57 protein-coding genes, 2 pseudogenes and 1 riboswitch (1 of these 60 only partly in view) are annotated in these 54126 nt (G+C 64.9%); of the genes and pseudogenes, 32 read left to right on the top strand and 27 right to left on the bottom strand.

Annotation, left to right across the window (positions count from 1 at the left end):
* Both EAV90_RS28900 and EAV90_RS28895 read left to right on the top strand, forming a co-directional pair.
* Positions 1 to 3319: the 3' portion of a tetratricopeptide repeat protein gene (locus EAV90_RS28900; RefSeq protein WP_162500574.1), read on the top strand. Its footprint begins 422 nt before the window's first position; 3319 of the gene's 3741 nt are visible here — the last part of the coding sequence; its start codon lies off the left edge, out of view; the stop codon is at positions 3317 to 3319.
* Positions 3320 to 3400: 81 nt separating this feature from the next.
* A complete protein-coding gene (locus EAV90_RS28895; RefSeq protein ID WP_129145425.1) occupies positions 3401 to 3682 on the top strand; it encodes a hypothetical protein in 282 nt (93 codons plus the stop codon).
* On the opposite strand, the gene EAV90_RS28890 is transcribed toward EAV90_RS28895, so the two are convergent.
* The 3 genes from EAV90_RS28890 to EAV90_RS28880 form a co-directional block, all read right to left on the bottom strand.
* Positions 3669 to 4304 (bottom strand): hypothetical protein, encoded by a 636-nt coding sequence (locus EAV90_RS28890; RefSeq protein WP_129145424.1) that lies wholly within the window; start codon positions 4302 to 4304, stop codon positions 3669 to 3671. The two genes, EAV90_RS28895 and EAV90_RS28890, sit on opposite strands and share 14 nt — an antisense overlap.
* A 170-nt stretch (positions 4305 to 4474) precedes the next feature.
* Complete coding sequence (gene fliP / locus EAV90_RS28885) at positions 4475 to 5230, bottom strand: flagellar type III secretion system pore protein FliP (RefSeq protein ID WP_122402434.1); 756 nt, start codon at positions 5228 to 5230, stop codon at positions 4475 to 4477.
* Positions 5227 to 6201 carry a flagellar biosynthetic protein FliO gene (locus tag EAV90_RS28880; RefSeq protein ID WP_129145423.1) on the bottom strand — a complete coding sequence of 325 codons (975 nt, stop codon included), beginning with the start codon at positions 6199 to 6201 and terminating at the stop codon, positions 5227 to 5229. The genes fliP and EAV90_RS28880 overlap by 4 nt, the downstream gene beginning before the upstream one ends.
* A gap of 351 nt (positions 6202 to 6552) precedes the next feature.
* Here EAV90_RS28880 and flgB point away from each other — a divergent pair, with 351 nt between their 5' ends.
* From flgB to EAV90_RS28835, 9 genes are all read left to right on the top strand, one after another.
* On the top strand, positions 6553 to 6957 hold the full coding sequence (flgB, locus tag EAV90_RS28875; protein ID WP_122402436.1) for a flagellar basal body rod protein FlgB: 405 nt from the start codon (positions 6553 to 6555) through the stop codon (positions 6955 to 6957).
* A gap of 39 nt (positions 6958 to 6996) precedes the next feature.
* Entirely contained in the window at positions 6997 to 7422 is a 426-nt protein-coding gene (flgC, locus tag EAV90_RS28870) for a flagellar basal body rod protein FlgC (RefSeq protein ID WP_122402437.1), read from the top strand.
* A gap of 17 nt (positions 7423 to 7439) precedes the next feature.
* Positions 7440 to 7748, top strand: a complete 309-nt coding sequence (gene fliE, locus EAV90_RS28865) for a flagellar hook-basal body complex protein FliE (protein WP_122402438.1) — start codon at positions 7440 to 7442, stop codon at positions 7746 to 7748.
* Between the two features lie 168 nt (positions 7749 to 7916).
* Positions 7917 to 8180: a flagellar biosynthesis protein FliQ gene (fliQ, locus tag EAV90_RS28860; protein ID WP_060736542.1), complete on the top strand. Its 264-nt coding sequence runs from the start codon at positions 7917 to 7919 to the stop codon at positions 8178 to 8180.
* A gap of 17 nt (positions 8181 to 8197) precedes the next feature.
* Complete coding sequence (fliR, locus tag EAV90_RS28855; RefSeq protein ID WP_122402439.1) at positions 8198 to 8968, top strand: flagellar biosynthetic protein FliR; 771 nt, start codon at positions 8198 to 8200, stop codon at positions 8966 to 8968.
* A 13-nt stretch (positions 8969 to 8981) separates the two neighbouring features.
* Positions 8982 to 10061, top strand: coding sequence for a flagellar biosynthesis protein FlhB (flhB, locus tag EAV90_RS28850; RefSeq protein WP_122402440.1), 1080 nt, complete (start codon positions 8982 to 8984; stop codon positions 10059 to 10061).
* Positions 10062 to 10215: 154 nt separating this feature from the next.
* On the top strand, positions 10216 to 12801 hold the full coding sequence (gene cckA, locus EAV90_RS28845) for a cell cycle histidine kinase CckA (protein ID WP_129145422.1): 2586 nt from the start codon (positions 10216 to 10218) through the stop codon (positions 12799 to 12801).
* A 333-nt stretch (positions 12802 to 13134) separates the two neighbouring features.
* Positions 13135 to 14136, top strand: a complete 1002-nt coding sequence (locus tag EAV90_RS28840) for a Tim44 domain-containing protein (RefSeq protein ID WP_129145421.1) — start codon at positions 13135 to 13137, stop codon at positions 14134 to 14136.
* A gap of 130 nt (positions 14137 to 14266) precedes the next feature.
* Positions 14267 to 14974, top strand: a complete 708-nt coding sequence (locus tag EAV90_RS28835; RefSeq protein ID WP_122402443.1) for a glutathione S-transferase — start codon at positions 14267 to 14269, stop codon at positions 14972 to 14974.
* Between the two features lie 28 nt (positions 14975 to 15002).
* Here the strand turns inward: EAV90_RS28835 and EAV90_RS28830 are convergent, their stop codons facing one another.
* The 3 genes from EAV90_RS28830 to EAV90_RS28820 form a co-directional block, all read right to left on the bottom strand.
* Positions 15003 to 15677, bottom strand: coding sequence for a methyltransferase family protein (locus EAV90_RS28830; protein WP_129145420.1), 675 nt, complete (start codon positions 15675 to 15677; stop codon positions 15003 to 15005).
* A 119-nt stretch (positions 15678 to 15796) separates the two neighbouring features.
* Positions 15797 to 15970 (bottom strand): hypothetical protein, encoded by a 174-nt coding sequence (locus tag EAV90_RS39735; protein ID WP_164937146.1) that lies wholly within the window; start codon positions 15968 to 15970, stop codon positions 15797 to 15799.
* A 296-nt stretch (positions 15971 to 16266) separates the two neighbouring features.
* On the bottom strand, positions 16267 to 16740 hold the full coding sequence (locus EAV90_RS28820; protein ID WP_129145418.1) for a hypothetical protein: 474 nt from the start codon (positions 16738 to 16740) through the stop codon (positions 16267 to 16269).
* 97 nt (positions 16741 to 16837) lie between these two features.
* Here EAV90_RS28820 and EAV90_RS40865 point away from each other — a divergent pair, with 97 nt between their 5' ends.
* Together EAV90_RS40865 and EAV90_RS28810 are read left to right on the top strand one after the other, a co-directional pair.
* Positions 16838 to 17221, top strand: coding sequence for a hypothetical protein (locus EAV90_RS40865; protein WP_245163300.1), 384 nt, complete (start codon positions 16838 to 16840; stop codon positions 17219 to 17221).
* A 208-nt stretch (positions 17222 to 17429) separates the two neighbouring features.
* On the top strand, positions 17430 to 19085 hold the full coding sequence (locus tag EAV90_RS28810; protein ID WP_122402447.1) for a fumarate hydratase: 1656 nt from the start codon (positions 17430 to 17432) through the stop codon (positions 19083 to 19085).
* Positions 19086 to 19339: 254 nt separating this feature from the next.
* Here EAV90_RS28810 and EAV90_RS28805 read toward each other — a convergent pair whose 3' ends face one another.
* The 6 genes from EAV90_RS28805 to EAV90_RS28780 all read right to left on the bottom strand — a co-directional run bounded on the left by EAV90_RS28805 (position 19340) and on the right by EAV90_RS28780 (position 23773).
* Positions 19340 to 20254: an SH3 domain-containing protein gene (locus EAV90_RS28805; protein ID WP_129145428.1), complete on the bottom strand. Its 915-nt coding sequence runs from the start codon at positions 20252 to 20254 to the stop codon at positions 19340 to 19342.
* Positions 20255 to 20371: 117 nt separating this feature from the next.
* Entirely contained in the window at positions 20372 to 20668 is a 297-nt protein-coding gene (locus tag EAV90_RS28800; protein ID WP_122402448.1) for a hypothetical protein, read from the bottom strand.
* Positions 20669 to 20772: 104 nt separating this feature from the next.
* Entirely contained in the window at positions 20773 to 21327 is a 555-nt protein-coding gene (locus tag EAV90_RS28795) for an inner membrane-spanning protein YciB (protein WP_129145417.1), read from the bottom strand.
* A gap of 12 nt (positions 21328 to 21339) precedes the next feature.
* A complete protein-coding gene (locus EAV90_RS28790) occupies positions 21340 to 21915 on the bottom strand; it encodes a hypothetical protein (protein WP_129145416.1) in 576 nt (191 codons plus the stop codon).
* A gap of 75 nt (positions 21916 to 21990) precedes the next feature.
* Positions 21991 to 22254, bottom strand: a complete 264-nt coding sequence (locus EAV90_RS28785; RefSeq protein WP_122406572.1) for a hypothetical protein — start codon at positions 22252 to 22254, stop codon at positions 21991 to 21993.
* Positions 22255 to 22375: 121 nt separating this feature from the next.
* The gene (locus EAV90_RS28780) at positions 22376 to 23773 is read right to left on the bottom strand and encodes a carotenoid oxygenase family protein (protein WP_129145415.1); all 1398 of its coding nucleotides are present in this window, start codon (positions 23771 to 23773) and stop codon (positions 22376 to 22378) included.
* A gap of 104 nt (positions 23774 to 23877) precedes the next feature.
* Between EAV90_RS28780 and EAV90_RS28775 the strand changes: the two genes are divergently transcribed.
* A complete protein-coding gene (locus tag EAV90_RS28775) occupies positions 23878 to 24606 on the top strand; it encodes a TetR/AcrR family transcriptional regulator (protein WP_129145414.1) in 729 nt (242 codons plus the stop codon).
* A 13-nt stretch (positions 24607 to 24619) separates the two neighbouring features.
* Here the strand turns inward: EAV90_RS28775 and EAV90_RS28770 are convergent, their stop codons facing one another.
* Positions 24620 to 25225: a hypothetical protein gene (locus EAV90_RS28770; RefSeq protein ID WP_164937145.1), complete on the bottom strand. Its 606-nt coding sequence runs from the start codon at positions 25223 to 25225 to the stop codon at positions 24620 to 24622.
* A 164-nt stretch (positions 25226 to 25389) separates the two neighbouring features.
* Between EAV90_RS28770 and EAV90_RS28765 the strand changes: the two genes are divergently transcribed.
* Positions 25390 to 25950, top strand: a complete 561-nt coding sequence (locus tag EAV90_RS28765) for an SET domain-containing protein (RefSeq protein WP_129145413.1) — start codon at positions 25390 to 25392, stop codon at positions 25948 to 25950.
* A gap of 220 nt (positions 25951 to 26170) precedes the next feature.
* On the opposite strand, the gene EAV90_RS28760 is transcribed toward EAV90_RS28765, so the two are convergent.
* Together EAV90_RS28760 and EAV90_RS28755 are read right to left on the bottom strand one after the other, a co-directional pair.
* Positions 26171 to 26569 (bottom strand): hypothetical protein, encoded by a 399-nt coding sequence (locus EAV90_RS28760; protein WP_129145412.1) that lies wholly within the window; start codon positions 26567 to 26569, stop codon positions 26171 to 26173.
* A gap of 29 nt (positions 26570 to 26598) precedes the next feature.
* Entirely contained in the window at positions 26599 to 26829 is a 231-nt protein-coding gene (locus tag EAV90_RS28755; RefSeq protein ID WP_174221571.1) for a hypothetical protein, read from the bottom strand.
* Positions 26830 to 26930: 101 nt separating this feature from the next.
* On the opposite strand from EAV90_RS28755, the gene EAV90_RS28750 reads away from it, so the two are divergent.
* Together EAV90_RS28750 and EAV90_RS28745 are read left to right on the top strand one after the other, a co-directional pair.
* Positions 26931 to 27752: a helix-turn-helix domain-containing protein gene (locus EAV90_RS28750; protein ID WP_122402453.1), complete on the top strand. Its 822-nt coding sequence runs from the start codon at positions 26931 to 26933 to the stop codon at positions 27750 to 27752.
* An 80-nt stretch (positions 27753 to 27832) separates the two neighbouring features.
* Complete coding sequence (locus EAV90_RS28745; RefSeq protein ID WP_122406575.1) at positions 27833 to 28498, top strand: DsbA family oxidoreductase; 666 nt, start codon at positions 27833 to 27835, stop codon at positions 28496 to 28498.
* 6 nt (positions 28499 to 28504) lie between these two features.
* On the opposite strand, the gene EAV90_RS28740 is transcribed toward EAV90_RS28745, so the two are convergent.
* Positions 28505 to 29674 carry a GNAT family N-acetyltransferase gene (locus tag EAV90_RS28740; protein WP_129145410.1) on the bottom strand — a complete coding sequence of 390 codons (1170 nt, stop codon included), beginning with the start codon at positions 29672 to 29674 and terminating at the stop codon, positions 28505 to 28507.
* Positions 29675 to 29864: 190 nt separating this feature from the next.
* Here EAV90_RS28740 and EAV90_RS28735 point away from each other — a divergent pair, with 190 nt between their 5' ends.
* The 3 genes and pseudogenes from EAV90_RS28735 to EAV90_RS40860 all read left to right on the top strand — a co-directional run.
* Positions 29865 to 30293 carry a YeeE/YedE family protein gene (locus EAV90_RS28735; RefSeq protein ID WP_129145409.1) on the top strand — a complete coding sequence of 143 codons (429 nt, stop codon included), beginning with the start codon at positions 29865 to 29867 and terminating at the stop codon, positions 30291 to 30293.
* Positions 30294 to 30298: 5 nt separating this feature from the next.
* The gene (locus EAV90_RS28730) at positions 30299 to 30766 is read left to right on the top strand and encodes a DUF6691 family protein (protein WP_122402456.1); all 468 of its coding nucleotides are present in this window, start codon (positions 30299 to 30301) and stop codon (positions 30764 to 30766) included.
* A gap of 14 nt (positions 30767 to 30780) precedes the next feature.
* Positions 30781 to 30919, top strand: a pseudogene (locus EAV90_RS40860) (carboxymuconolactone decarboxylase family protein); the annotation flags it as partial.
* A gap of 74 nt (positions 30920 to 30993) precedes the next feature.
* On the opposite strand, the gene EAV90_RS28720 reads toward EAV90_RS40860, so the two are convergent.
* Together EAV90_RS28720 and EAV90_RS28715 are read right to left on the bottom strand one after the other, a co-directional pair.
* The gene (locus EAV90_RS28720; RefSeq protein ID WP_122402457.1) at positions 30994 to 31326 is read right to left on the bottom strand and encodes a hypothetical protein; all 333 of its coding nucleotides are present in this window, start codon (positions 31324 to 31326) and stop codon (positions 30994 to 30996) included.
* Positions 31327 to 31430: 104 nt separating this feature from the next.
* Positions 31431 to 31835, bottom strand: a complete 405-nt coding sequence (locus tag EAV90_RS28715; RefSeq protein WP_129145408.1) for a hypothetical protein — start codon at positions 31833 to 31835, stop codon at positions 31431 to 31433.
* Positions 31836 to 31986: 151 nt separating this feature from the next.
* Here EAV90_RS28715 and EAV90_RS28710 point away from each other — a divergent pair, with 151 nt between their 5' ends.
* A complete protein-coding gene (locus EAV90_RS28710) occupies positions 31987 to 32211 on the top strand; it encodes a hypothetical protein (RefSeq protein WP_129145407.1) in 225 nt (74 codons plus the stop codon).
* Positions 32212 to 32221: 10 nt separating this feature from the next.
* Positions 32222 to 34258 carry a pyrroloquinoline quinone-dependent dehydrogenase gene (locus EAV90_RS28705; RefSeq protein ID WP_129145406.1) on the top strand — a complete coding sequence of 679 codons (2037 nt, stop codon included), beginning with the start codon at positions 32222 to 32224 and terminating at the stop codon, positions 34256 to 34258.
* A 123-nt stretch (positions 34259 to 34381) separates the two neighbouring features.
* On the opposite strand, the gene EAV90_RS28700 is transcribed toward EAV90_RS28705, so the two are convergent.
* Positions 34382 to 34846, bottom strand: a complete 465-nt coding sequence (locus EAV90_RS28700; protein WP_129145405.1) for a PaaI family thioesterase — start codon at positions 34844 to 34846, stop codon at positions 34382 to 34384.
* Between the two features lie 383 nt (positions 34847 to 35229).
* Between EAV90_RS28700 and EAV90_RS28690 the strand changes: the two genes are divergently transcribed.
* A complete protein-coding gene (locus EAV90_RS28690) occupies positions 35230 to 35526 on the top strand; it encodes a hypothetical protein (RefSeq protein WP_129145404.1) in 297 nt (98 codons plus the stop codon).
* A gap of 107 nt (positions 35527 to 35633) precedes the next feature.
* Positions 35634 to 35888, top strand: coding sequence for a hypothetical protein (locus EAV90_RS28685; RefSeq protein WP_122402461.1), 255 nt, complete (start codon positions 35634 to 35636; stop codon positions 35886 to 35888).
* 25 nt (positions 35889 to 35913) lie between these two features.
* On the opposite strand, the gene EAV90_RS28680 is transcribed toward EAV90_RS28685, so the two are convergent.
* Together EAV90_RS28680 and EAV90_RS40855 are read right to left on the bottom strand one after the other, a co-directional pair.
* Complete coding sequence (locus EAV90_RS28680) at positions 35914 to 36147, bottom strand: DUF6894 family protein (protein ID WP_122402462.1); 234 nt, start codon at positions 36145 to 36147, stop codon at positions 35914 to 35916.
* A 107-nt stretch (positions 36148 to 36254) separates the two neighbouring features.
* Positions 36255 to 36492 (bottom strand): annotated as a pseudogene (locus EAV90_RS40855) (hypothetical protein).
* A gap of 279 nt (positions 36493 to 36771) precedes the next feature.
* On the opposite strand from EAV90_RS40855, the gene EAV90_RS28670 reads away from it, so the two are divergent.
* Positions 36772 to 37080, top strand: a complete 309-nt coding sequence (locus EAV90_RS28670) for a DUF2798 domain-containing protein (RefSeq protein ID WP_245509644.1) — start codon at positions 36772 to 36774, stop codon at positions 37078 to 37080.
* A gap of 47 nt (positions 37081 to 37127) precedes the next feature.
* Here EAV90_RS28670 and EAV90_RS39730 read toward each other — a convergent pair whose 3' ends face one another.
* The gene (locus tag EAV90_RS39730) at positions 37128 to 37280 is read right to left on the bottom strand and encodes a hypothetical protein (RefSeq protein ID WP_164937144.1); all 153 of its coding nucleotides are present in this window, start codon (positions 37278 to 37280) and stop codon (positions 37128 to 37130) included.
* A 453-nt stretch (positions 37281 to 37733) separates the two neighbouring features.
* Positions 37734 to 37904, bottom strand: coding sequence for a hypothetical protein (locus EAV90_RS28665; RefSeq protein ID WP_164937143.1), 171 nt, complete (start codon positions 37902 to 37904; stop codon positions 37734 to 37736).
* 592 nt (positions 37905 to 38496) lie between these two features.
* On the opposite strand from EAV90_RS28665, the gene recA reads away from it, so the two are divergent.
* The 4 genes from recA to EAV90_RS28650 all read left to right on the top strand — a co-directional run bounded on the left by recA (position 38497) and on the right by EAV90_RS28650 (position 41964).
* Entirely contained in the window at positions 38497 to 39585 is a 1089-nt protein-coding gene (recA, locus tag EAV90_RS28660) for a recombinase RecA (protein WP_129145402.1), read from the top strand.
* 175 nt (positions 39586 to 39760) lie between these two features.
* Positions 39761 to 39916, top strand: coding sequence for a hypothetical protein (locus EAV90_RS39725; RefSeq protein WP_160118816.1), 156 nt, complete (start codon positions 39761 to 39763; stop codon positions 39914 to 39916).
* Positions 39917 to 40649: 733 nt separating this feature from the next.
* The gene (locus EAV90_RS40850) at positions 40650 to 40931 is read left to right on the top strand and encodes a hypothetical protein (protein WP_245509643.1); all 282 of its coding nucleotides are present in this window, start codon (positions 40650 to 40652) and stop codon (positions 40929 to 40931) included.
* A gap of 58 nt (positions 40932 to 40989) precedes the next feature.
* Positions 40990 to 41964, top strand: coding sequence for a hypothetical protein (locus EAV90_RS28650; protein WP_244607957.1), 975 nt, complete (start codon positions 40990 to 40992; stop codon positions 41962 to 41964).
* A gap of 123 nt (positions 41965 to 42087) precedes the next feature.
* Here the strand turns inward: EAV90_RS28650 and gcvP are convergent, their stop codons facing one another.
* The 3 genes from gcvP to gcvT all read right to left on the bottom strand — a co-directional run bounded on the left by gcvP (position 42088) and on the right by gcvT (position 46634).
* Positions 42088 to 44955: an aminomethyl-transferring glycine dehydrogenase gene (gcvP, locus tag EAV90_RS28645; RefSeq protein WP_164937147.1), complete on the bottom strand. Its 2868-nt coding sequence runs from the start codon at positions 44953 to 44955 to the stop codon at positions 42088 to 42090.
* Between the two features lie 154 nt (positions 44956 to 45109).
* A complete protein-coding gene (gcvH, locus tag EAV90_RS28640) occupies positions 45110 to 45478 on the bottom strand; it encodes a glycine cleavage system protein GcvH (RefSeq protein WP_129145400.1) in 369 nt (122 codons plus the stop codon).
* Positions 45479 to 45488: 10 nt separating this feature from the next.
* The gene (gene gcvT / locus EAV90_RS28635) at positions 45489 to 46634 is read right to left on the bottom strand and encodes a glycine cleavage system aminomethyltransferase GcvT (protein WP_129145399.1); all 1146 of its coding nucleotides are present in this window, start codon (positions 46632 to 46634) and stop codon (positions 45489 to 45491) included.
* 145 nt (positions 46635 to 46779) lie between these two features.
* Positions 46780 to 46868: riboswitch (glycine riboswitch) on the bottom strand.
* Positions 46869 to 47088: 220 nt separating this feature from the next.
* Here gcvT and alaS point away from each other — a divergent pair.
* Together alaS and EAV90_RS28625 are read left to right on the top strand one after the other, a co-directional pair.
* Positions 47089 to 49770, top strand: a complete 2682-nt coding sequence (gene alaS, locus EAV90_RS28630) for an alanine--tRNA ligase (RefSeq protein WP_162500209.1) — start codon at positions 47089 to 47091, stop codon at positions 49768 to 49770.
* Between the two features lie 6 nt (positions 49771 to 49776).
* Positions 49777 to 51009 carry a cyclic nucleotide-gated ion channel gene (locus EAV90_RS28625; protein ID WP_129145398.1) on the top strand — a complete coding sequence of 411 codons (1233 nt, stop codon included), beginning with the start codon at positions 49777 to 49779 and terminating at the stop codon, positions 51007 to 51009.
* A 179-nt stretch (positions 51010 to 51188) separates the two neighbouring features.
* Here the strand turns inward: EAV90_RS28625 and EAV90_RS28620 are convergent, their stop codons facing one another.
* Positions 51189 to 52403 carry an NADP-dependent isocitrate dehydrogenase gene (locus tag EAV90_RS28620; protein ID WP_122402470.1) on the bottom strand — a complete coding sequence of 405 codons (1215 nt, stop codon included), beginning with the start codon at positions 52401 to 52403 and terminating at the stop codon, positions 51189 to 51191.
* A 327-nt stretch (positions 52404 to 52730) separates the two neighbouring features.
* Here EAV90_RS28620 and EAV90_RS28615 point away from each other — a divergent pair, with 327 nt between their 5' ends.
* The gene (locus EAV90_RS28615; RefSeq protein ID WP_129145397.1) at positions 52731 to 53930 is read left to right on the top strand and encodes a TrmJ/YjtD family RNA methyltransferase; all 1200 of its coding nucleotides are present in this window, start codon (positions 52731 to 52733) and stop codon (positions 53928 to 53930) included.
* Positions 53931 to 54126: the final 196 nt, after the last annotated feature.

The following is a 54126-nucleotide window of genomic DNA, read 5'->3' as shown; positions in this document are numbered from 1 at the left end:
GCCCGAGGGCTGGAAGGGCCCGCCGCCGAGCCTGCCCATGGACGTGGTCAAGGAACTCGCCGAGCGCGCACGCGTGGCCGAGCGCGCGCTACGCGCCCAGCGCGCCGCCGCCGAGGCCAAGAAACGTCCGCAGATCCGTGTGCGTGCCTCGGTGCAGCCGACCTTCGTGCGCTTCGCGTTCGAGATGCCCGATGGCGTCGGCGTCTCCTCCGTGCTCAACGAGCAGAAGCTCACGCTCGTCTTCAACGCCAACCTCAATTTCGACCTGGCGGACGCGGTGGTCGCGGCGCCGCCGAACGTCGCCTCGATCAAGCAGAAGGCCGACATCGACCAGACCAATGTCGAGATCGCGCTGATCGGCGATTCCGACGTGCATTCGTTCCGCGACGAGAAGAACTATGTCGTCGACGTCTCCTTCCAACCCGAGAAGGGCAAGTCGGCCGCGACGCCCGAGGCGGCGATCGCGCAGATGAAGCCTGCCGGTCAGGGACCCGCGCCTGTGCCGGAAAACCCGGCGGCCGAGAAGCCGAAGGATGTCCATCGCGAGATCGCGCCGCCCACATCGGACACGATCGCACGCGAAGCCAAGATTGACGTGAAGCCCGAGGCGAAGCCGGACGCGCCCGCCGCAATGCCGGTCGCCGAAGCGCCGAGGCCGGCGCCCGCGACTGAGGCTGCGCACGCTGCGGAAGTGCCCAAGGAGACACCCAAGGAAGTCCCAACGCCCGCGGCGGCGGCTGCCGCAGCCCCGGCCGCGCCTGCCAAGCCTGTGGTTGCCGAAGCGCCCAAGCAGGCCGTGAACGAAGCGGCGAAGGAGCCGGTCAAGGAATCCCCGAAGGCACCCCCCAGCGAGACGCCCGCCGCTGCGCAGCAGGTCGTCGCCAGCGTCGATGCGCGCCGCGAGAGCGACGGCTTGCGCGTGACGTTCCCGCTTCAGGTGGCAACGCCGGCGGCGGCGTTCCGCCGCGGCGATACTGTCTGGTTGGTGTTCGACACGCCGAAGCCCATCGATGTCGAGGCGATCCGCAGCAAGGGCGGCGCCATGATCGGCGAGGTCGGCCGTATCCCGCTCGACAAGGGGCAAGCGGTGCGCATCCGCCTCACGCGGCCGCTGGTCTACTCGCTGACGAGCGAGGAGGTCGGCAAGGAGACCAATTGGATGTTGACGCTCGCCGACAAGATCCAGGCGACGCCGCTGCCGTTGATGATGTCGCGCAACATCACCGATCCGGCGCTCGCCAATATCGCGATCCCCTTCGCCAATCCGGGCCTCCTGCACAAGCTCACCGATCCCGATGCCGGCGATACGCTCTATGTCGTCACTGCGCAGCGGCCGGTACGCGGCTTCATCAAGCGGCAGGACCTCGTCGATCTCTCGCTGCTGGAATCCGCGCACGGCATCGCGATCCGGCCGAACTCCGATGAGGTCGGCGTCGAGGTCGGCTCCGACAAGGTGATCCTCGGCAAGAAGGGCGGGCTGACGCTGTCGCCGGTCGACATCTCGGCCGAGCGGGCGCCGACCGCGGTGCGCCCGGTGTTCAGCCCCGAAGGCTGGCGCAAGGGCCAGTCGGAAAACTTCATGGCGCGCCAGAGCGAGCTGATGACGGCGATCGCAGCGGTCGAGCCCGCGCTGCGCTCGCTGCCGCGGCTCGACCTCGCGCAGTTCTACATGTCGCGTGCCATGTATCACGAAGCGAAGGCCGTGACCGACGTGATGCTGACCGATCCCCTGAACAAGGAGGAGAGCGGTGCGCTGATCATGCATGCGATCGCGAGCATCCTGATCGGCCGCCCGGCGCAGGGCTTGAAGGACCTCGCCAATCCCGTGATCGGCAACAGCCACGATTCCCAGCTCTGGAAGGCGCTCGCCTATGCGCGGCAGGGCAAGTGGGCGGACGCGCGCGAGAAGTTCAAGAACGTCGAATTCGCCATCGCCTCCCTGCCGCTCGACATCCAGCGCATCGTGACGATGGACGCGATGCGTGCATCGCTCGAGGTGAAGGACTATGCCGGCGCCTCCAAGCGCCGCAGCGAGCTCGAGGTTGTCGGCATCCCGCCTGAGGCTGCTCCGGCCTTCGCCGTACTGCGCGGCCGGCTCGCCGAGGCGCTTGGCCACGACAAGGACGCGCTCGACGACTACAAGTTCGCGGTCGCCTCGAACGACCGTCCGGCTGCGGCCGAGGCCAAGCAGCTCGAGGTCGCGCTGCGCCAGAAGCGCGACGAGATCGGCAAGGAAGAGGCGCTGCGCGAGCTCGAGACGCTGTCAATGACCTGGCGCGGCGACGCGATCGAGGTCAAGACGCTGCAGATGCTGTCGCAGTTGTATGCCGAGAACGGGCGTTACCGGGATGCGCTCATGGCGGCGCGCACTGCGACCAGGCTCCAGCCGAACGCCGAAGCCTCGCGCCTGGCGCAGGATCTCGCGTCCGACCTGTTCACGCAGATATTCCTGGGGCCGAAGGGGGACGAGCTGCCGCCGGTCGAGGCGCTCGGGATGTTCTACGAGTTCCGCGAATTGACGCCGATCGGCCGTCGCGGCGACGAGCTGATCCGCCGGCTCGCCGACCGCCTCGCCTCGATCGATCTGCTCGACCAGGCCGCAGAGCTGCTGCAGTACCAGGTCGATCATCGCCTTGAAGGCGCGGCGCGCGCGCAGGTCGCCGCGCGCCTTGCCATGGTCTATCTCGCCAATCGCAAGCCTGACATGGCGATCACCGCGCTGCGCGCGAGCCGCATCAGCGATCTCTCCGGCGAGCTCCGGCAGCAGCGCCTGCTGCTCGAGGCGCGTGCGCAGAGCGACGTCGGCCGTCACGATCTCGCGCTCGACATCGTCTCCAACGTCTCCGGGCGCGAAGTGCTGCGCCTCCGCTCCGACATCTTCTGGGCCGCGCGGCGCTGGCGCGAGTCCGCCGAGCAGATCGAGCTCTATTACGGCGAGCGTTTCCGCGATTTCAAGCCGCTCAATGCGGTCGAGAAGAGCGATATCATTCGCGCGGCCGTCGGCTACGCGCTCGCCGACGACTCGATCGGCCTGTCGCGCTTCCGCGAGAAATACGCGCCGCTGATGAGCGAGAGCGCCGACCGTCTCGCCTTCGATATCGCCAGCAAGCCGGCCGCTGCCTCCAGCGCCGAATTCGCCGAGATCGCCAAGCTCGCCGCCAGCGTCGACACGCTCGACGGCTTCCTGCGCGAGATGAAGCAGCGCTTCCCCGACGCCACGGCGCGCGGACCCGGCACGCCGCAGGCCAAGGACGAGTCCGACCACACCGGCTCGCTGCCCACGATCCCCGTCGTGCGGCAGATCAAGACGACGCGGTAGGAACCCTGCTACCTCTGGATCTCTCGACAGGTGCCCGTCAGGCGGCAACCCAAAGCATCTTCATGCCGCGAGAGGGACGATATGAGCAAGCCTGCCAAGACCGAAGCCGAACTCATCGCCATGGCACGGGCCGAATTGAAGGCCCATGTCGATGGCCCGGACAGCTTCGCCATCTTGATCGTCCGTCACGGCGACAGCTGGAAGTTCCGCGCCGCCGCCGATCAGGCGACATGGGACAAGCCGGGCTTCCCCGAAAGCGTCGCCATGCTGGTCCAGATCGGCGACCACCTCAGCGAGCAGTATGACTTGAAGGGGCAGGGGCGGGTCCTAAGGCCATCAATTGCTGTGCTCAGGCGTGCCTAGCGGAAAGCTGTCTCAGAATGCCGATGAGCCTTTCCAGATCTTCAGCGCCAATATCGGTACCGAGATCGCCATGTATGAGCCGATTGCGCTTTTCTGAGAGCAGCCTCATTTGGTCGGCGTCGGTAGGGGTCAATAGCCCCTCTTGACCTAGAACTTCGACGAGGCGGCTAGGCGTCTGCGGACGGTCGAAGCGACCTTCGACCGACGCCCTGCCTTCGGCCTCGAACGTTGCCCATGCAAGCAAGAAGGCGGCACGCAAGGCGTCTATGTCGCGCAGCCTTTCGATCTCACTCAGAGCACCTTCGATTGCCTGACGCGACTGCACCGGAAGCGTTGTACCCAAAGATGTGGGGGCAACAAACAGCACCTTCAACTCCCACTCTCGCTGTTGAGCGAAGCGAGCGGCAACGTCTTTCAGACGTTCGCTCTGTCGCGTCGATGGTCTAGCGACCTCAAGAACGATTTTCTTTCCGTTTCCAGTTGCGACAGCATCGGGAACGAAGTCTCCGAGAAAGTCAGGAACCAGTGGAGCGCGGGGATGCACGAATACGTCGTATCCCTCCGACTCTAAGCGTGCGATCTCCCTCTGTAAAACCTGCTCCTCACTCCCAGATTCGGTCATCGCAGTTCCTCGAAGGGATCGTTGGATACCCTTACATATAGTAAAAACTCTAAGGGAAACTCGATTTCCATCCAGCGAACCCGCGCCCACGCCACGATGTTACCGAGGCGTGCGCCGGTGTCAATTTCACTTAGGGGTAGAAGGAGCCGCGGCCTATCTGGGTTTGCGCCTCACCCCCCGTAGCTCTGCACCAGACTTCCCGCCACCAGCGACCAGCCGTCGACCAGCACGAAGAAGATCAGCTTGAAAGGCAGCGAGATCGTCGCCGGCGGCAGCATCATCATGCCCATCGACATCAGTACCGAGGCGACGACGAGATCGATGATCAGGAAGGGCAGGAACAAGAGGAAGCCGATCTCGAAGGCGCGCTTCAGCTCGGAGATCATGAAGGCGGGGACGAGAATGCGTAAGGCGAGATCGTCGGGCGTGGCTGGCGGTGCCTCGCCGGAGAGATCCAGAAACAGCTTGAGGTCCTTCTCGCGCACGTTCTTCTGCATGAAGCCGCGCAAGGGGACGGAGGCGCGCTGGAGCGCATCCTCGACGCCGATCTGGCTGGCGACGAGCGGACGGATGCCCTCGTCGTAGGACTTTTGCAGCACCGGTCCCATCACGAAGAAGGTGAGGAACATCGCCAGCGCAATGATCACCGAGTTCGGCGGCGCAGTCGCGGTGCCCATCGCGGTGCGCAACAGTGACAGCACCACCACGATGCGCGTGAACGACGTCATCATGATCAGGATCGACGGCGCGATCGACAGCACCGTGAGCAGCGCGATCAGCTGGATCGCGCGTTCGGTGACGCCGCCGCCAGCGCCGCCGCCAAGATTGATGCTGATGTCCTGGGCATGCGCCGGCATCGCGAGCGAGGCCGCGCTGAACAGGACAGAAAGGAAAAGAACTCTACGCGGGAGGGCCGGCAATTTCACGAAGACGGCTTCGGACGGCCGAGCAGGGAGGCCATCTCGTCTTCGAGATTTTCAAAGCTGGTCTTTTCCGCGGCCGGCTTTGCAGGCGGGGCCGGCGGCGCCGGCGGCTCGTTGCGTGCGGCGCGCGGGGGAGCGGGCGGCGGTTCCGGTGCAACCGGAGGCGCGACCGTTTCGCCGGCCGGGCGGCGCAGCGCAGCCTCCAACCGCTGCGCCATCTCGGCGAGGTTCTGCTCGGCGCTCGAGGGCGTAGCGGCAGGTGCCGTCGGCGGAACGGCCGGAGCCTGCGGCACGGGCGGAGGAGGCGGTGGTGCAGCGGCGCGCTCGGCGCGCACGGGCGGCATCTTCGTCGGCTCGTTCCCGCGCGGCGGGCGCGGCATCAGCGGCGGCTCGCCGCGGGGGATGCGCGGCGGCAGCGGCTCGGGCCGTGGTTCGCGATCCGGACGTGGCGCGACCGGCTCGGGCGTAAAGCCCCCCAGGGGCGGCTCGCTGCGGCGCTCGGCCAGTGCAGGAGCAGGCCGGCGCACCTCGTCGGCGAAGGATGGGCGCGCGGGCCGCGGCGGCGGCTCGGGCATTTGCGGCTCGGGATGATCGAGCAGTTCGGGGCGCGGTGCTTCATCCGCCCAGCCGCCGGCATCGGGCATGGGGGCGAGGCGCGGCGGTTCGGCGGCGCTCGGACGTTGCGGGAGCTGGTCGCGGCTGGGCGCGGCGCGAACGATATTGGGCTCGACCACGATGTCCGTGGGGCCGCCGATCATCAGCAGGTGCTCGACATTGTCACGCCGGACCAGCACCAGACGGCGGCGGCCATCGACCGCGGCTGCGTCGATCACGGCGAGGCGGGGCATCCGGCCGCGCTGTGTGTTGGCGCCCAGCCGGCTGCTGCCGAATCGACGAACCAGCCATGCAGCGACGCCGATCAACGCCAGAACGACGATGAACGCGACGATGAAGGTGATAGGGCTGCCTTGCATACTTGTCCCCGACAAATGGCGCTTTTCTCGTGCCGATGGTCAGATTCGCCAACCACGGCGGACGATGCCCCAAACTGCGATTAGTTAACGTTCCACGGCAAGTTTTGCCGTCCCCAACTCTTAATAACCCATGAATCGCCCGATCCAAAACGACTTCTTGCCCAGTCCATGCGCCGCCAAACGGTTGGGTTAATGCCACTTTTCGGGGCGTAGAATCACGGGTCCGCAAGATCGTGCCTCGCTTGGGGACATGCGTCACGAGCGTCCTTAACCAGCTGTTAACCATACAGGCGGCAAATTCTGCCTAGCTTCGGACCTCAAGGTCCGCAAGGGGCGGAAGGAGCCGCGACGATGTCCATCAACGACCTCCCGGTGCTGTCGGCGCTTCGTACCAAGATGCAGTGGCACCAGGAGCGCCAGCGCGTCCTGGCCGAGAACGTCTCCAACTCCGATACGCCCAAGTTCCGGCCGCGCGACCTGGTCGAGCCGAAGCTCGACAAGACCGGCGCCGTAACGGGCTCGATGGGCCCCCTGGCGCTGACCGTCACCAGCGCCTCGCACATGAAACCATCAGGCGCGGCCTCGGGCTTCGACCAGAACAAGAATGCCGGCTTCGAGACGCGCCCTGCGGGAAACGCCGTCAATCTCGAGGAGGAGATGATGAAGGCCGCCAGCAACCAGATGGACTACGCGGCGGCGACCTCGCTCTATTCGAAGAGCCTGCATCTGCTCAAGACAGCGATTGGCAAGGGCTAGCGCATGATCCGGGAACAGCAGAGCTAGCGGAGGCAGATCATGGCGAATGACAGCAGCGACTTTGCCCGCTCGATGGCGATCGCGACCTCCGGCCTGCGTGCGCAGGCCGGGCGCATGCGGGTGATCTCGGAAAACATCGCGAACGCGGATTCGACGGCGCAGACCGCCGGCGGCGATCCCTATCGGCGCAAGGTTCCGACCTTCTCCTCCGCGCTCGACCGCACGCTCGACGCGCAGGTCGTCACGCTCGGCAGAATCAAGCCCGACCAGTCCGCCTTCCGCGTCAAATACGAGCCGAACAACCCTGCGGCGGATGCGGGCGGCAACGTCAAGTATCCCAACGTGAACTCGGTGGTCGAGATGACCGACATGCGCGACGCGCAGCGGTCCTACGAGGCCAATCTGAACATCATCAGTGCGACGCGCCGGATGATCCAGCGCACGCTCGACATCCTCAAGAGCTGAACAGGACACCTTAAGCCATGGCATCACCGACAATCGCCGCCAATGCTTACGCCAATCTCGCCCGCGTGCTGGAGAACAGCGGCGCCGGCAAGGGCAGCGAGCCGAGTGGGCAATCCTTTGCTTCGCTGCTGAAGGACGCCGTCGGCAGCGTCATGGAGTCCGGCCGCAAATCCGACGCGCAGACGGTGGCGATGGCAGCCGGCAAGGCCAATGTGATGGACGTGGTGACGGCGGTCGCAGACACCGACGTCGCGGTGTCCACGCTGGTCTCGGTCCGCGACCGCGTGATCGCAGCCTATGAAGACATCATGAAGATGCCGATCTGATTTTTCGCGCTGGCGCTCGCCCCAGGCGTCATCGCGAGCGCAGCGAAGCAATCCAGAATCTTTCCGCGGTGGCAGTCTGGATTGCTTCGCTTCGCTCGCAATGACGAGGAGGGAGCGTTCGTTCCTCGCCGTGGTGGCGGGATGAAGATTGAACAAGGAATTCTGACCATGACCGGACCCGAGACCCTCGACGTCGCACGCGATGCGATCTGGACCATCGTGATCGTGTCCTCGCCGCTGATGGTGGTCGGTCTCGTGGTCGGCGTCGTCGTGTCGCTGTTCCAGGCGCTGACGCAGATCCAGGAGCAGACGCTGATCTACGTGCCGAAGATCCTGGCCATCTTCGCCACGATGCTGTTGGCGCTGCCATTCATGGCCGACTCGCTCCACGCCCACATGCTGCGGATCTCGTCGCGAATCATCGGCGGCTGAGGCACAATGCGTGAACTATGCGCATCGACGTCTCGCTGCTGCCGGCGCTCGCCGCTTCCTTCATGCTCGCCTTCGCCCGGGTCGGCGCAATGGTGATGCTGCTGCCCGGCCTCGGCGAGACCAACATCCCGACGCGGATCAAGCTCTCGATCGCGCTGCTGCTCACGCTGATCATCCTGCCGCTGCATCGCAATGCCTATCATGTCGACATGGGGTCGCTGGCGCCGCTGCTGGTGCTGATGCTGCATGAGATCGCGATCGGTATCGTGCTGGGGGCGACCGCGCGCGTGACGTTGTCGGCGCTCCAGGTTGCGGGATCGGTGATCGCGCAGCAGATGGGGCTCGGCTTCGTCACTTCGGTCGATCCGACGCAGGGACAGCAGGGCGTGCTGGTGGGCAACTTCCTGACCATGCTGGGGGTGACGCTGCTGTTCGCGACCGACAGCCACCATCTGGTGATCGCCGCACTGAACGACAGCTATACGATCTTCTCGCCGGGCGAGACCGTATCGAGCGGCGACGTCGCCTCGCTGGCAACGCGCGCCTTCGCGGCCGCCTTTCGCCTCGGCCTGCAGCTCTCGGGACCGTTTCTGGTGTTCGGCCTCGTCTTCAACATCGGGCTCGGTGTGCTGGCGCGGCTGATGCCGCAGATGCAGGTCTATTTCGTCGGCGTGCCGCTGTCGATCTTCGCAGGCTTCCTGGTGCTCGCCGTGGTGCTCACCGCGATGATGGGCACCTTTCTCGACTATTTCATCGGTGTCATGCACCAGATGATGCCGCTCAAGTGACAGGGGGCGATCGATGGCGGACGACAACGATCCCGAAAGTCAAACAGAAGACCCGACGCAAAAGCGCCTCGACGATGCGCTCGAACGCGGCGACGTCGCCAAGAGCCAGGAGATCAACACCTGGTTCATGATGGCGGGCGGCACACTCGTCGTCTCGACCTTCTCGGGCTCGGTCGGCAGCGGGCTGCTGACACCGATGCGCAACCTGCTCGCCAATTCCTGGATGATCAAGACCGACGGGAAGGCCCTGCTCGCGCTGACCCAGCAGATCGAGTTCGCCGTCCTTGCCGCGATCGGCGTGCCCCTGTTGATGCTGGTGCTGGCGGCCATTGCCGGCAACATGCTGCAGCACCGTCTGGTGTGGTCGGCCGAGTCCCTCAAACCCAAATTCAGCAAGATTTCGCCCGGCGCCGGCTTCAAGCGCATCTTCGGCAAGCAGGCGGCCGCCAATTTTCTCAAAGGCATCGGCAAGCTGGTCGCCCTCAGCGTGGTCATGACCATGATCCTGTGGCCGGAGCGGCATCGCATGGAGGCGATGGTCAGGCTCGATCCGGCGGCCATGCTCGGCGCCAGCACCAGCATGACCATTCATCTGCTCGGCGCGGTGGTCGCGGCGCTCGCGATCGTCGCCATCGCCGACTATTTCTTCCAGTACCGCAGCTGGTTCCAGCGGCAGAAGATGTCGCTTCAGGAGATCAAGGAGGAGTTCAAGCAGTCCGAAGGCGACCCGCACATCAAGGGCAAGATCAGGCAGCTGCGGCAGCAGCGCGCCAAGAAGCGCATGATGGCGGCGGTTCCCAAGGCGTCCGTGATCATCACCAACCCGACCCACTATTCGGTGGCGCTGTCCTACGAGCGCGGCATGACCGCGCCGATCTGCGTCGCCAAGGGCGTCGACAACCTCGCCTTCAAGATCCGGGAGATCGCGCGCGAACACGACATTCCGATCGTCGAGAACGTGGCGCTGGCGCGCGCGCTCTACGCCACGGTCGACATCGACCAGGAAATCCCGACCGAGCACTATCATGCCGTCGCCGAAGTCATCGGCTATGTCATGCGGCTGAAGCGCGGATTCGGCGGCGGGCGGGGGTAAAAGACCCGAAAAGTACCGGAAATGGCCGTAATCTGGGAATCAGCGTACCTTTCGCCCCTGCTGCCCTTGCACCTCAGGGTCCGATTCAGGCAGGGAGGACCCCACGCGCCCCGTGACGCGTTGATTCTCTGCCGACAGGCTGCGCCAGCTCGAGATGACTGCTGAGACCGACCATGACCTCACACGCGAGCCCGTTGCGACGCAAGAGCCGTCGCCGCGCTCGGGCAGCATCGCGTTGGTGCTGCTGGTGGCCGCAGGCCTCGTCGCGGTCGCCGTCGGGCTGATGACGCTCGGGCGCGCGCAGGCGCAGCCCTATATCCTCGGCATCCTCGCCGTGCTGGCGATGGTCGGCCTGTTCAACCTGTTCGCCTTTGCCGCCGGCATCATCCGCTTCGCCGACCGTAATCTCGACGACCCGATCATCGCCCGCATCTCCGATCACGCATTTGACGGGCTCGCCGTCACCGACGCGCGCGGACACGTGGTCTATTCCAACGCGGCCTATCTGACGCTGACCGGCGCCAGCGGCCCGCAGGACGTGCGGCCCGTGGAGCGCGTCTTCATCGGCAACCCCGACGTCTCCGAAGCCGTGTTCCGCCTGCTCAAGGCCGCCCGCGAGGGCAAGCGCCAGCAGGAAGAGGTACGCATCTCCGGCCACGACGGCAGCCAGGGCCGCTGGCTGCGCATGCGCGTGCGCCCCCTCGGCACCGGCAAGCGCGAGGCGAAATATGCGGTGTGGTCGATCGCCGACATCACCCGCGACCGCGAGCGCCAGGAGGACGTGTTCCAGGAGCTGCAGCACGCGATCGAATATCTCGATCACGCGCCGTGCGGCTTCTTCTCGGTCAATCCGGCCGGCGAGCTCGCCTACGTCAATGCGACGCTGGCGAACTGGCTCGACTACGACCTCGCCGAGATCGGCTCGGGCGGATTGAAGTTGACCGATATCGTCTCCGGCGACGGCGCCTCACTGCTGACCTCGATCGTGGCGGTGCCGGGCGAAGTGAAGACCGAGGTCTTCGACATCGACCTGCGCATGCGCACCGGCAAGACCATGCCGGTGCGGCTCTATCACAAGCTCGCCTTCGGCGCCGACGGCGCGCCGGGGCCGTCGCGCACGCTCGTGATCAGCCGCGCCCGCGACGAGCGCAGCGATCCCGACCGCGCCGCCGAAGTCCGCTTCATGCGCTTCTTCGACCATACGCCGATGGCGATCGCGACCGTCGACCGCGCCGGCAACGTCGTGCGCGCCAACGCGCGCTACGCCAAGCTCGGTCAGGCGCTGGGGCTGGACAGCGCCTCGAAGTCGATCTTCCGCGCGGTCAATTCGCGCGACCGGCACCTCTTGATCGCGGCCATCAACCAGGCCGCGGAAGGCCAGGCCGACATCGCGCCGGTCGAGGTGGCGCTGGAGGGGACCAAGGAGCGCTGGGGCCAGTTCTTCGTCACGCCGGTGGATGCCGCCGAGAACGAGGCGGAAGCCGCCATCGTGCACATGCTCGAGACCACCGAGCGGCGCGCGTTGGAGAACCAGATCAACCAGTCCCAGAAGATGGAGACGGTCGGCCAGCTCGCCGGCGGCATCGCCCACGACTTCAACAACGTGCTGTCCGCCATCATGATGGCGAACGACTTCCTGCTGAACGCGCATAAGCCGACCGACCCGTCGTTCCAGGACATCATGCAGATCAAGCAGAACGCGACGCGGGCCGCGACCTTGGTGCGGCAGCTGCTGGCATTCTCGCGGCGGCAGACGCTGCGGCCGCAGGTGCTCGATCTCGGCGACGCGCTTTCCGATCTCACCATGCTGCTGCGCCGGCTGATCGGCGAGAAGGTCAAGCTCGACCTCGTCCATGGCCGCGACCTCTGGCCGGTGAAGGTCGACGTCTCCCAGTTCGAGCAGGTGATCGTCAACCTCGCGGTGAACGCGCGCGACGCCATGCCCGATGGCGGCAAGCTGATCATCCGCACCGCCAACGTCACCACCGACGAGGCAGGCAAGCTCGCCTACAAGGGCATGCCGGCTGCGGACTATGTCCGGATCGAGGTCGCCGACACCGGCACCGGCATTCCCGCCGACATCCGCGATAAGATCTTCGAGCCGTTCTTCTCGACGAAGGAAGTGGGTAAAGGCACCGGCCTCGGGCTCTCCACCGTCTACGGCATCGTCAAGCAGACCGGCGGCTTCATCTACGTCGATTCCGAGCCGGGGCAGGGCACCTCGTTCCACATCTTCCTGCCGCGCCATCTCGCCGAACCGGAGGTGCAGGTCGAGCAGCCCGCGGCTGTGGCCAGCACGACCAATGGTGCCGCGAAGGAAGCAGCGCCTGCGCCGACGGAGGCCAAGCCGCGCACCGACCTCACCGGGCAAGGCACCATCCTGCTGGTCGAGGACGAAGAGGGCCTGCGCGCCTTGAACGCCCGCGGCCTGCGCTCGCGCGGCTACACCGTGGTCGAGGCCGAGAACGGCGTCGAGGCCATGGAGGTGCTGGAGGAGCAGAGCGGGGCGATCGATCTCGTCGTCTCCGACGTCGTCATGCCCGAGATGGACGGCCCGACGCTGCTGAAGGCGATGCGGGAAAAGAACCCCGACATCAAGTTCATCTTCGTCTCCGGCTATGCCGAGGACGCCTTCGAGAAGAGCCTGCCCGAAGGCCAGCAGTTCGACTTCCTGCCCAAGCCCTTCACACTGAGCCAGCTCGTGGCGGCGGTGAAGGAGACGATGACGAAGCAGGGGTGAGGCGAGGGGCGGCGCGCCGCTTCCGCATTCTCAGTCATTGCGAGCACAGCGCAGCAATCCAGAATCGTTCCGCGGTGGCAGTCTGGATTTGCTTCGTCGCAATTGCTCCTCGCAATGACGTGGCGAGAGAGCCATGCCTCCAATGACGAGGAAAAAGCGGAATTCCGGCCGTATAGCCGCCGGTATCCCTCGACCACCGTTCCCTCGCGCCCCCGGCCAAACCCCCGCGAAATATGGGCTTTTGCCACATCCCCGCGACTGAGGGCCGCAGCCATAAGTTCCGAAACCGGCTTCACTTTTCGGGAAGTCTGCCCATCTTAGGCGCACGTCCCCATGCCGGGGATTTGGGAAACGCACATGACTTTCTCGCTACGCTCCCGCAATCTCTTCAAGATGATCGCCGTCGTGCTGGCGCTTGCGCTGCCGACCGCGCTGGCGATCTCGTCCGCCGACGCGCGCGTCGGTGGCGGCATGTCGTCGGGTTCGCGCGGTTCGCGCACCTACTCGGCACCGCCGTCGACCACGACCGCACCGGGCTCGACCTCGCAGTTCAACCGCACCTACACCCAGCCGGGTGCGGGCATGAATTCGGCTGCTTCCGCGCCGGCGCGCGGCGGCCTGTTCGGCCGCGGCGGCGGCTTCCTGGGCGGCCTTGCGGCCGGCTTCCTCGGTGCCGGCCTGCTCGGCATGCTGTTCGGCGGCGGCCTGTTCGGTGGCCTCGGCGGCCTGTCCTCGATCCTCGGCCTGATCATCCAGATCGCGCTGGTGGTGCTCGTGGTGCGGCTGGCAATGTCCTGGTGGCAGCGTCGTCACGCCCCGCGGGCGGCCTATGCCAATGCTGACGCCGGCGCAGCGCCCGGACCGCAGACGAACTATCGCAGCGGCCTCGCCGGTGGCCTTGGCGGCTTCGGGTTCGGCGCCAACAACGCCCCGCTCGAGATCAAGCCGGATGATTACGAGGCGTTCGAGCGCCTGCTCGGCGAGATCCAGACCGCCTGGTCGAACGAGGATGTGGCCAAGCTGCACACGCTCGCGACGCCGGAAATGGTCTCGTATTTCGAGCAGGATCTTGCGCAGAACCGCGCGCGCAACGTCGTCAACAAGGTTACCAACGTGAAATTGTTGCAGGGCGACCTCGCGGAAGCCTGGCGCGAAGGCGAGACCGACTACGCCACGGTGGCGCTGCGCTTCGCACTCACCGACAAGACGATCGACCGCAACACCGGCGCGATCGTTGCTGGCAGCGAGCAGCCGGGCGAGGCGACCGAGATCTGGACCTTCGCCCGCCGGCCGGGCACCGGCTGGGAATTGTCGGCGATCCAGCAAACCAACTGATCGCAAGCGATCTAGCAAGGAGGGGCGTCGTGCTCAGGCACGGCGCCCTTTTCATTTGAGGTCACCACTCTCGCCACGCGTCGGCTGCGTGCTAGATTGGTCCGTCGCTCCACGCTCACGGACCACTTCCATGAAATACGAGCTCTACTACTGGCCTGAGATTCAGGGCCGCGGCGAATATGTGCGGTTGGCGCTGGAGGAGGCGGGGGCCGCTTACGTCGACGTCGCGCGCGGCCCGCGCGGAACGGCTGCGATGATGAAGATGATGGATGCGCAGAAGGGCACGCCGCCTTTCGCGCCGCCGTTCTTGAAAGCGGGCAAGCTCGTCATCGGGCAGACCGCCAACATCCTGCTCTATCTCGGCGCCCGCCATGGGCTTGCGCCGAAGACGGAAGCCGGCAGGCTCTGGGTGCACCAGCTTCAGCTCACCATCACCGATCTCGTCGTCGAGATCCACGACACCCATCATCCGCTCGGGCCCTCGCTCTATTATGAGGATCAGAAGGCGCCGGCGAAGAAGCGCACGGCCGAGTTCTGGGGCGAGCGCGTGCCGAAATATCTCGGCTATTTCGAGCAGCTTCTCGCCGGGGGCGGCGGCACCTATGTCACCGGTCGCCGCCTGACCTACGTCGACCTCTCGCTATTCCAGATCGTCGATGGACTGCGCTATGCCTTCCCCAAGCGCATGAAGGCGTTCGAATCCGATGTCCCAGGTCTTGTGGGTCTGCACGACCGCATTGCCGCGCGGCCGAACATCAAGGCCTATCTCGAAAGCGAGCGCCGCATTCCCTTCAACGAGCAGGGCATCTTCCGGCGCTATCGCGAGCTGGATCATTAGCCGCTTTCGTGCGGACCATGAGGTGCGCTCACCAGACGCCGGGGATGAGGCGATAGTGCACCCGCGCCGCATAATCGGTGTAGCCCGGCAGGCCCTCGCGCAGCGTGCGCTCCTCGATCAGGATGCGGACGGCGAGCAAGGCGATGAAGAGCGGCATCATCGCAAGTCCCCACCACGAGCCCAGCAGCAGCGGCAGGCCGGCGAAGAACAGGACCATGCCGCTGTACATGGGATGGCGGACACAGGCGTAGGGACCGGTCGAGATCACGCGCTGCGCGCGGTCGGCTTGCAGCTTCACCACGGGCGCGGCGAACGAGTTCTCGCGGAAGACCCACATGGTGAACAGCGCGCAGAGCAGGAACAGCAGGAAGCCGAGAATCAGCAAGGCAAGCGGCATCTCGGATGCGAGCGAACGCCGGTCCAGCCCCATCACGATCAGCCAGGCCAGCATCGCCACGATGAACGCGGTGATGAAGGCCTTGTAGGCCGGAGGCTGGTCCCTCTGGATGACCGGACGCAGACGCTCCGCCAACAATGCCGGATCCAGCCGGTAGAGCCACCAGCCGCAAAGCGGACCGAGCAGAGCGGAGGTAATGAGGAACGCCCACGCCGAAGGCCAATCCAGCGTGCCGGCGGCCCCGAACAACAGCGCGCCCATCGCGATGGTGAAGATCGTGTTCTGCAGCAAGAGACGTGCGATCATGCGCAGCTCCCAAGGCTCGGGCGCGCATGATATTGGTCCGGCTATCCGGCAAAGATGCGGCCGAGACGCGCGCAACGGCCGATCGACCGGATCGGCCGCTTCGGCTTTGGCAAGCCTGATCAGGCGAGTTGATCGATCCGCGTGCCCTGACCCGGCGGCAGCGGCGCGGGCGGCTGCGGCTTAAAGGTCGGATCCTCGTCCTTGACCTTGGTCTGATCGTCCTGCTGCTTGGTCGTGTCGTAGCTCGGCACCACGATCGCGATCGGCGGCGGTGCAACGGTGGAAACCTTCATCCGCAAATCCTCGCACATGAATACAATCGAGCGTGTCCTGCGATGAGCGAAAATTCCTTCAAGGCAATCGTTAAAATGCAAGGGATCGGGCATGGGATCCGTTTTGCTTCCGCAAGCATACGATCGGAGAGGACAACGGCTCTCTCCTCGTCATTGCGAGCGAAGCGAAGCAATCCAGAGTCCCTCGGCGGAAAGATTCTGGATTGCTTCGCTGCGCTCGCAATGACCGAGTGTGTGGCGGCCGGCGAGGCGATGCCTCGCGTCGCGAGCGCGTGGCCGAAGAGAAGGCGAGTGTCCTATTCGTCCTTGCCGCGCGTGATGGCGATGGACGCCTCCGTCTTGGTGCGCGTGCATTCCATGTTGAGTCGCCGATAGCGCATGTTGATCTTGTCGCCGCGCAATAGGCCCATCCGCTTCAGGCAGCGCGTCGCGCCCGTCGTGGTGTCGTCCTTGGTCACGGTGAAGACGATCGCCGCCATCGATCCGACCAGCGCATAGAACTCCGGCTTCGGCTTGCGATCACTCTTGGCATAGAGCTCGATCGAATACTTGTCGCCACGGCAGCCCACCGACAGCTCCTTGGCGGCCGGGTGCGAAAGATAGACGATGTTGGCGGCGCGGAAATTCACCTTGAGGCGGTCGATCTGGTTCGCCAGCTCCTTGGCGCTGTCGTCACAGCGATCGGCGTGCGCAGGCGAGGAGAGGGTCGCAAGACCGGTGATGGCGGCGGCGACCAGGATCGCGCCGCGGACGTTCAGTTTCAAAATCATGATGAAAAGCCCCTTAGGGCGCGCATTCAAGCGTCGCCGGGTGCGAAGCGCAAGGGCAGGGTCTTCCTTGCTGGCAGGTGCGTGACATAAAGAACACATGAGCAAGGAGCAGGTAAAGGCAATCCTGGACCGCGTTCTGACCTGGCCGCCCGAACGCCAGGAGGACGCAGCGAAGATTCTGATGCTCATGGAGTCGCAGGACTACAGCGTCTATCGGCTAACCGACGAGCAGGTCGAGGAGGTTCGCCGCCGTCGGTCGGATTCCGAATGCGCGACGGCTCACGCTCGAGGAGTTCAAGGAGCGCCTCAAGTAGTACTTCAAGCAGCACCCGGGCGAATGAAGGTCGTCAGTCACGAGTCGGCGGCTCGTGATCTCGATGAGATCATTGACTGGATTTCCCAGGGCAATCCCATTGCAGCCGCCCGTATAGCATCGGGGCGAGGATCGAGTGTCTTGCCGCTTCAGGCCTGCCCAACATAGGTCGTCCGGGTCTGCTTGAAGGGACGCGGGAGCTTGTGGAGGCTCCCTACGCGGTCGATCAGTCAGACCAGGTGGCGAGGGATCGTGAAATCCAGGGGTCCCCATGAGCCGGGCGGGCTTCCCGGGCGCTTCCCTTTGCGGCAAAAAAGCTTAGAACGCTTCTATGCTGAGAGGCCCGCCAGGGCCGCAAAACCCCGAGATTTGCCCCATGAACGCTCCCACCGCTTTCCCCGACCAGTCCAAGCCTGTTCCGCCCTACAAGCACACCCCGCTGTTCCCGCTGGGCAAGGACGAGACACCCTACAAGAAGATCTCGTCCGAGGGAGTCAGGGTCGAGAAGGTCCTCGGCAAGGACATGTTGGTGGTGTCGCGCGAGGCGCTGCGGGCGCTGTCGGAAGCGGCATTTGGCGACATCAACCATTATCTGCGGCCCGGCCATCTGAAGCAGCTCCGCTCGATCCTGGAGGACAGCGAGGCGAGCCCGAACGACAAGTTCGTCGCGCTGGACTTTTTGAAGAACGCCAATATCGCCGCCGGCGGCGTGCTGCCGATGTGCCAGGACACCGGCACCGCGATCATCATGGGCAAGAAGGGCTGCAACGTCATCACCGACGGCGACGACGAGGCGGCGCTGTCCGAAGGCGCGCGCGATGCGTATCTGCGCCGCAATCTGCGCTATTCGCAGGTCGCGCCGCTTTCGATGTATGAGGAGAAGAACACCGCCAACAACATGCCGGCGCAGTGCGAGATCTACGCCGAGGGCGACGACGCCTACAAGTTCATGTTCATGGCGAAGGGCGGCGGCTCCGCCAACAAGAGCTTTCTGTTCCAGGCGACGCCCTCGGTGCTGACCAAGGACCGGCTGCTCGCTTTCCTCAAGGAAAAGATCCTGACGCTGGGCACCGCGGCGTGCCCACCCTATCATCTCGCCATCGTGATCGGCGGCACCTCGGCCGAGCTCTGCATGAAGACGGTGAAGCTCGCCTCCGCCCGCTATCTCGATGCTCTGCCGACCCACGGCTCGCCTGATGGCAACGCCTTCCGCGACATCGAGATGGAGAAGGAAATCCACAAGATGACGCAGTCGCTCGGCGTCGGCGCGCAGTTCGGCGGCAAATACTTCTGCCATGACGTCCGCGTGATCCGCATGCCCAGGCACGGCGCTTCGCTGCCGATCGGGCTTGGCGTGTCGTGCTCGGCCGACCGCCAGGTGCTCGGCAAGATCACCAAGGACGGCGTCTATCTCGAGGAGCTCGAGCACAACCCGGCGCAATATCTGCCACAGGTCGAAGAGTCGCTCGGCGGCGAGGTCGTCAAGATCGATCTCAACCAGCCGATGAAGGACATCCTGGCGACGTTCTCGAAATATCCGATCAAGACGCGGGTCTCGATGACCGGCACCATGATCGTCGCGCGCGATAGCGCCCATGCCAAGCTGCGCGAGCGGCTGGAGAAGGGCGAGCCGCTGCCGGATTATTTCAAGAACCATCCGGTCTATTACGCTGGTCCCGCCAAGACGCCCGAGGGCTACGCCTCCGGCGCGTTCGGTCCGACCACCGCGGGCCGCATGGATTCCTTCGTCGACCAGTTCCAGGCCGCGGGCGGCTCGATGGTGATGGTGGCCAAGGGCAACCGCGCGCCGGCCGTGCGCGAGGCCTGCAAGAAATACGGCGGCTTCTATCTCGGCTCGATCGGCGGCGCCGCGGCGAACCTCGCCGAGCACTGCATCAAGAAGGTCGAGGTGCTCGAATATCCCGAGCTCGGCATGGAAGCGATCTGGCGCATCGAAGTCGTCGACTTCCCCGCGTTCATCATCATCGACGACAAGGGCAACGACTTCTTCAAAGAGTTGAATTTGGGCTAGCTGCTCCATCCGCGCTCGTGTGCGGACGATGATGCCCGTGCCCTAACAATCGTCATGCCCGGGCTTGTCCCGGGCATCCACGTTCCTGGTGCGGCGAAGAAGACGTCGATGGCCAGGATAAGCCCGGCCATGACGGCAGGAAGCTGCGACGTTCTAAAGCATGATCCGGAAAAGTGCGAAGCGGTTTTCCGGAAAGATCATGCGTAAACAACAAGCTAAAGCGCGATGACGATTCATCCAAATCTCATCGCGCTTTAACTGCAATTCGTGACTTGATTCGAGCACAGCGCGCGCCACCAGCCGCGGACGCCATCGTGGCTCTCGACGAGACCCCAGAAGCCGCTGCAGGCCAAGATGCGTTTCGGTCCGCCGTCGCCATCAATCGGTCCGCCGAGTTCGCGTTGTGCTGGCGTCCATTTGGCATCGATGAAAGGCGCCTGGAACAGCCCGCCCGCGCGCGTGTAGCCATTGGCGTAATTCGCCCCGACCTTGTTCGACGCGACCCAGCCGCGTCCGGCATAGGGCTTTGGCGCACTGCGCGGATATCGCTTCTCGTCCTCGTAGTCCTTGCCCGGGGGCCTCGCGCCTTCGATCAGAAACCAGCCGCCCTTGAAACCGATGATGCGGAATTCGGTGAGCCAGCCGCCGTCGGGAGTGTTCTCGGCGCCGCCAAGCTTCAGCCGGTAGGGCGGCGGCAGAGTGCCGAGCACACGCGCCGTCGCTGACGGCTCGGCGCGCACGTTGAGGCCGTTGGGATCCTTGTCGATGGACCAGGCGCCGAGACTGCAGGGCTCGGTGCCATCAGGGAGCGTCGTGCGCCTGCCGGCGAGCTCGGCGTGCAGCTTTGCGAAATCGCTGTCGTCGTCATCGCGATCGTTGCGCGGCTTGATCTCGGCTGACACCGCGCGTGTAGCGTCGGGTGTGAGCGTGACGACGAGGGCCTGGCGCGCCGCGAACACGCTCGCCGGTGTCTTCGGATCGTTCGATGTCGCGGGATAGACGGCGAGATAACCGGTCGAACCCTCGGTTCGGTAGGCGGTGCCTGCAATATAGCCTGCCGGCACCATGGCGAGCGCACTTGCGCGCCACGCCGGTTCGGTGTCATCGGCGCGCGCGGCTTGTGCCGCGACAGACAGCACCGCCGCGGCGATGAGACGGAGCGGGCGCATCATGGGGCGCGCGGCGTTAAAGCGCGATGAAATTTGGATGAATCGTCATCGCGCTTTAGCTTGTTGTTTACGCATGATCTTTCCGGAAAACCGCTTCGCACTTTTCCGGATCATGCTTTAGGCCCGCGCGCCCGTGAACGGGAAGCTGCCCATCGGACCGATGCCCATCTCGCCGCTGATGCTGTCGCCGGAGACCGTGCCGGTGAATTCGAGCGTCAGCGGCATCGGGTTGGTGATCGAGACCTTCCAGGAGACGTTGTTGCCAGAGACGGTGCCGTCGAAGATCTCGGCCGTATTACCTTCCGCGCCCTGCGTGCCCGTGAGCGTGCCGTCCGCAGCGGTCAGGCTCAGCGTCGCCTGGCGCTCGCCCATCGGCGTCGTCATGGTCAGATTCCAGTTGCCGTCTACGGCCATTCCCGTCTCCCGAGCAAATTTCGGCGGTCCGCGACCATCCGCGGCCGTCCTGAGCGAGCCTATAGCTCAACTCGCAGTTCCTGCCCAACCCTGCGATAGGGCATTTAGGCGCGGGCGGCGGCGCGCCGCCGGCTGGTGACGACGAGCCGCAGCACCATATACTGCACGGCGAAGGCCAGGATCTTGGCGCCGCCGGCAACCACCGTGATGTAGAACGCCCACAGCTTCAGATCGCCCGTGGAGGCGACCACGATCATGCCGACGCCGATCACGAACATCAGCCCCGCCCAGACGTAGCCTGCAGCCGTGACATATTCCGGAACTGTATCGGCGACGATCGGCGGCATGTAGCGCAGCATCCAGCCGCGCTTGAGCATGATGAGGCCGATCGCGAAATGCGCGATCGAGGGTTTTGCCAGCATGAAGCGCGGATCGTTGGTCAGCAGCGTGACCGTGCCCAGCACGACGACGAGCGCGAGGCTCGCATAGGTCATGTAGTTGAGCGGCTGCCCCTTGACGCGGGCGTAGATCACCTGCGCGATCGCTCCGGCGATCGCCACCGACGTCGCCAGGATGACGTTGTCGGTGAGGAGGTAGACGGCCAGGAAGACGATAGCGGAGAGGAAGTCGGAGGCGAGGCGGGCGAATACGTCCTTCATCATCGATCCTGTTCAGCGGGCGTCGGGAAGAGCGCGGGCGGGCGTACCGTACTTGATCTGGCGATACTCGGGATACCACTTTGTGAAGTAGATCGCACTGTTGCGGGCGGCGAAGGCGACCGCAAGGCTCGACCAGAGCGGCAGGCCGGGGACGTAGAGCAGCACGAGATTGGCGGCCGCCATCAACAGCGCGGCCGCGGTCCACGCGCCGGTGATGATATAATTGGCGCGGAGAAAGCCGGGCATTGCCGCCGTCTCGGCCGGTACCGATTCGAGCGCATATTGCAGCGTGAAGGGATGGCGGACCAGCATCGAGCCGAGCGAGATCAGGAAGATGCCGATGTCGACCAACAGCTTGATGCGGAGCGTGTCGATTGCCGGGTCGAACAGCGCGAGGGAGAGGCCGATCGCGGCGAACATGACGGCCGAGCCTACCGCGAGGATCTTCACGGAGCGGCCGCGCACCACATCGATCGCGACGGTGACAAGACAGATCGCGCTGGCCGCGAACACGCTGATCATGGCCGAGGTCACCAGCGTCAGGAAAGTGAAGGCGCCGTAGGGCGCGAGGATCAGGAAAATCGTCATGGGCGCCTCGGTCATGCCAATCTTTACGATGTAAAGATCACTAATTCAGAGGCGAAGCCGGGTCAAGCGAAATCTTTACAGTGTCAAAATAACATAGGTAACTTCCAAGAGATGAAGTGCTGCAACGGCTTGGTCGGACACTTCGTCGGCCAATTCCGCCCAGGGCAGGCGCGACAGGAGTGGCAGCGCGGCGGCGGCCAAGAGGCCAAGGCAGAGCAGGACGCCGCCGTTGAAGACGACATGGCGGCTCCGCCGCAACCGGATCATCTGAAAGGCGAGTGCAGCGCCGGTCAAGGCGAGGACGGCAAGGCAGTCTGCGAAGATCGAGGGCATGTGCATGGAAAAGTCCTCTTTCGTCATTCCGGCGCGCGCGTCAGCGCGAGCATCCATCGGGCAGCAACACGTGTCGCGAAATGAATCCCGGGCTCGCGGCAATTGGCGCGCCACGGAATGACGGGAGCTACCCGGCTCCCACCCAATTGCCGTGGAAGCCGTCGGGCACGCGGTGGCCGAGCTGCACCAAGGCGGCGGGGCCAGCCTCGATGTCGGTGGCATTGAACACGGCGAGGTCGCTGCGGTTTTCCCGCGCGCGCCAGATCACCGCGAGCAGCCAGCCATCGCCCTCGGCCGCATCTTTCGACCGCTCGACGAACACCGGCTCGGAGATGGTGTCGCCGGCCGGCAGCAGATAGTGGCCGAGCCGCCTGCCATTGCCGTCGACATGAACGATGCCTGAGAGCGCGCCGAACATCGGCAGCTTCGGATTGGCGCAGGCGTACCAGCCGTGACGGCTCTTCAGCCCGGCGCGACGATCGTCGATACGCGGGAATTCGCCGGTGAGATCGTCGAGATATGTTTGCTGGAAACGGTCGGTATTGCCTGAGAGATCGAAGGTCCAGCGGCAGTGGCGCGCGCGCGATTTTTCCGGATCTGTCGGCCGGCCGTCGGGATGCGGAAACAGCGGCGCCTCCTCGAATTGCATGACGTCAGCGACGATGCGGTCGCCGTCCTCCCACGCATTCATGACGTGGAACACGTAGCAGGCCTCCGCACGAAACCAGACGATGTCCTTGGCCGTGCCGCTGCGCTTCATCACCCCGACATAGGCACCCTTGTCCGGCTCCCAGGCATAGGGCGGGCGTCCGCTCATCGCGCGCTCCATGCTGCCGGTGATGGGCAGGATGGGAAACAGCACATGGTTCGCGGTGACGATGAAGTCGTGCACCATGCTGGCATAGGGGGCCTCGAACCGCTCGAAGCGCGTCGCCTTGCCGGAGGCGTCGATCGATCCGTAGGAGAGAGCGGGCGTCAGCGGACCTGCGGCGTTGTAGCCGAAGAACACGAGCTCACCGGTGAGGGGGTCGATCTTCGGATGCGCGGTAAAACTGCCGGCGACGCGGCCCAGATAGTTGTGATAGCCGCGCGTCGCCAGCGTGCCCGGCTCGATCTCGGTCGGCAGATGCGCTTCTTCCAGCGCCAGCAGCTTGCCGGCATGGAAGAGGATGTTGGTGTTGGCGACGCCGCCGTCCGTGAGGTTGGCAGGGGCGTCCGGCAGCTTGCGGCCGAAGCCGCCGAACAGCGCGCGGCCGGCGTCGTGCTCGGCGAGCCATTTCGGCGTGCGGACCCAGCGGTTGCGATAGCTCGCACGTCCGTTCTCGATATGGAAGGCGTGCAGCATACCGTCACCGACAAACCAGTGCGCGCCGGGCGAATCGAACTGCGGATTGGGGCCGTTGCGATAGAGCGTGCCGTTCAGCTCTCGGGGCAATTCGCCGACGATCTTGAGGAATGGTGCGTCAGCCTCGAACGGGATCGGCGCGATATTGTTGCGGCGCTCGGTGATGGCGTCGTGCTGCACGGCGATCCCTCCTATCTTTACATCGTAAAGATCGAATAGAGCCGATCGCGGCGTCCGTCAAGTGAAATCTTTACACTGTCAATATTGCGTCATATAGCTTGCAAATGGCCAAGACCGACACCAAGAGCGAAACGGCGCGAAGCTCGCGTACCCCCAGAAGAACGATCTCGACCGCGGCATCGCATCCGCCACGCCGCGCGACGAGCGCGAAAACCGAGACGCCGTATCATCACGGCGCCCTGCGCGAAGCGCTGCTCCTGGCCGCCGAACGCGTGCTCGAGCGCGATGGCCTTGCCGGCCTGACCTTGCGCGCGGTGGCACGCGAGGCGGGCGTCTCGCATGCCGCACCGACGCACCATTTCGGCGATCTCACCGGTCTGCTCAGCGAGCTTGCGGCGGTCGGCTTCCGCCAATTCAACGCGGCGATGGCGTCGGCCTGTGACAGCGCGACCACGCCGCTGGAACGCGCGCTGGCGCGGCCGAAAGCCTATGTCGCCTACGCGCAGGCCCATCCCGGCATGTACGGCATCATGTTCCGCACCGAGCGCCTCGATTATTCCAGGCCGTCGCTGCACGAGGCGGCCGAAGCCTCTTTCGCCGGGCTTGCGAATGCCATCGCCACCATGCGGCAGGAGCGGATCAGCGGCGATACGCTGACGCTGGAGCAGGGCGCCGCGATCGCGCGGGCCTGGTCGATGGTGCATGGCTTCACCATGCTGCTGCTCGACGGCCGGCTCGAGGATATTTTGCAGCGGCTGCCGGCAGGCACCACGGCGGAGCAGCTTCTGGAGGCGATCTTGAAGTCGACCTACGCCGCGAAATTTCCGACGTAGGGCCGCTGCTCGCTCAGTGCATGGTCGCCAGCTCGATCGCGCGGCCACGCGTGCCGACGATCTTCACCTCGTCCTTGCCGCATGTGAAGCTGCGCGCCAGTTCGTCGGCCGCCTTGCGCGCGAGCTCGTTGGCATCAGCATTGGCGGCGGCATCGACATAGGCGACGTGGCAGACCGGGCCCGGTGGTAGCCGCGTCACGACCAGCATGGCCTTGGTGTTCGGCCTTCCCTGCTTATCGGGATCGGCGTTGTCGGCGATGTGCCAACGCTGGATCATCGCAAACGGCTTTGCGCCGGCCACGCGCCATTCGACGGTGGTCTCGGACGAATTGAACGGCGCGAACCAGGTCTTGGCCGCCGGTTCCTCGGCGGCTTGCTTGCGATTGCGGCCGACCGACACGGTCTCGCGAAGATCATCCTCGGCAATCAGCACCATCAGACCGTCCTTGCCCGGACACACCCGCATGGTGCTGCCGTCGAGCGTGCTGGACTTGCCGATTTGGCGGCAATCTTTTGCTGCCGTCGAGGTGTAGGTGCTGCCCGCGGATTGGGCGCCGGCGCCGTTTAGGCCGACGCAAGTCATCAAGACAGCCAAGCCGGTGCTGACAATGCGGTTCATATGCGGCTTTCGATGCAGCGGGAACTCGGTACCATCAGACGTCTTGATTGTGGGCAAGGTTCAAACAATGACAGGATATACCTGACAGCGGCGCGGAATCGTTCTAGAAGAGCGGCTTCGCTTTAAGCCGATCCGGCCTTGTTCGCGTTCTCATTCCCTTGATCATGCCAATCACCTCCAACAAACCTTATCGCGTCGGCCGCTCCAAGACCGGGCTCGGCCTCTTCGCCACCAAGCCGATCAAGAAGGGCACCCGGATCATCCGCTATTTCGGACCAATCCTGGACTCGCGGATTCCCGAGCAGGACGAGATCGAGAACAAATATCTGTTCGAGCTCAACGGGCGCTGGACCATCGACGGCTCCGTGCGCAAGAACCTCGCCCGCTACATCAATCATTCCTGCCGGCCCAACGCCGAGTCCGACGTCCGCCCACGCGAGCGCAAGGTCTATATCCGCGCCATCAAGAACATCGAACCGGGCGACGAGATCAACTACGATTACGGCACCGACTATTTCAAAGCCTATCTGAAGCCGATCGGCTGCAAGTGCGACTCCTGCGAGAAGAAGCGCAAGAAGCTCCGCGCCGAAGCGCGGGCCGAACGGGCCAAGGTGAAGGCGCGCACCGAGCGTAAGGCGACCAAGAAGGCGCCGACAAAAACGGCGAAAAAGAAGAAGCTCAACGGCCACGCCATCGGCAAGCCCAACGGCCGCGCGCGGGGGTAGCCCGCGCTTGCACTTCTAGCTCCGCTGTCATGCCCCGGCTTGCCGCCTTCGCTAAAGCTCCGGCGTGCCGAGCACCTTTGTGGCCCGGCGTAGCCTTGGCGGACACGGGACCAGGGCATCCAGTACGCCGCGGCTTCTCCGCGTACGACTACGGCCTCTGGAATACTGTCGTCGCCCGGTCGAGCCGGGCGACAGCGCGTGGTGAAGGACGAGCCGGGTCTCACGCCGCCACCACATCCGCGCTCTTCCGCAATCCCAAAAATTGCAGCTCCGCAAACACGCCGGTCGCGATCGCCTGCGCCACGACCATTAGCGCGCCCGCAAGGTTCGGCGACACCGCGCCAGAGAGCAGCAGCGCGATGCTGCCGACCGTCCAGGCCCCGTTGCCGATCACGACCAGCAGGATGAGAGGTTTCGCCACTGTGGCCCGCGAGGCGAGCCAGCCCACCAGGGCGGTGTAGGCGATCAGGAACAGGCCGGTCTCGCGCAGCAGCGCTTCGGGCAGATTGAACAGCATTGCGACCGCGCTCGCGCCGAAGGCGAAGCCGAGAGCGGCAACGCCGCTGAAGATGGCGTCGGCGAGCAGGGCACGGCGCAGGAAGATGGATGCGTCGATCATCGTAGGTCTCCTTTGGGCTGGGGTGGAATTCAGTGCCGTCCGCGCCACCAGGCGCGGAGCAGGCGGGCGAGGCGGAATGGGCAGAGGCTCTTTCCGACGCCGTGCTCGAAAGCGATGACCTGCGCGAGGACATAGTCACCGGTCGAATGCACCAGCGGCTCGGGCATGTTGAGGCTGCGCGCCAGCATCCGGGCTGCGAACGCCATGGCCCAGGGCAAGACGTGGTCTGCGACGGTCCGATAGAGCAGCAGCGCGATCATGGGTCTCTCCTGTTGCGACCCAGGATGCGCGTGCCGGCGCCCCATTTCGATTACCTCGTGGGTAATGGAAGGACCGAAATCCGCATGTTAGGTTTTCGGTCATGAACGCACATGCATCCACGGCACGGACCGAACGCAGCCAGCCGATCCATATCGGCGATCACCTGCGCGAATGGCGGCAGCGCCGCCGCATGAGCCAGCTGGATCTCGCGGGCGAAGCCGAGATCTCGGCGCGGCATCTGAGCTTCGTCGAGACCGGCCGGGCCGCGCCCTCGCGCGACATGGTGCTCAGGCTGGCCGAACGCCTCGACGTGCCCCTGCGCGAACGCAACGTGCTGCTGGTCGCGGCCGGTTACGCGCCGGCCTTCCCGCAGCGACCGCTGGAGGATCCCGCCTTGAAATCAGCCCGTCAGGCGATCGACCTCGTCTTGAAAGCGCATGAGCCCAATCCCGCGCTTGCGGTGGACAGGCACTGGAACCTCGTCTCCGCCAACCGCATGGTGGCGCCGCTGCTCGACGGCATCCCGCAGCATCTGCTCGGGCAGCCCTTTAACGTGCTGCGGCTCGCCTTCCATCCCGAGGCGCTGGCGCCGCGCACGGTCAATCTCGCCGAATGGTGCGGGCATCTGCTGGAGCGGCTGCACCGCCAATGCGAGGCCACGGCCGACCCGGAGCTGATCAAGCTCTACAACGACTTGAAGAGCTATCCCGTCCCGGCGCGTTCGGCTCCGCTGTCGAGCGACAATGTCGCCATTCCATTCAAGCTGCGTCTTGGCGGGGAGATACTAAGTTTCTTCTCCACCACCATGGTGTTCGGCACGCCCGTGGATATCACGCTGTCGGAGCTGGCGCTGGAGACGTTCTTTCCAGCGGACGAGCGCACCGCCGAGCGGCTGAAGCAGATCGCGGCAGCCATGACGTAGCGCCCTCATCCGGCGCCCTTGCCTCGGCACGGGTTCGGCTTATCTTTGGGCCAACCTTTACCGCCAAGGAGGCGCCTGACATGAGCACGCTGAAGCCGCTGCAGATCGACGTCGTCTCCGACGTGGTGTGCCCCTGGTGCTACATCGGTAAGCACCGCATCGAGAGCGCGCTGGCGCTGGTGCCCGACGTTCCGGTCAAGCTCAACTTCCGTCCGTTCTTCCTCAATCCCTGGGTGCCGCGCGAAGGCATCAGCCGTGAGGAGTATCTCACGAAGAAGTTCGGCTCGGTCGAAGCCTATAAGGGCATTGCCGGACGCGTCGTTGCGGCCGCGGGCGAGGAGGGCCTCGTCTACAAGCCCGAGCTGGTGGCGCGCCAGCCCAACACGATCGACTGCCATCGCCTGATCCTATGGGCGGACGCGATCGGAAAGGCGCCCGAGATGAAGCAGCGCCTGATGGAGCTCTATTTCCGCGACGGCGGCGATCTCACCGACGTCAACGTGCTGGTGCAGGCGGCCGCTGATATCGGTCTCGACGCGGAGGATGTGCGTAAGCGCCTTGCCACCGACGAGGACGTCGCACGCGTTTCGGCGGACGCGCAGGAAGCCGCCGAGAAGGGCATCTCCGGCGTGCCGACTTACGTGTTCGCGCAGAAATACGCCGTCTCCGGCGCGCAGGATCCGAACCTGCTCGCCCGCGCCATCCGTCAGGTCTCGGAAGAGATCAACGCGCAGGCGGCTGAGTAGTTTTGGCTATTTGCGGAGCCGACGGACCACGCGTCGCGCGGTCTGGTGCGCGGCGTTTAGGCCGAGCAGCGCCGCATGAATGAGCGTCACCACCGGATCGTGCCGCCGCAGCGGGATCAGCACGTCGCCGATCGCGAAGCGTCCGCGCCAGATCGGGTTGATCATGGGGTGGTCGGCGCTTGCCGTCGAGTCCGCGCTGGCGATGGCGGGATCGGCGCAGAGATGGCGGGTGAGGTCGAGCGTGAGCTGCACGCCCGGCGAATATTTCGCGAAGCGCTCGTCGATGCCGAGCTTGAAGAAGAAGGCGCGGTCCTGATGGCGCAGCACGATGCCGCTGGCGACCGGCGTCGTGCCGGCGCGAAGCGTGACGATCTCGCACTGCGCGGTTTCTGCCAGCGCCGGCACGGCGCGACGGATGAAGGTCGCATCGCCCGCGTGCTGGACCAGCGCGGTACCGCGCTTGCCCTTCCAGCCGCTGGCTTCGAGCTGCAGGAAATTTTCGAGCGCCCGTCCGATCTCGCCGGAGCTGCGCGCAACCTCGAACGCGACGGGGCCGTGCTCTTCCAGGCGATGGCGCTGGCGGCGCAACTCCTTGAGCTTCTTGGCGCCGAGCGCGTCTCGTAACAGCGTTTCGCCATCCTGCGTCGCATCGAGGCTGGCACGGATATAGGAGCTGAGGATTTTCGGCTTCAGGCCGTCGCGGTTCAGGATCTGCTCGAGCGCCTTCATCGCAGCGCCGTCGAGCGCGACGTCGTTCAGCACGAGCGCATGCGCGCCGGCCTCGCGCGCCTGCTGCAACAGATGCGTGGCCGCCTCGAGCGGAGCGTCGCGGTCGAGCAGCGGGCTGCACAGCGTGCCATAGGGATGCGCGCTCACCAGCGCGGGCAGGGGAATCTTCCAGGCGCGCCAAAGCGAGATCACCGGCATCAAGCCGATCAGCCGGGTCGAAGATCCGTCGAATGCAGGCAGCGCCGAGGCATCCGTGCGGCCGCCCGCGGTTGCGCTGACGGCGAGCTCCCAGGCGGGCAGGTAATATCCGTTGGGCTCGATCGCGCGCTGTGCAAGCGCGCGCCATTGGCCGGTGTCGACTGCGGCAAGCGGGATGCGCGCGGGCGCGGCTCCGGCGTGCCTTGCCGATGCCGGATGGATCGTCGCCTGCTGCGCGGTGTCGACCACGTCCCGTTGTCCCCAAGCACGCGGACCAAGCCCGTGCTGCCTAGTCATGCTTAGCGCAAAGAATGGAAAATACAGTTGGGACGCTGCTTCAATTCGAGTGGTAGTATTAACGTCTCGTTGAGCGTCCGGCTGGCAGATCGGCAGTTGGACGATTGATGCGCAGGATCGCTTCTCGACCCGGAGGATCTAGATGATCGCCACACCTTTCACACCGCTGGCCTCACTTCTGGGCGGCGCGATGATCGGCCTCGCCGCCGTTCTGCTGATGTGGGCTACGGGGCGGATTGCCGGGGTCAGCGGCATCGCGGCTCGACTGTTTCCGCCCTATGAGGACCGCGAATTCGCCGGGCGCCTCGCCTTCGTCGCCGGTCTCGTCGCCGCGCCCGTGCTGGTGCGCCTCGTCACCGGAGACCTGCCGGCGCAGACCATCGCGGCGGGGCCGGCCGTCCTGATCCTTGGCGGATTGCTGACGGGCTTCGGTTCGGTGTGGGGCAGCGGCTGCACCTCGGGACACGGCGTTTGCGGCTTGTCGCGGCTGTCGGTACGCTCGCTGGTCGCGACCATGACCTTCATGGCGGCCGGCATGGCGACCGTCTTCGTGATGCGGCACTGGAGCTGATCGCGATGGTAATCCTCGTTCAATTCGCGATCGGGCTGATCTTCGGTGTCGGCCTCATCGTCTCCGGCATGTCGAACCCGGCCAAGGTGCTGAACTTCCTGGACATCGGCGGCATTCCGGCGGGGACATGGGATGCGAGCCTCGCCTTCGTGATGGCAGGCGCGGTGGCTGTGACCTTCATCGGCTTCAGCCGCGTCCTGAAGCTCGCGCGCCCGTTCTTCGCCGATCGATTTTATCTGCCGACACGGCGAGACATCGATCCCAGGATCGTCGCAGGTCCCGCGATCTTCGGCGTCGGCTGGGGATTGGTGGGCTTCTGTCCGGGACCGGCGCTGACCGCGCTCGGATTCGGGTCGCTCTCCGCGGTCATCTTCGTTGCGGCGATGTGCGGCGGCATGGTGCTGGCCCGTTTCATTGCTCACCTGCCGCCAGTGTCTCGCTTCGTCACGCCGGCCGATCCGCTAGAAACCTGAACGACAAGAGCTAGCTCGTCAGGCTCGGTGCGACGCGCCAAGAGATCGAGGAGACGCTCGGCATGGTCGTCTACATGGGCGGCGGGCCATCGCTGTGCCGCCGACGCGATCGCGGCCTACGAGCAGTTCCAGCAGCACGCTGTGCCCGCCTGACGCTGGTCAGACCGCGCACGTGAACAGGACCGGGCGAATCCGCCCGGTCCCGCTCATCATTCATCTTGGAGCGACTACCAGCGATCGTCGCCGACACCGACGCCCACGCTGACGCCCGGTGCGCGAATGCCGACACCGCCGCGCGGACCGTCGTCCCAATCGCGGTAGGTGCGGCGCTCGTAGTAACGGTCGCGCGGCATCGTCGCGTAGGAGTCGCGTACGATCACGCGCCCGCCGCGGCGACTGCGATAGCAATTGCCGGCATCGTCACAGACCAGCCGCACCTGCTGGACGAGATCGGGATTGGTGTATTCGCTGCTGGTATAGATATCGGAAGCCTTCGCCCCCGAGGCGGCTGCCAAGGCACCCACGCCCGCCAATAGCGCAACAGTCAACGTCCTCATCATGTCCTCCTCGAATCTGCCCTCGGCGGTAACAAGAAGGGCAGGCGGTGATCGTTCCCGGCCAGGACGCTGGTTTTTCCCGGAACCGCATCGTCAAGGGCAGGTTCCTAGATCGGCTCGTACGTCTCGGTCCCGCAGATGTCGTCGGCTTCCGCCCGCCGGCGGTCCACAACCTTCCCGCCGTTGATGGTCACGATGTAGGTCTGAGCGCCGAGCGGCGAGCCGGTCGCGGAGGTGAGCTGCGCGCGGACGCAGGCCATCCAGCCCGGTCCTCGCACCTCACGATGGGGCGGCGCGACGTGCACCTCGCGCGGATAGGACGTTGCGAGAAAGACGACGTCGATCTGCTCGCGCACCACGCGCTTGACGTCGGGAGGCGCCTCGGGCGGCGGCTGCTCCGCCTCTTTCATGCGCATGAACTCCGGCACCGGCGCGCGGCTGTCGGCAAAGCCGCAGCCAGCGAGCGCAAGGGCGCCGGCGAGCAGCGCCGCATGAACAACAATCCGCAACATCCGTGGAGGCCCCCTGCGGGCCAACAGATAGGCACGAATGCGATCCGGCGAAGTCCCTGCCGATCAAGATTTGCTGAAGCCTTGGAGCCCGCGGCATTGCTATTCCGCGATTGCCGGCTAGTTTGTGCCCCACATGAGGGGGATTGCACCAATGAGGATTCTGGTCATCGCGGCGGCGGTCTTGGCACTGACGGCGGCTTCGGCGCAGGCGCAGGGCCGGCGCCAGCCCAGCGACGGAGCCAAGCCGGCGGACACCACGCCCAAGATCGACGAGAAAGCCTACAAGGCCGCGCTCGAGCGCATTCCGGAGCCCAAGGACAAGTACGACCCGTGGGGCGGCGCCCGCCCAAGCGAACCCTCCAGGAAGCCGAAATGAAGTGATGTGGATGTTGCGGACCTGCCTGTGGGGTTCGGCCGCGCTCGCACTTCTGTTGTCTGCAGTGCGGCCGTGCTCCGCCTGGGAGAGTTGGGGCGGCGATATCGGCGGCTCGCGCTTCTCGCAATTGCGGGAGATCACGCCGGACAATGTCGGGAAGCTCGTCCGCGCCTTCGAATTTCACACCGGCGATCTCACCGCGCGCCCGCCTGAACTGATGCGGCGGACCAAATTCCAGGCGACGCCGCTGTTCGTCGAGGACAGCCTCATCTTCTGCTCTCCCTTCAACGAGGTGATCGCGCTCGATCCCGGCACGGGTGCGCAGAAATGGCGTTTCGATCCCAAGATTGCGACCAATCAGCGTCCTGCCAATCGTTATGTCTGCCGCGGTGTCACCTACTGGGTCGATGATCAGGCGCCTGCGAATGCCGCCTGCCGGTCGCGCATCTTCATGGGCACCAACGATGTCCGCCTCATCGCGCTCGATGCGAAGACGGGAATTCCCTGTACCGATTTCGGCAAGGGCGGTGAGATCAAGCTCGAGATCGACATGCAGCTGGAATGGCCTGGCGAATTCCAGATCACCTCGCCACCGGCCACCGGCCGCGGTATCGTTGTGGTCGGCTCCGCGATCGGCGACAACCGCCGTGTCGACGCGCCGAGCGGCGTCGTGCGCGCGTTCGATGCGCGCAGCGGTGAGCCGCGCTGGACCTTTGAACCGCTCCAGCGCGACGGCATTGAAGCCGGCCACGCCAACGTCTGGGCGCCGATGTCGGTCGACGAGACGCGCGGGCTCGTTTTTCTGCCGACGACCTCGCCGTCACCGGACTTTTGGGGCGGCAGGCGGCGGGGCAACAATGAGCATGCCAATTCGGTGATCGCGTTGCGCATCGAGACCGGCGAGCTGGTGTGGGCGTTCCAGACCGTGCATCACGACGTCTGGGATTACGATCTGGCGGCGCAACCGACGCTCACGCGCATCGACACCGGCGAGGGGCAGCGCGATGTCGTGATCCAGCCGACCAAGCAGGGCTTTGTCTTCGTACTCGACCGCGACACCGGCAAGCCGGTCTGGCCGGTCGAAGAGCGCGCGGTGCCGCAGGGCGGCGCGGAAGGCGAGGTGCTGTCGCCGACGCAGCCATTCCCGACGCATGTGCCGGCACTGATGTCGCAGACGATCTCGCCCGATGATGCGCTCTCGCTATTGCCGGGCCTCGGCCGTTCGTCATGCGAACGTCAATTCGCGGAAGCACGCAACGAGGGTCTGTACACGCCGCCCTCGGTGCAGGGCACGCTGGAATTTCCATTCACCGGCGGAGGTGTGAACTGGGGCAGCGCGGCCTTCGACCCGGTCAATCAGATCCTCTATGCCAACACCAGCCGCGCCGCTCATCTCATCAGGCTGATCCCGCGCGCTGAGGCGGCCGGATTCAATCCGCCGCCCGGTCACGATTTTGGCCAGCAGCGTGGCGCGCCCTTCGCGATGTCGCGTGCAGTGGTGATGTCGCCGCTCGGGCTGCTCTGCAACAAGCCGCCCTGGGGTGAGATGGTCGCGGTCGATCTGAGGGCCGGAAAGATCGTCTGGCGTTCGACCGTCGGCACCACCGAGGATCTGGCGCCGCTCGGGCTGCCGCTGCCCTGGGGTGCGCCGCTCGTCAACGGGCTGGCGGTCACCGCCGGCGGGCTCGTCTTCACCGGCGCGATGGACGCTTACTTGCGCGCCTTCGATGCGCGCAGCGGCAAGGAGCTGTGGCAGGGCCGGCTGCCGGTGCCGGGCGTCGCCAATCCCATGACCTATTTCTGGAAGGGCGAGCAATATGTCGCGATCGGCGCCGGCGGCCATTCCGAGGCAGGCACCTCGATCGGCGACAGCGTGGTGGCGTTCCGTCTGGCGCGCGCAGGCGAGGCGCCGTCGCTCTGGTCGCGTACGATCGATCGTCCAGGCGGACGATTTGTTGCGGGTTCATCATTGATCACGCTCGCGATCATCACGCTCGTGATCGCAAGTCTGCGCTGGCGCCGCTCTCGTCGTACCACGCAATCATGATCGTGTTGTGCATGTGATGCGAACGCTCGTTCACATCGCGAATGCTTCCTGTCCCGACATGATTGCATCGAGAGCCGCGCTGCGTTTTGCGCTTCCGCGGTTCTCTCATTTTTCAGATCGCGTTCACCCCGGCAGCATCGCGAACGCGCTCGACACCATCGCGACCGGCTTGTTGTCGGCGGCGGAGAGCAGCGTAACACGGCCAAAGCTCATGGTGCGCCCGAGCCGCACCACGCGCGCGTCCGCCAGCACGTCCGTTGAAGCGACCGCGCGCATGAAATGCGTGGTCTGGTCGACCGTGGTCATGGGGCGGTAGCCGCGATTGGCGGCGAGGATCGCGATCACCATCGCGGTGTCGGCGAGCGCCATCAGGGCCTGGCCGCAGACCACGCCGCCGTTCCGGCACAGTCGCTCCGAAAACGGCATGCGCAGCAGCGCCCCCGGTTGCCAGTCCGCTACGTCTGCCGGCTGCGCGTGCTCGACGCGCTCGACCGCGAGGTCGAGGTCCTGGACCCAGGGCGCAAAAACCTCGCCGAGGATGCGTCGGGCGTCGGCGAGGCCGAACTCGGCTTCTGGCTGCATTTGCATTGCTGTCGCGCTCTCCTGTGTTGCCGGATGTTTCGCCTCATTGTGCGCCCATCGGCGCGGCAAAGTCACCCGGTCTCGCGCCGGCCCCCTCGGCTTGAAAATGCCTGACTTGGCCCGGTATGATGCCTCGCTTGGGTACGGGTGGATGATGTTGCGTCGGTGTGTCCTCGTCTTTTGCATGGCCACGCTCGGTCTCGCGCTGAGCGGGTGCACTAAATGCGGTCCGATCTGGGACGACTGGCTGCATGCGCCCAAATCGTGCAGATCGGATCGGCTCTAGCGTGCCCACGCGGCCTCGAGCGGCTCCGGATCGCGACCGGGCTGCGACAAGGATGACACGGCGCGGGACGGTCCGCGCCTCATGGATGATCAAGGAGTTGACGATGAAGCTTTTCCGTTTGGCCGCGGTGCTGGCCGTGCTGGCGGGACCTGCCTACGCGCAAATGCCCAATCTCAATTTGCTGCAGGAAGGCCCGGGCAAGACCCCCGAGGAGAAGGCTGCCGAAGCCGAGCGTGAAAAGGCCTACAAGGAAACGCTGAAGAAGATTCCGGATTCCAAGGCGTCCAACGATCCCTGGGGCGGCATGCGCTCCGATCCGCCGAAGCAGCTGGCGGCACCGAAGGCGTCGGCCGCAACCAGCGCGCCGAAGAAGACCAAGGGCGGCACGGCGGCCAACTGACCGTACGCGCCATTCGGGGGGCGACACACGCCTTTCGGACAGGACTCCTCTTGATCCGGCCCGCGCCCTACATGTGGCTGAGCGTAGCGCGTAGAGGAGGGCATGACATGGCCGATCGTCCGCGGGATCTCGCCGAGCGGATGGCGCGCCGGCGCAAGATGGCCGGCAAGCCGGGCCAGACGGCCGGCGACGGCTATCTGCGCGAGACCTTCACGCTACCGCGTGCTGAGGCGCGGGAAAGGGCGCAGGCCTTCTTTGCCCGCTACCCCAAGGCCGGCTATATGAGCGCGGTCGAGACCTGGCGCGAGCTGCCCGGCGGCGATATCGAGTTCACCATGCGGCGGCTGCCCAGCGCGGACTGACGCGGGCCTGATCCGAAAGGCCTTGCTAGTCGAAGGTTTCGGCAACGATGCGGATCCGGAACACCGGCTCCTTGGCCTCGTCCAGCAGCTCCATGTGCCATTCGGAATTTTCCTGGAGCTTGCGGGCGATGCCGGCGCTCATGTCGGCGCAGACACTCGTCATCTCCTTCCAGGCCGCATTACGATCGGCAAACTCCGTCGCCTGCTCGGCGCAACCGGAATGACGGCCGTTGCGGATTCGGAAGAAATAGAGCGGCATGGCTGGCACCGATCGCGCACATGGTGCCTCGCCCCCCAAGGCCCTGGGCGCATACAGTGCAATCCCAAACCACCGTCAGATCAATTCCGGGTGGCTACGGACAAACCTCAGAAAACCCCGTGGCGCGCTGAGTCGCTTGCGAGCATTGCCGATCTCTCCCGGCCGGTTGAGGCCGTCTTTCGCGCGACCCTATCGTTGCGCAGCTGCACGCGCCGGATCGCCAGCAGGTCAATCTTCGTCTCGGTCCTGCCGGTCTTGACCTGCTCGCCGATGCGGAACTGCCACTGCCAGACTCCGGGAATCGCTTGTCTTGGCCACGGTGAACTCGACGCCCCCGTGATTCATGGTCGCCTCCCACGATTCACCTTTCATGCCTGCAAACATGTTGGGCGTCACAATAGTCACAATATTCCAGAGACAAGCAAAATCTGCCGCAAGCCGCGAAGCACAGCCGGCTAGCGCTGGTATTCCGTGGTTCTCCGACCATGAACAGAGTTCCTGAAATCCGTCCAAAAGCATGCGGGCGCCGGGCAGGGCGTGCCTGCAAGGTGGCGTTCCAGAGCCGCTCGAGGTGACGGCATGTGCCTTGCTTGCCTGATCACGGCAAGCAACCGTGGACGCCTCATGCTCGGCATTCCCCGCCGCTATTCTCATTTCGTTTTCGGAGTCATCCAGTCCGGACTGACCTCGCTGATCGCGGCGGGCATCGCCAGCTTTCCTGCAGGCAGCCCGATGATCTTCGTTCGGCACTGGATGGTGTCGTGGCTGATCGCATGGGCCGCGATGCTGCCGATCGTGCTGCTGGCCGCGCCCGCGATCCGCGCCTTCTCGCTGCGCCTGACCCGGGAGGAGCGAGACCCGCGCGCCGCCGGCTGGCGTGAAAAGGCCCCGCCTGGGGAGAGCCAAGCGGGGCAGAGAGTTATTGGAGGCTGAGGTGCTGGGCTGCAACACCATAGCCGGGCGACCCTAGCCGGTTCAGCTTACGGCAGCCTGACAGGCGGCGCGTCCGGATCTGGCCTGGTCTGGCGGCTGGCCGGATCGGCCGCCGTGAAGGTCGCGATCGAAAGGCCGCAGACAGGCCCCGCACCGGTCCCAATTTCGACATCCGCTCGCACCACTGCGGACACACGCATCGGCAAGATCTGATCCGTTCGGCGCAGCCATGGGGGAAACGTGGCGCGCCGAAAACGGGGTGGCATCATGGATAACGTAGAGCGGTCATTCGCCGCCGCGACGGCGGCTGGCTTCGTCGTGCTGGTCATCGGCCTGGTGCTGCTCGCGGTGCTGTAGAGGGGTACGCCCGCCGAGGAATGGAGGCCGCGCCTTCCAATGGACGGCGCTGGGCACAGCGCGACTTTCAAAAAATTGGAAAACAACCCCATGCACAGTAGGGTGCTGGGAAATTTCCTTGATCTGCCAATAGCTTGCAGGTAGTATTTAGATACCTTAAGTGTCCGCGCGCCCGTCTTTTCGACCATGCAGCCCGACGCGCGAGGCCGGATCGAGATCTGGCGATCCCCCTTTGGACCGGCCGCCTGCCGCCCCACCGCGGGGCGGGGCGCTCCGGAGGCCGGTCCTGGCGGAGCCTAGTGGATCTTGAATTCGTTCAGCGGAAGATGGAGCTCGGCGGCGCGCTCTTCACGGTCCTTCTTGCGGAATTCGTTTTCCTTGCGCTCGAACTTCACCATCTCCTCGCGCGCTGCCTCCAGCAGCGGATTGCGCCTGATCGCATCATTGTGCGTGTTGTCGTCGGTCATGGTTACGATCCCCAGAGTTGCGGTCCCATCCCCCAGAAGCCGGAGACCGCGAAAAGGTTCGGTGCCGTAGGATTACGGAAAGATGACGACACGCCGGCCGCGCATTCTTGATGCGGGTCATGGATCGAGCGCCGTCGGTGGCATTGAGGGGGGCCTAATCGGGTACTGTCCTAATTAGGACACCCGCGAGGGCAGACTAGGAGACCCCCACAGCAACAACGTCGCCCGCTTGCAATACGGCGGGCGACGTTGGTCCAGCCCCGGGAGGGAATCGCAAAATCCCGGATGCTGTCACTCTGGCTGATAGCTCCGGAATAGTCTGTTCGATATCCGACACCCGCAGAGGCGGATTAGGACAGTCCGTTATGCGCCAGTCTCTCTGGACTCGTTGTGAGAGGTTAGCCCATCCGTCAGATTTGCAAGACGTTCAATATTCTCGTCTGTTTTGCAGGCAGCATCAGAGTTTCCGAGTCAAGATCGCAAAAGAACATATTGCGAACCTGGAACAAATAGGGTACATTGTTTTTATCGCCGGCCCGCCTCTCAATCGTTTGTCCCCCTAGCGAATCCTCGCCATAAGGAGCACGACCCAATGTCCGCAACTGCCCTGCGTATCGTCGAAGGATCTTCCATGGACAAGAGTAAAGCTCTGGCCGCCGCGCTCTCTCAGATCGAGCGCCAGTTCGGTAAGGGCTCGGTGATGAAGCTCGGCAAGAACGACCGGTCCATGGACATCGAGGCGGTGTCCTCCGGCTCGCTCGGGCTCGATATCGCGCTCGGTATCGGCGGCCTGCCCAAGGGGCGCATCGTCGAGATCTACGGGCCGGAATCCTCCGGCAAGACCACGCTGGCGCTGCATACGGTGGCGGAAGCGCAGAAGAAGGGCGGCATCTGCGCCTTCATCGACGCCGAGCACGCGCTCGATCCGGTCTATGCCCGCAAGCTGGGCGTCAACATCGACGAGCTCCTGATCTCGCAGCCCGACACCGGTGAGCAGGCGCTGGAGATCTGCGACACCTTGGTGCGCTCCGGCGCGGTGGACGTGATGGTGGTCGATTCGGTCGCGGCGCTGGTGCCGAAGGCCGAACTCGAGGGCGAGATGGGCGATGCGCTGCCGGGTCTTCAAGCGCGGTTGATGAGCCAGGCGCTGCGCAAGCTGACCGCCTCCATCAACAAGTCCAACACCATGGTGATCTTCATCAACCAGATCCGCATGAAGATCGGCGTGATGTACGGCTCGCCGGAAACCACCACCGGCGGCAATGCGCTGAAATTCTACGCCTCCGTCCGCCTCGACATCCGCCGCATCGGTGCGATCAAGGAGCGCGACGAGGTGGTCGGCAACACCACGCGCGTCAAGGTGGTCAAGAACAAGCTGGCCCCGCCCTTCAAGCAGGTCGAGTTCGACATCATGTACGGCGAGGGCGTTTCCAAGATGGGCGAGATCCTCGATCTCGGCGTCAAGGCCGGCATCGTCGAGAAGTCCGGCGCCTGGTTCTCCTATGACAGCCAGCGCCTCGGCCAGGGCCGCGAGAACTCGAAAGCGTTCCTGAAGGCCAATCCCGATATCACCGCCAAGATCGAGACCGCGATCCGCCAGAACTCCGGCCTGATCGCCGAGCAGATTTTGGCCGGCACGCCCGAGCGCGACGCCGACGGCGAGGAGCCGGCGGACGAGTAAGCCTTAACGCGGAAAGTTTTTCGCGAGGAGCGGGCACTGAGGACGTTTGAGTTGCCGACGTCTTCGGTGCCCGTTTTGTTTTGCAGTTCTAGTCCCCGATACATTCTCAGGTTGCATCGTCACGTTGACCAACACTAGGCTTGGTCAACGCTTGCTAGCGTCAGTTCATGAGTAAATGGGGCAGGTCATGCTTGTTGTTCAAACGCGGCACGCCAAGCGCACGCGCAAATATTCGATGCTGATGGCAATCGTTCTGTTGGGAATCAGTTCGCTCGCCGGGCTCGGCGCGCTTCTCACGCTGCGCTGGGATTCTCTTCCGGGGAAAAAGTAGGACCATCGGGGAGAGGGCAGCGTCATGACACGACTCATTGTCACGACAGACTCGTCCATCGCCGGCGCCATTCAACGAGCCGGCATCGCCGGCCTCGTGATCGCGATCGAGCGCCGGCTCGTTTGGGGACAATTGCCGTCTGATGCGGAGCTTGATGCGTTTTTCGCGCCACGCACGACGCAGTCGCACGGGCTTCATTGGCTTGACGATACGCCGCCCTGGCGCCTCGAGGAATCAGGTGCGAAGGATCGAGGATTCATCGAACTGCTGGGAGAATACGACTCGGTTGAGTTTTGGCGGGGACCAGGGCCAAATGGCCAATTAATCCTGCTCTGGCTGCTCGATCATTGGTGCCGCCGACGCGATGCGAATCCCGCCTTTGTCGTCCGCGCTCTGTTCTTGGGCGTCGGGGACGTCGACCCACCGCGAAGGGAATCCTACCCGCCGGTCGTCCGGATCACACCTCTCCAACTCAAATCGGCCAGCCGTGCATGGCGGGCCTATTGTGCGCCGACCCCGCAAAGCTGGTGCAATCTCACGAATTTGAGCTGGCTGCCTAACCTTGCTCCTGACAGGACAGCTCTTCTCGAAGAGCTGCCGCGCCCGGCTTCGGGCCTTGGAGCCACGGAGCTGCGGATACTCCAGCTCATCGCCCGGGGGCGGCCTGCAGCCCTTCGACGTCTTTCCGGGACATCACAAGCGCAACGAGCGTCGCGTCTTCGACTATTGGGAGGTGGGCGCGCTGCTCGACGGGCTCGCGCGCTGTCCGGTGCCGGCCGTATCCGGGCTGGAGGAGGGGCCGTTTACGCTCGACATGCACAACGATGCTGTCCGTCACGCCCGGTACAAGCAATCCCGCCTGTCACTTACGGATCTCGGGAATGCGGTGCTGGCAGGAGAGGCGGATTTCCTCCAGCACAACCCGATCCATCGCTGGTGGGGTGGGACGGAACTCACCAACGAAAAGCTTTGGCGGTGGGATCCTGAGACTCGCTCGTTGATCGCGCCTCGCTAAGGTGGGTGCGCGTGGCTCTCAGTCTTCGTGAATTGCGCATCAATTTTGAGAGGCGTCCGTGTCCCATTTGATCTTATCCACGAACCATCTTGACGAAGACGTGCTTCGCCAGTCGCGCCTCGCGAATGTCGTGCTTGGATTCTATCTACGCTTCGTGTGGAGGAAATTGCCTCCCGAGGAACAGCTCTTGATGGGGCTGGAGCGCCGTTCGGCAAAGCACGGCAATTCCGGCGATCATTGGCTCGATGATTCCTGTCGTGGTTCGCTCGACGGTTTCGGCACGCGCGATATCGGTTTCTTCGAGCTGTGCGCCAAGTTCGATTCAATTGAAATATGGGTCGATTCTCGCCCTAACGATCAGCTGGTGCTGGTCTGGTTGCTGGACCTACTTCGCCCGTACAAAGAAATCACGACGAAGCTGAGCCTAGTGCACACGGACGATCATGTTGCGCACTATGCTCCAGAATCCGTCGCAAAGTGGAAGCTGCCGGCCTTCGAGGTGACCGAGACCCATTTGGTGACGGCAAGCCGCGCCTGGCAAGCCTATCGGGCTGAAACGCCAAAGCCCTGTTTCGATCTTCTGATGACGGATCTGACGATCCTGCCGAGACTTCGGCCGGCACTCATCGCGTTGCTTGAAGAGCTTCCGGACAGTGTGACGGGCCTAGGTGCGAGCGAAATGGATATCCTGGACTTCGTGAACGATGGGCACACGGACCCAAGGCGTGTCACCGAGGCGTGGTGGATGCGCGATGTGTTCGACGAAAACGACGCGCGCGATGCCTTGCTGGAACTGGGGGCGTATTCGGCGCCGCCGGTCTTGTTAGGCGATCCGGCGTTCGACAATGAGGATCGTTACTTCGGCAGGAGCGAGTGGAAGGTCACGCTGACTGAACTCGGGCGCTCCATCTTTGCGCGCGAGGACGATATGTGGCGCCACAACCGAATCTATCGCTGGTGGGGCGGGACGGAGCTCACCAACGAAAAGCTCTGGCGATGGGATCGCGAAAGCCGATTGTTGATTGCGCCCTAGCGGCGCATTCGATGCCGTAGGGTAGGCAAAGGCGCACTTGCGCCGTGCCCACCATCGTCTAACGCGGCGAAAGGTGGTGGGCACGCTTGCGCTTTGCCCACCCTACGAGACCGCCGTCGCGTCCTACTCCGCAGCTTCCGCGTAGTCGCTCACCGGCGGGCAGGAGCACACCAGGTTACGATCGCCGTAGACGTTGTCGACGCGGCCCACGGGGCACCAATATTTGTCGGTGCGCGAGATGCCGTCCGGGAAGCAGCCTTCGCTGCGGGTATAGGCACGCTTCCAATCGTCGTCGGCGATGTCGTGCACGGTGTGCGGGGCGTGGCGCAAGGGCGAAGCCTCGATTTTGAAGCGGCCGGCCTCGACCTCGGCGATTTCTTTCCGGATCGCGATCATGGCATCGCAGAAGCGGTCGAGCTCGGCCTTCGATTCCGATTCGGTCGGCTCGATCATCAGCGTGCCCGGCACCGGGAAGCTCATGGTCGGGGCATGGAAGCCGTAATCGATCAGGCGCTTTGCGATGTCGTCCACCGTAACACCAGACGTCGTCTTCAGCGGACGCGGATCCACGATGCACTCATGCGCGACGCGGCCCCTCGCATTCTTGTAGAGCACCGGGAAATGCGGTTCGAGGCGCGCTGCGATGTAATTGGCGTTGAGGATCGCGATCTCGGTGGCGCGTTTCAGGCCTTCGCCGCCCATCATCAGGATGTAGATGTAGGAGATGGTGAGGATCGAGGCCGAGCCGACCGGAGCGGCCGAGACCGGGCCGACGGGAGCGTCGCCGTTCGTCGCCGGATGACCGGGAAGGAACGGCGCGAGGTGCGCTTTCACACCGATCGGGCCCATGCCGGGGCCGCCGCCGCCATGCGGGATGCAGAAGGTCTTGTGCAGGTTGAGATGGCTGACATCGGCGCCGTAGTCGCCGGGCCGCGCCAGGCCGACCTGCGCATTGAGATTGGCGCCATCGAGATATACCTGGCCGCCATGGCCGTGCACGATGTCGCAGATCTCGCGGATATGCTCCTCGAACACGCCATGCGTCGAGGGATAGGTGATCATGACAGCGGCGAGATCGTTGGAATGCTTCTCCGCCTTGGCGCGGAGATCATTGACGTCGACGTCACCGTTCTTCTCGCAGGCGACCACCACCACCTCCATGCCGACCATCGCGGCCGAGGCGGGATTGGTGCCGTGGGCGGAGGAAGGGATCAGGCAGATCTTGCGATGCGTATCTCCGCGCGAAGCGTGATAGGCGCGGATCGCGAGCAGGCCGGCATATTCGCCCTGCGCGCCCGAATTCGGCTGCAGCGAGATCGCGTCGTAGCCGGTGATGTCGCACAGCCATTTTTCCAGCCGCGCGAACAGCGCGTGATAGCCGGCCGCCTGCTCGCGCGGGACGAACGGATGCAGGCTGCCGAATTCCGGCCAGGTCAGCGGCATCATCTCGGTGGTCGCGTTCAGCTTCATGGTGCAGGATCCGAGCGGGATCATGGCGCGGTCGAGCGCGAGGTCGCGGTCACTGAGCTTGCGCATGTAGCGCAGCATCTCCGTCTCCGAGCGATGCGCGTGGAAGACGGGATGGGTGAGGAACGCGGTCGTGCGCTTCAAGCCGTCCGGCAGCGCCTCGCGTGTCGCTGCATCGATCTCGGCATAGGCGAGCGTGCCGCCGAAAGCGCGCCAGACTGCTTCCACGGTCGCGGGCGTCGTGGTCTCGTCGAGGGCGATACGCAAGGCGCCATGGCCGAGGCCGAGATTGATCTTCTCAGCGGTCGCGCGCGCGATGATCTCGTCGCGCTTGCCGCCGGCATCGACCGTCACCGTATCGAAGAAGCTGTCGGATTGCGGCGCGAAGCCGAGCTTGCGCAGGCCGGCCGCGAGCACGGCGGTGCGGCGATGCACGTTGCGGGCGATCTGCGTCAAGCCTTCGGGGCCGTGATAGACCGCATACATCGAAGCGATGACGGCCAGCAGCACCTGCGCGGTGCAGATGTTGGAGGTCGCCTTCTCGCGGCGGATGTGCTGCTCGCGGGTCTGCAGCGCGAGACGATAGGCAGGTGCCCCGCGCGAATCCACGGAGAGGCCGACGATACGGCCGGGCAGCGAGCGCTTCAGCGCATCGCGCACCGCCATATAGGCCGCGTGCGGGCCGCCATAGCCCATCGGCACGCCAAAGCGCTGGGCAGAGCCGATGGCGATGTCGGCACCGAGCTCGCCGGGCGAGGCGAGCAGCGTCAGTGCCAGCAGGTCGGCGGCAACGATCGCGAGCGCGCCCCTGGCCTTCAACGACGCGATCGCGGGCCTGAGGTCGCGCAATGCGCCGGAAGAACCCGGATATTGCAGCAGCGCGCCGAGCACGTCTGATTTGTCGAGATCGGTGAGGGGATCACCGACCACCAGATTCCAGCCGAGCGGCTCGGCGCGGGTGCGCATCACCGCCAGCGTCTGCGGATGCACGTCCTTGTCGACGAAGAAAGCTTTTGCCTTCACCTGCGAGTGCCGCTCGGCGAGCGCCATCGCCTCGGCCGCCGCGGTCGCTTCATCGAGCAGCGAGGCGTTGGCGACGTCGAGCCCGGTGAGGTCGCAGATCATGGTCTGGAAGTTGAACAGCGCCTCCAGCCGGCCCTGGCTGATCTCGGGCTGGTAGGGCGTATAGGCCGTGTACCAGGCCGGGTTCTCCAGGATGTTGCGCTGGATCACCGCAGGCAGGATGGTGCCGGAATAGCCCTGGCCGATCAGCGAGGTGAAGACCTGGTTCTGGGCTGCGAGCTCGGCCATATGCGCGATCGCCTCGGTTTCGCTGAGCGGCTTGCCGAGATCGAGAGGCGATGCCTGCCGGATCGAGGCCGGCAGCGTCTCCGCCATCAGCGCATCGACGCTCTTGGCGCCGACTGTCTCGAGCATTGCGGTGACATCGCGCACTGAGGGGCCGATGTGGCGGCGAACGAAACTGGCGGCGGTGTCGCCATTGGATTTGCGGTGCGCGGTCATCATGGGTCCTCGCTAGGAGTTGCTGTCATGCCCCGCGAAGGCGGGGCATCCAGTAAACGCAGGCGTTTCGGCTAGGGCCGATGGGCCGCGGCGTACTGGATCACCCGCCTTCGCGGGTGATGACACTGAGAATGAGGTTAGAGTTCTCGTCATCTCACGCCGTGTGGGCCTTGTAGGCGGCTTCATCCATGAGGCCGCCGAGCTCGCTTTTGTCGGCGATCTTGATCTTGAAGAACCAGGCCGCGCCTTGCGCGTCCGAGTTCACCAGCGCCGGTTCGGCGGCCAGCGCCTCGTTGGTCTCGAGCACTTCGCCGGTAACAGGTGCGTAGACGTCGGAGGCGGCCTTCACCGATTCCACGACGGCGGCGGCTTCGGCCTTCTTCAGCGCGCGGCCGACCTTGGGCAATTCGACGAACACGACGTCGCCGAGCTGCTGCTGCGCGTAATCGGTGATGCCGACCGTGGCGGTATCGCCGTCGATGGCGAGCCATTCGTGGTCGGAGGTGTACAGCGTCGTGGTCATTGTCTCGTCCTCAGCGTTTGTAGGTGTTTTTCACGAAAGGCATGGCGGCGACTGCGAGCGGCAGTCGCTGACCGCGCACCTCGGCGAAGAGTTTTGTGCCGAGCGCGGCGAGGCTCGCAGGCACGTAGCCCATCGCGACCGGCGCGCTCAGGCTCGGGCCGAAACCGCCCGAGGTGACTTGTCCGATGGGCTCGCCGCCCGCAGCGTCGGCAAAAAGTAGCGCGCCCTCGCGCACCGGCGCGCGGCCCAGGGCGAGCAGTCCGACGCGGCGGCGGGGCGCGCCGCCATCGAAATGGGCGAGGATCTTCTCTGCGCCGGGAAAACCGCCGGCGCGCGTCCCGCCGCTGCGGCGGCTCTTCTGTACCGACCATTCCAGCGCGGCTTCGACCGGCGTGGTCGCGGTGTCGATGTCGTGGCCGTACAGGCAGAGCCCGGCTTCCAGCCGCAGGCTGTCGCGGGCGCCCAGGCCGATCGGCAGCACGTCCGGATTATCCAGCAGCATCTTGGCGAGGCGTTCGGCATCGGCGGCGGGAACCGAGATCTCAAAACCGTCCTCGCCGGTGTAGCCTGAACGCGAGACGAAGCACTTGATGCCGGCAACCTCATGCGGACCGGCGTCCATGAACTTCATCGCCGGGGCCTCTGCACAGAATTTCGCCAGCACCGTTTCCGCCTTCGGGCCCTGCAGCGCGATCAGCGCGCGGCCTTCCAGCGAATCGATGATGCAGTCGCCAGAGAGATTCGCGCGCAGATGCGCCTCGTCCTCAGCCTTGCAGGCGGCGTTGACGACCAGGAACAGGTGATCGCCCAAATTGGCGACCATCAGATCGTCGAGAATGCCGCCGTCCGCATTGGTGAACTGGGCGTAGCGCTGCCGCCCCGGCGCGATCGCCACGATATCCTGCGGCACCAGCCGCTCCAGCGCGCGGGCGGCGTCCTCGATCCTCCCGGATTTCGGCCGGAGCGCGATCTGGCCCATATGGGAGACGTCGAACAGGCCGGCGGAGGCCCGGGTATGAAGGTGCTCCTTCAGGACGCCCGCGGGGTACTGCACGGGCATGTCATAGCCCGCGAACGGCGCCATCTTGCCGCCCAGGGACACATGGAGGCTGTGGAGGGGTGTACGTTTCAGGGAGTCTTGGTTATTCGCTAGCATCTAAGGGGCCCTCGGCGGTTCCCGGGGAGGATTCCCCGATGGACACCGGTCGAAGCCCCATCTGTCGCTGTGCCTGAGAGTATTATCCCGTCGGCGGACGCAGTCCGGGTCTTATGCCCGTCGGCGCCTCTTTCCAGATGCTGTCAAAGCCACGCGGTCCTTTTGCCTGAGAGTTTCCGGGGCGGTTGCTCCTTCGGCGCCGGCACCAGTGCCGGTCTCTCCCGACGTGGCCGTACGATACAGATGGGTAGAGACCACAGGCCGGCCAAGCCTGTCAACGCGACTTCTGTGCCTTTCAACGGGATTGCGCGCCTGCGGCAACCCTCTGATCTCCTTGCACAGTTTCTGGACAGCGAAGCTGGCCTTGTCTAAAAGCGCTTTGGCCCGCAGATATCAGCCTTAATTTCCGGTTTGGACGGCGGCAGCGGGCCCAAGCATACCCGATTGGATGAACATGAGCGGCGTCAACGAGATCAGGTCGACCTTTCTGAACTTCTTTGCCGAGAACGGCCACGAGGTCGTGCCGTCCTCGCCACTCGTGCCGCGCAACGACCCGACCTTGATGTTCACCAATGCCGGCATGGTGCAGTTCAAGAACGTCTTCACCGGCGTCGAGAAGCGCCCGTATCAGCGCGCCACCACCTCGCAGAAATGCGTGCGCGCCGGCGGCAAGCACAACGACCTCGACAATGTCGGCTACACCGCGCGCCATCTCACCTTCTTCGAGATGCTCGGCAATTTCTCGTTCGGCGACTATTTCAAGGAGCGCGCGATCGAGCTCGCCTGGAAGCTGATCACCTCCGAGTTCGGGCTGAAGAAGGACAAGCTGCTCGTCACGGTCTATCACACCGACGATGAGGCGGCGGGCCTGTGGAAGAAGATCGCGGGCTTCGCCGACGACCGCATCATCCGTATCCCGACTTCGGACAATTTCTGGGCGATGGGCGACACCGGGCCGTGCGGCCCTTGCTCGGAGATCTTCATCGACCGCGGCGAGCACATCTGGGGCGGGCCTCCGGGCTCGCCGGAGGAGGACGGCGATCGCTTCCTCGAATTCTGGAATCTCGTGTTCATGCAATACGAGCAGGTGACGAAGGAGGAACGCGTGGATCTGCCGCGTCCCTCGATCGACACCGGCATGGGCCTGGAGCGCATGGCCTGCATCCTCCAGGGCGTCGAGAGCGTGTTCGAGACCGACCTGTTCCGTAACCTGATCGACGCGACCGCGTCCGCGCTGGGCAGCGGACCGACCGAGCAGAATGCGGCCTCGTTCCGCGTCATCGCCGACCACTTGCGCTCCTCGGCCTTCCTCGTCTCCGACGGCGTGCTGCCTTCGAACGAGGGCCGCGGCTACGTGCTGCGCCGGATCATGCGGCGTGCGATGCGCCATGCGCAGCTGCTGGGTGCGAAAGAGCCCTTGATGCACCGGCTGGTCTGGGCGCTGGTGCGCGAGATGGGCCAGGCTTACCCCGAGCTGATGCGCGCGGAGAAGCTGATCGAGGAAACGCTGCGGCTGGAAGAGACCCGCTTCCGCAAGACGCTGTCGCGCGGCTTGGCCATCCTCGATGAGAAGAGCGCAGGTCTGAAAAAGGGCGACATGTTCGACGGCGATGTCGCCTTCACGCTGTACGACACCTATGGCTTCCCGCTCGATCTGACGCAGGACGCGCTGAAGTCGCGCGGCATCGGCGTCGACCAGGCTTCGTTCAACGACGCCATGGAGCGCCAGAAGGCCAAGGCACGCGAGTCCTGGAAGGGGTCAGGTGAAGCGGCTTCCGAGGCAATCTGGTTCCCGCTGCGTGAGAAGCTCGGCGCCACCGAATTTCTGGGCTACGAGACCGAGAGCGCCGAGGGCGTCGTCTCCGCCCTGGTCAAGGACGGCCAGGAAGTTGCCAGCCTCAAAGCCGGCGAGACGGGTTCGATCGTGCTCAACCAGACGCCGTTCTATGCGGAGTCCGGTGGTCAGGTCGGCGACACCGGCGTGCTGACGGGCGAGGGCGGCCTCAAATTCCGCGTCACCGACACGCAGAAGAAGCTCGGCGATCTCTTCGTTCACATCGGCGCGGTCGAGAGTGGAGAGCTGAAGCTCGGCGCTGCGCTGCAGCTCGAGGTCGATCATTCGCGCCGCTCCTCGATCCGCGCGCATCACTCGGCGACGCATCTGATCCACGAGGCGCTGCGCCAGGTGCTCGGCGACCACATCGCCCAGCGCGGCTCGCTGGTCGCACCCGACCGGCTGCGCTTCGACTTCGTGCATCCGAAGCCGATCACGGCCGAGGAGCTCGCTCGCGTCGAGGATATCGCCAATGACGTGGTGCTGGAGAACGACGAGGTCACCACTCGCGTGATGGGCGTCGACGAGGCGCGGGAGGCGGGAGCGCGCGCGCTGTTCGGCGAAAAGTATGGTGACGAGGTCCGCGTCGTCTCGATGGGCAAGACCGCGCGCGAGCGCGGCGCCAACGCCCTCGGCTGGTCGGTCGAGCTCTGCGGCGGCACTCATGTGAGGCGCACCGGCGACATCGGCCTGATCACGCTGACCAGCGAGAGCGCGGTCGCCTCCGGCGTGCGCCGCATCGAGGCGCTGACCGGCAATTATGCGCGCAGGCACGCCAACGAGACCATGGCGCTGGCGAAGACCGCGGCGAACGAGCTGCGCACCTCCCTCGACGACGTGCCGGCGCGCATCGCCGCGCTGATGGAGGAGCGCAAGAAGCTTGAGCGCGAGCTCTCCGACGCCCGCAAGAAGCTGGCGATGGGCGGTGGCGCTGCCGCCGCCAGCAATGGCGCTGCCGCGGGCGTGCGCGAGGTCGGCGACGTCAAGCTGATGGCGCGCGCCGTCGAGGGCATCGAGATGAAGGATCTCAAGAGCCTTGCCGATGACGGCAAGAAGCAGCTCGGCTCGGGGGTCGTCGCCATCGTCGGCGTCACCGAGGACGGCAAGGCCGGTGTCGTGGTCGGCGTCACGCAAGACCTCACCGCGCGCTTCAACGCCGTGAACCTCGTGCGCATCGCGTCCGAAGCGCTCGGCGGCAAGGGCGGCGGCGGCCGGCCCGACATGGCCCAGGCCGGCGGCCCCGATGGGGCCAAGGCGGCCGCGGCGCTGTCGGCGATCGAAAAAGCGATGGCGGGCGCTTAAAGCCCCATGTCCACCGTTCCGCGAGGACGTGGGCTTCGCGATCCGAACTTACGGGATCGCCTCTACGAATTGCTGGAGCACGATCCGCTGGCCTATTCGGTCGGGTCGCGCTTCATCCAGCTGATCATCGGCGTGGTCGTGCTCAATGTAGCCGCGATGATCCTCGCCTCGGTGCCGGAGCTCGACGCCCGGTTTGGCGCGCTGTTCGCAGGCATCTCCATCCTGTCCGTGCTCGTGTTCGCGCTGGAATATGCGGCGCGGCTGTGGACGGTGGCGGGGCATACCCAAGGCAGAGGATCGGCGCTGTCCGACCGGCTGGGCTATGCCTTTTCTGCGCTCGGCATCATCGATCTCATGGCGTTCCTGCCAGCGGCAATCGTGCTCGCGACCGGCCGGCACGCGACGCTGGCAGCCCTCGGCGTGCTGCCGTTCTTCAAGCTGATCCGTTATTCGCCGGCGATGCGCTCGCTGCTCGCCGCGGTGCATGCCGAGCGGCGGGCGCTGATCGGCTGCATCGTCATCCTGATCGGCGCGGTGCTGACCTTCGCCTCGCTGCTCTATGCCATCGAGCACGACGTGCAGCCGGACAAGCTCGGCACCATCCCGCAGGCGATGTGGTGGGCGATCGTAACGCTCGGCACCGTCGGCTACGGCGACGTCGTGCCGCTGACGCCGCTCGGCAAGTTCATCTCCACCTTCGCCATCATCTCGGGCTTCGCCATGATCGCGCTGCCGGTCGCGATCATCTCGACCGCATTCGCGGAAGAGGTGAAGCGGCGCGATTTCGTCGTCACCTGGGGCATGCTGGCGCGGGTGCCGCTGTTCTCGCATCTGGCGGCCGCGGAGATCGCCGACATCATGCGGCTCTTGCGGGCGCGCACCATCGAGCAGGGCGAGATTCTGGTGCGACGGGGCGATCCGGCGTCGTCCATGTATTTCATTACCGCCGGCGAGGTCGAGATCGCGCTGCCGAGCCAGCATGTGCGGCTATCCGACGGCACCTTCTTCGGCGAGATCGCGCTGCTGCACAAAACCAAGCGCAGCGGCACGGTGACGGCGACCCGCAAGACGCGCCTGCTGGTGCTCGATGCCCAGGATTTTCACGCCCTGATCGCGCGCATGCCGACGCTTGCCGCCCACGTCCACACCACTGCCAAGGCAAGGCTTGCCGACAGCGGCGATCTCGCGCTCGCCGAGCTGGCGCAGGCGGAGAAGGAAGGCGGAGGACGCAGCGAATAGCTTCGCTGCACTCCTATCAGCTGAGAACGGCGATGCTCGCCAGCGTCCGTCATTGCGAGGAGCGCGCGACAAGATTGCAAGGCAATCTTGTCGCTGAAGCGACGAAGCAAATCCAGACTGTTTCCCCGGAGGGATCCTGGATTGCTTCGCTTCGCTCGCAATGACAGCGTGCAGGCGGCTTACGCCGCCAGCGCCTTGGTCAGGTTCTCGGCGACCTTATCGAGGAAGCCGGTGGTCGAGAGCCAGCGCTGGTCGGCGCCGACCAGGAGCGCGAGGTCCTTGGTCATGTAACCGGCCTCGACGGTGTCGACGCAGACCTTCTCCAGCGTGGCCGCGAACTTGGCAAGCTCGGGGTTGTTGTCGAGCTTGGCGCGGTGGGCGAGGCCACGGGTCCAGGCGAAGATCGAGGCGATCGAGTTGGTCGAGGTCTCCTTGCCCTTCTGGTGCTCGCGGTAATGGCGGGTCACCGTGCCGTGGGCGGCTTCGGCCTCGACAGTCTTGCCGTCGGGGGTGAGCAGCACCGAGGTCATCAGGCCGAGCGAGCCGTAGCCCTGCGCGACCGTGTCGGACTGCACGTCGCCGTCGTAGTTCTTACAGGCCCAGACATAGCCGCCGGACCATTTCAGCGCCGAGGCGACCATGTCGTCGATCAGGCGGTGCTCGTAAGTGAGGCCCTTGGCGTCGAATTCCTTCTTGAACTCGCGGTCGAAGATGTCCTGGAAGATGTCCTTGAAGCGCCCGTCGTAGACCTTGAGGATGGTGTTCTTGGTCGACAGGTAAACCGGGTAATTGCGGAGCAGGCCGTAATTGAAGGAGGCGCGGGCGAAGTCGATGATGGAGTCGTCGAGATTGTACATCTCCATGGCGACGCCGGCGCCGGGGGCCTTGAACACTTCCTTCTCGATCACGGTGCCGTCCTCGCCGACGAACTTCAACGAGAGGGTACCCTTGCCCGGGAACTTGATGTCGGTGGCGCGGTACTGGTCGCCATAGGCGTGGCGGCCGATGATGATCGGCTTGGTCCAGCCGGGAACCAGGCGCGGCACGTTCTTGCAGATGATCGGCTCGCGGAAGATCACGCCGCCGAGGATGTTGCGGATGGTGCCGTTCGGCGACTTCCACATCTGCTTGAGATTGAACTCCTTCACCCGGGCTTCATCGGGGGTGATGGTGGCGCACTTGACGCCGACACCGACCTTCTTGATCGCCTCGGCGGCGTCGATCGTGACCTGATCGTTGGTGTGATCGCGGTACTCCATGCCCAGGTCGAAATAGAGCAGCTCGACATCCAGGAACGGGTTGATCAACTTGTCCTTGATGTACTGCCAGATGATCCGGGTCATCTCGTCGCCATCGAGCTCGACGACGGGATTGGATACCTTGATTTTTGCCATGATCGGGGAAGCCTCTTGGGAACGGCGCTTTTGTTGCGCCACGGGAATATCCGCCGCCTCTTAGCACCTGATAGCAGCGGGCGAAAGCCAAGGGATTATGCACTTTTAGCTCATCCAGCTTCCCCAGGTGGGGAGCGGGGGCGGCGGGCAGGGGCGAGGTTTCAGACGAGATTCAAAAGTCGAATCCAACCCGTTATTTCCCTTGAGAATTTTGTCAGGACAGGCAAACGACAGACCGCGAGGGCGGCCCGGTCCTGGGGACCGCTTGAATCAATTCCTCAGGTGGCCTTGCCAAGGCCTTGAGAGACAGTGTGAAAGCGAAGCGAGATGTCGGGGACTGACAAGAGCAAGGCGGGCCTTTCCCTCGACGGTCCCATCGTCATCCTGGTCGAGCCGCAGCTCGGCGAAAACATCGGCATGGCCGCACGCGCCATGGGCAACTTTGCCCTGAGCCGGCTTCGCATCGTCAATCCCAGGGACGGCTGGCCCAACATCGCTGCCCAGCGCTCCGCCGCGGGCGCCGACCACATTCTGGAAAAGGTCGAATTGTTCGGCACGGTGGAGGAGGCGGTCGCCGACCTCGACCTCCTGTTCGCCACCACCGCTCGCGCCCACGACCAGGCCAAGCCTGTGGTCGGGCCGGAGGCGGCAGCCGCCGAGATCTCGGGGCACATTGCCAGCAGGGGCAAGGCCGGCATCCTGTTCGGCAGGGAGCGCTGGGGCCTGACCAACGAGGAGGTCGGGCTCGCCAACCGCATCATCACCTTCCCGGTCAATCCGGGCTTTGCCTCGCTCAATCTCGCCCAGGCCGTGCTGCTGGTCGGCTATGAATGGTTCAAGCAGGCGACCTCGGGCGCGCTGCCGCACGCCATGCCTGAAAGATCCGAGCGCGCCTCGCAGCACCAGATGCAGGCCTTCTTCGACAATCTCGTGCGCGAGCTCGACAAGGTCGAGTTTTTGCGGCCGGCCGAGAAGCGCGACACCATGCTGGTGAACCTGCGCAACATCTTCACCCGGATGGAGCCGACCAAGCAGGACATGCACACCCTGCACGGCGTGATCATGGCGATCGCCGAGGGCCGCAAGGGTCCGGCCAAGGGCGGCGTGCTCGACGGCGAGCAGGCGACGCGCCTGCGCGCGCTGCTGGCCGAGCACGGGCAGGGCGGCGGCATCCCCGATAGCGGCTCGACGGTGCGCGGCCTTGCCCGCCTGCTCCGCCGCAACCCGACCGACGCCGAACGCCTGCTCTGGCAGGCGCTGACGCGTGATCGCCGCTTCGCAGGTGGGTTCAAGCGCCAGACCCCGGTGGGGCGCCACATCCCGGACTTCGTCTCCTTCCCGCACCGGATCGCGATCGAGCTGGTGAACCCGGGCGAGGGCGAGGCGATCGCCGCCGACCGCGCGGGACGGCGGGCCTGGCTCGAGGCGCGGGATTATCGGGTGCTCGACATCCGGGCAGTGGATGTGGAGCGCGATCTGGAGGCGGAGCTGGTGCGGCTGCAGGGGATGATGGAGCGGGGAGCGTAGGTTTCGTCGGGTGGAGGTCTCGTAGCAACCATTAGATTCGCCCGATCGCTGAGGGTAGCATGACGCCGTTTGCGGCCGTCAAGGCGTGGCCTGGCGGCAGCGGAGATGGAGTTGAGGCCAGGGCGACGGCCAGCCTTTGACGGCCGCGGCGCGCGGCGTCTTTGTGACGGCAGGTCGGGACGAAGAAACGGTGCTT

The organism is Bradyrhizobium vignae, assembly GCF_004114425.1.
In the GTDB taxonomy this organism is placed as follows: domain Bacteria; phylum Pseudomonadota; class Alphaproteobacteria; order Rhizobiales; family Xanthobacteraceae; genus Bradyrhizobium; species Bradyrhizobium vignae.
The sequence above is the reverse complement of the archived record's forward strand: the minus strand, read 5'-3'. Positions and strand labels throughout refer to the sequence as shown.

What these genes read in the sequence shown, in the direction of transcription:
- fliE (WP_122402438.1), top strand. Translation starts at nt 7,440, where the DNA reads ATGGCATCACCGACAATCGCCGCCAATGCTTACGCCAATCTCGCCCGC.
- EAV90_RS40865 (WP_245163300.1), top strand. Translation starts at nt 16,838, where the DNA reads ATGAGCAAGGAGCAGGTAAAGGCAATCCTGGACCGCGTTCTGACCTGG.
- EAV90_RS28830 (WP_129145420.1), bottom strand. Translation starts at nt 15,677, where the DNA reads ATGATCGCACGTCTCTTGCTGCAGAACACGATCTTCACCATCGCGATG.
- gcvP (WP_164937147.1), bottom strand. Translation starts at nt 44,955, where the DNA reads ATGACCGCGCACCGCAAATCCAATGGCGACACCGCCGCCAGTTTCGTT.
- EAV90_RS28670 (WP_245509644.1), top strand. Translation starts at nt 36,772, where the DNA reads ATGCTCGGCATTCCCCGCCGCTATTCTCATTTCGTTTTCGGAGTCATC.
- EAV90_RS28720 (WP_122402457.1), bottom strand. Translation starts at nt 31,326, where the DNA reads ATGATGAGGACGTTGACTGTTGCGCTATTGGCGGGCGTGGGTGCCTTG.
- cckA (WP_129145422.1), top strand. Translation starts at nt 10,216, where the DNA reads ATGACTGCTGAGACCGACCATGACCTCACACGCGAGCCCGTTGCGACG.
- EAV90_RS28705 (WP_129145406.1), top strand. Translation starts at nt 32,222, where the DNA reads ATGTTGCGGACCTGCCTGTGGGGTTCGGCCGCGCTCGCACTTCTGTTG.
- EAV90_RS28735 (WP_129145409.1), top strand. Translation starts at nt 29,865, where the DNA reads ATGATCGCCACACCTTTCACACCGCTGGCCTCACTTCTGGGCGGCGCG.
- EAV90_RS28690 (WP_129145404.1), top strand. Translation starts at nt 35,230, where the DNA reads ATGAAGCTTTTCCGTTTGGCCGCGGTGCTGGCCGTGCTGGCGGGACCT.
- alaS (WP_162500209.1), top strand. Translation starts at nt 47,089, where the DNA reads ATGAGCGGCGTCAACGAGATCAGGTCGACCTTTCTGAACTTCTTTGCC.
- EAV90_RS28750 (WP_122402453.1), top strand. Translation starts at nt 26,931, where the DNA reads ATGAACGCACATGCATCCACGGCACGGACCGAACGCAGCCAGCCGATC.
- flhB (WP_122402440.1), top strand. Translation starts at nt 8,982, where the DNA reads ATGGCGGACGACAACGATCCCGAAAGTCAAACAGAAGACCCGACGCAA.
- EAV90_RS28710 (WP_129145407.1), top strand. Translation starts at nt 31,987, where the DNA reads ATGAGGATTCTGGTCATCGCGGCGGCGGTCTTGGCACTGACGGCGGCT.
- EAV90_RS28810 (WP_122402447.1), top strand. Translation starts at nt 17,430, where the DNA reads ATGAACGCTCCCACCGCTTTCCCCGACCAGTCCAAGCCTGTTCCGCCC.
- gcvT (WP_129145399.1), bottom strand. Translation starts at nt 46,634, where the DNA reads ATGCTAGCGAATAACCAAGACTCCCTGAAACGTACACCCCTCCACAGC.
- EAV90_RS28765 (WP_129145413.1), top strand. Translation starts at nt 25,390, where the DNA reads ATGCCAATCACCTCCAACAAACCTTATCGCGTCGGCCGCTCCAAGACC.
- EAV90_RS28700 (WP_129145405.1), bottom strand. Translation starts at nt 34,846, where the DNA reads ATGCAAATGCAGCCAGAAGCCGAGTTCGGCCTCGCCGACGCCCGACGC.
- EAV90_RS39735 (WP_164937146.1), bottom strand. Translation starts at nt 15,970, where the DNA reads ATGAAGGTTTCCACCGTTGCACCGCCGCCGATCGCGATCGTGGTGCCG.
- fliQ (WP_060736542.1), top strand. Translation starts at nt 7,917, where the DNA reads ATGACCGGACCCGAGACCCTCGACGTCGCACGCGATGCGATCTGGACC.
- EAV90_RS28785 (WP_122406572.1), bottom strand. Translation starts at nt 22,254, where the DNA reads ATGCACATGCCCTCGATCTTCGCAGACTGCCTTGCCGTCCTCGCCTTG.
- EAV90_RS28685 (WP_122402461.1), top strand. Translation starts at nt 35,634, where the DNA reads ATGGCCGATCGTCCGCGGGATCTCGCCGAGCGGATGGCGCGCCGGCGC.
- EAV90_RS28805 (WP_129145428.1), bottom strand. Translation starts at nt 20,254, where the DNA reads ATGCGCCCGCTCCGTCTCATCGCCGCGGCGGTGCTGTCTGTCGCGGCA.
- recA (WP_129145402.1), top strand. Translation starts at nt 38,497, where the DNA reads ATGTCCGCAACTGCCCTGCGTATCGTCGAAGGATCTTCCATGGACAAG.
- EAV90_RS28840 (WP_129145421.1), top strand. Translation starts at nt 13,135, where the DNA reads ATGCCGGGGATTTGGGAAACGCACATGACTTTCTCGCTACGCTCCCGC.
- EAV90_RS28760 (WP_129145412.1), bottom strand. Translation starts at nt 26,569, where the DNA reads ATGATCGACGCATCCATCTTCCTGCGCCGTGCCCTGCTCGCCGACGCC.
- EAV90_RS28775 (WP_129145414.1), top strand. Translation starts at nt 23,878, where the DNA reads ATGGCCAAGACCGACACCAAGAGCGAAACGGCGCGAAGCTCGCGTACC.
- EAV90_RS28820 (WP_129145418.1), bottom strand. Translation starts at nt 16,740, where the DNA reads ATGATTTTGAAACTGAACGTCCGCGGCGCGATCCTGGTCGCCGCCGCC.
- EAV90_RS28625 (WP_129145398.1), top strand. Translation starts at nt 49,777, where the DNA reads ATGTCCACCGTTCCGCGAGGACGTGGGCTTCGCGATCCGAACTTACGG.
- EAV90_RS28620 (WP_122402470.1), bottom strand. Translation starts at nt 52,403, where the DNA reads ATGGCAAAAATCAAGGTATCCAATCCCGTCGTCGAGCTCGATGGCGAC.
- EAV90_RS28795 (WP_129145417.1), bottom strand. Translation starts at nt 21,327, where the DNA reads ATGAAGGACGTATTCGCCCGCCTCGCCTCCGACTTCCTCTCCGCTATC.
- EAV90_RS28890 (WP_129145424.1), bottom strand. Translation starts at nt 4,304, where the DNA reads ATGACCGAATCTGGGAGTGAGGAGCAGGTTTTACAGAGGGAGATCGCA.
- EAV90_RS28745 (WP_122406575.1), top strand. Translation starts at nt 27,833, where the DNA reads ATGAGCACGCTGAAGCCGCTGCAGATCGACGTCGTCTCCGACGTGGTG.
- EAV90_RS28665 (WP_164937143.1), bottom strand. Translation starts at nt 37,904, where the DNA reads ATGACCGACGACAACACGCACAATGATGCGATCAGGCGCAATCCGCTG.
- EAV90_RS28755 (WP_174221571.1), bottom strand. Translation starts at nt 26,829, where the DNA reads ATGATCGCGCTGCTGCTCTATCGGACCGTCGCAGACCACGTCTTGCCC.
- fliR (WP_122402439.1), top strand. Translation starts at nt 8,198, where the DNA reads ATGCGCATCGACGTCTCGCTGCTGCCGGCGCTCGCCGCTTCCTTCATG.
- flgC (WP_122402437.1), top strand. Translation starts at nt 6,997, where the DNA reads ATGGCGAATGACAGCAGCGACTTTGCCCGCTCGATGGCGATCGCGACC.
- EAV90_RS39725 (WP_160118816.1), top strand. Translation starts at nt 39,761, where the DNA reads ATGGGGCAGGTCATGCTTGTTGTTCAAACGCGGCACGCCAAGCGCACG.
- EAV90_RS28880 (WP_129145423.1), bottom strand. Translation starts at nt 6,201, where the DNA reads ATGCAAGGCAGCCCTATCACCTTCATCGTCGCGTTCATCGTCGTTCTG.
- EAV90_RS39730 (WP_164937144.1), bottom strand. Translation starts at nt 37,280, where the DNA reads ATGCGTGTGTCCGCAGTGGTGCGAGCGGATGTCGAAATTGGGACCGGT.
- EAV90_RS28615 (WP_129145397.1), top strand. Translation starts at nt 52,731, where the DNA reads ATGTCGGGGACTGACAAGAGCAAGGCGGGCCTTTCCCTCGACGGTCCC.
- EAV90_RS28680 (WP_122402462.1), bottom strand. Translation starts at nt 36,147, where the DNA reads ATGCCGCTCTATTTCTTCCGAATCCGCAACGGCCGTCATTCCGGTTGC.
- EAV90_RS28715 (WP_129145408.1), bottom strand. Translation starts at nt 31,835, where the DNA reads ATGTTGCGGATTGTTGTTCATGCGGCGCTGCTCGCCGGCGCCCTTGCG.
- EAV90_RS28800 (WP_122402448.1), bottom strand. Translation starts at nt 20,668, where the DNA reads ATGGCCGTAGACGGCAACTGGAATCTGACCATGACGACGCCGATGGGC.
- EAV90_RS28790 (WP_129145416.1), bottom strand. Translation starts at nt 21,915, where the DNA reads ATGACGATTTTCCTGATCCTCGCGCCCTACGGCGCCTTCACTTTCCTG.
- EAV90_RS28730 (WP_122402456.1), top strand. Translation starts at nt 30,299, where the DNA reads ATGGTAATCCTCGTTCAATTCGCGATCGGGCTGATCTTCGGTGTCGGC.
- gcvH (WP_129145400.1), bottom strand. Translation starts at nt 45,478, where the DNA reads ATGACCACGACGCTGTACACCTCCGACCACGAATGGCTCGCCATCGAC.
- EAV90_RS28895 (WP_129145425.1), top strand. Translation starts at nt 3,401, where the DNA reads ATGAGCAAGCCTGCCAAGACCGAAGCCGAACTCATCGCCATGGCACGG.
- flgB (WP_122402436.1), top strand. Translation starts at nt 6,553, where the DNA reads ATGTCCATCAACGACCTCCCGGTGCTGTCGGCGCTTCGTACCAAGATG.
- EAV90_RS28770 (WP_164937145.1), bottom strand. Translation starts at nt 25,225, where the DNA reads ATGAACCGCATTGTCAGCACCGGCTTGGCTGTCTTGATGACTTGCGTC.
- EAV90_RS28835 (WP_122402443.1), top strand. Translation starts at nt 14,267, where the DNA reads ATGAAATACGAGCTCTACTACTGGCCTGAGATTCAGGGCCGCGGCGAA.